32 protein-coding genes and 3 pseudogenes (1 of these 35 running past the window's edge) are annotated in these 41,008 nt (G+C 66.4%); 24 read left to right on the top strand and 11 right to left on the bottom strand.

What is annotated here, in order from left to right:
- The first annotated feature begins 358 nt into the window (after window positions 1-358).
- Window positions 359-1,300, top strand: a complete 942-nt coding sequence (locus AC07EQ_RS27695; protein WP_478390792.1) for a patatin-like phospholipase family protein — start codon at window positions 359-361, stop codon at window positions 1,298-1,300.
- Window positions 1,301-1,663: 363 nt separating this feature from the next.
- Here AC07EQ_RS27695 and AC07EQ_RS27690 read toward each other — a convergent pair whose 3' ends face one another.
- Window positions 1,664-3,043 (bottom strand): wax ester/triacylglycerol synthase family O-acyltransferase, encoded by a 1,380-nt coding sequence (locus tag AC07EQ_RS27690; protein ID WP_478390791.1) that lies wholly within the window; start codon window positions 3,041-3,043, stop codon window positions 1,664-1,666.
- A gap of 979 nt (window positions 3,044-4,022) precedes the next feature.
- Window positions 4,023-5,276, bottom strand: a complete 1,254-nt coding sequence (locus AC07EQ_RS27685) for a patatin-like phospholipase family protein (RefSeq protein WP_478390790.1) — start codon at window positions 5,274-5,276, stop codon at window positions 4,023-4,025.
- Window positions 5,277-5,650: 374 nt separating this feature from the next.
- On the opposite strand from AC07EQ_RS27685, the gene AC07EQ_RS27680 reads away from it, so the two are divergent.
- Window positions 5,651-6,313, top strand: coding sequence for a hypothetical protein (locus tag AC07EQ_RS27680; protein WP_478390789.1), 663 nt, complete (start codon window positions 5,651-5,653; stop codon window positions 6,311-6,313).
- Between the two features lie 72 nt (window positions 6,314-6,385).
- On the opposite strand, the gene AC07EQ_RS27675 is transcribed toward AC07EQ_RS27680, so the two are convergent.
- Together AC07EQ_RS27675 and AC07EQ_RS27670 are read right to left on the bottom strand one after the other, a co-directional pair.
- Window positions 6,386-6,595, bottom strand: a complete 210-nt coding sequence (locus AC07EQ_RS27675; RefSeq protein WP_478390788.1) for a hypothetical protein — start codon at window positions 6,593-6,595, stop codon at window positions 6,386-6,388.
- Between the two features lie 753 nt (window positions 6,596-7,348).
- Complete coding sequence (locus AC07EQ_RS27670; RefSeq protein ID WP_478390787.1) at window positions 7,349-8,650, bottom strand: RsbRD N-terminal domain-containing protein; 1,302 nt, start codon at window positions 8,648-8,650, stop codon at window positions 7,349-7,351.
- Window positions 8,651-8,754: 104 nt separating this feature from the next.
- Between AC07EQ_RS27670 and AC07EQ_RS27665 the strand changes: the two genes are divergently transcribed.
- From AC07EQ_RS27665 to AC07EQ_RS27650, 4 genes and pseudogenes are all read left to right on the top strand, one after another.
- Window positions 8,755-9,603: an SDR family NAD(P)-dependent oxidoreductase gene (locus AC07EQ_RS27665; protein ID WP_478390786.1), complete on the top strand. Its 849-nt coding sequence runs from the start codon at window positions 8,755-8,757 to the stop codon at window positions 9,601-9,603.
- Between the two features lie 247 nt (window positions 9,604-9,850).
- Window positions 9,851-10,465, top strand: coding sequence for a hypothetical protein (locus AC07EQ_RS27660; protein ID WP_478390785.1), 615 nt, complete (start codon window positions 9,851-9,853; stop codon window positions 10,463-10,465).
- A 68-nt stretch (window positions 10,466-10,533) separates the two neighbouring features.
- A pseudogene (locus AC07EQ_RS27655) lies at window positions 10,534-10,662 on the top strand (hypothetical protein); the annotation flags it as partial.
- 118 nt (window positions 10,663-10,780) lie between these two features.
- Window positions 10,781-12,310 (top strand): DUF1254 domain-containing protein, encoded by a 1,530-nt coding sequence (locus AC07EQ_RS27650; RefSeq protein WP_478390784.1) that lies wholly within the window; start codon window positions 10,781-10,783, stop codon window positions 12,308-12,310.
- A 796-nt stretch (window positions 12,311-13,106) separates the two neighbouring features.
- Here the strand turns inward: AC07EQ_RS27650 and AC07EQ_RS27645 are convergent.
- Window positions 13,107-13,541, bottom strand: a complete 435-nt coding sequence (locus AC07EQ_RS27645; RefSeq protein WP_478390783.1) for a hypothetical protein — start codon at window positions 13,539-13,541, stop codon at window positions 13,107-13,109.
- 247 nt (window positions 13,542-13,788) lie between these two features.
- Window positions 13,789-14,933, bottom strand: a pseudogene (locus AC07EQ_RS27640) (IS3 family transposase).
- A 125-nt stretch (window positions 14,934-15,058) separates the two neighbouring features.
- On the opposite strand from AC07EQ_RS27640, the gene AC07EQ_RS27635 reads away from it, so the two are divergent.
- From AC07EQ_RS27635 to AC07EQ_RS27610, 6 genes are all read left to right on the top strand, one after another.
- A complete protein-coding gene (locus tag AC07EQ_RS27635) occupies window positions 15,059-15,316 on the top strand; it encodes a 2Fe-2S iron-sulfur cluster-binding protein (RefSeq protein ID WP_478390797.1) in 258 nt (85 codons plus the stop codon).
- 341 nt (window positions 15,317-15,657) lie between these two features.
- Complete coding sequence (locus AC07EQ_RS27630; protein ID WP_478390782.1) at window positions 15,658-16,248, top strand: PadR family transcriptional regulator; 591 nt, start codon at window positions 15,658-15,660, stop codon at window positions 16,246-16,248.
- Window positions 16,249-16,364: 116 nt separating this feature from the next.
- On the top strand, window positions 16,365-17,720 hold the full coding sequence (locus tag AC07EQ_RS27625; RefSeq protein ID WP_478390781.1) for an MFS transporter: 1,356 nt from the start codon (window positions 16,365-16,367) through the stop codon (window positions 17,718-17,720).
- A 93-nt stretch (window positions 17,721-17,813) separates the two neighbouring features.
- Window positions 17,814-19,568: a sulfatase gene (locus tag AC07EQ_RS27620; RefSeq protein ID WP_478390780.1), complete on the top strand. Its 1,755-nt coding sequence runs from the start codon at window positions 17,814-17,816 to the stop codon at window positions 19,566-19,568.
- A complete protein-coding gene (locus AC07EQ_RS27615; RefSeq protein WP_478390779.1) occupies window positions 19,565-21,259 on the top strand; it encodes a sulfatase family protein in 1,695 nt (564 codons plus the stop codon). Before AC07EQ_RS27620 ends, AC07EQ_RS27615 begins: the two co-directional genes overlap by 4 nt.
- On the top strand, window positions 21,256-23,700 hold the full coding sequence (locus AC07EQ_RS27610; protein WP_478390778.1) for a glycoside hydrolase family 3 protein: 2,445 nt from the start codon (window positions 21,256-21,258) through the stop codon (window positions 23,698-23,700). Before AC07EQ_RS27615 ends, AC07EQ_RS27610 begins: the two co-directional genes overlap by 4 nt.
- 21 nt (window positions 23,701-23,721) lie before the next feature.
- On the opposite strand, the gene AC07EQ_RS27605 is transcribed toward AC07EQ_RS27610, so the two are convergent.
- Window positions 23,722-24,351 (bottom strand): sulfatase/phosphatase domain-containing protein, encoded by a 630-nt coding sequence (locus tag AC07EQ_RS27605; RefSeq protein WP_478390777.1) that lies wholly within the window; start codon window positions 24,349-24,351, stop codon window positions 23,722-23,724.
- Between the two features lie 12 nt (window positions 24,352-24,363).
- Between AC07EQ_RS27605 and AC07EQ_RS27600 the strand changes: the two genes are divergently transcribed.
- The 4 genes from AC07EQ_RS27600 to AC07EQ_RS27585 all read left to right on the top strand — a co-directional run bounded on the left by AC07EQ_RS27600 (window position 24,364) and on the right by AC07EQ_RS27585 (window position 27,277).
- Window positions 24,364-25,254, top strand: coding sequence for a formylglycine-generating enzyme family protein (locus AC07EQ_RS27600; protein WP_478390776.1), 891 nt, complete (start codon window positions 24,364-24,366; stop codon window positions 25,252-25,254).
- A 157-nt stretch (window positions 25,255-25,411) separates the two neighbouring features.
- Window positions 25,412-25,855, top strand: coding sequence for a LacI family DNA-binding transcriptional regulator (locus AC07EQ_RS27595; protein WP_478390775.1), 444 nt, complete (start codon window positions 25,412-25,414; stop codon window positions 25,853-25,855).
- 818 nt (window positions 25,856-26,673) lie between these two features.
- On the top strand, window positions 26,674-26,907 hold the full coding sequence (locus AC07EQ_RS27590) for a hypothetical protein (RefSeq protein WP_478390774.1): 234 nt from the start codon (window positions 26,674-26,676) through the stop codon (window positions 26,905-26,907).
- A 178-nt stretch (window positions 26,908-27,085) separates the two neighbouring features.
- Window positions 27,086-27,277: a hypothetical protein gene (locus tag AC07EQ_RS27585; protein ID WP_478390773.1), complete on the top strand. Its 192-nt coding sequence runs from the start codon at window positions 27,086-27,088 to the stop codon at window positions 27,275-27,277.
- A 102-nt stretch (window positions 27,278-27,379) separates the two neighbouring features.
- Here the strand turns inward: AC07EQ_RS27585 and AC07EQ_RS27580 are convergent, their stop codons facing one another.
- From AC07EQ_RS27580 to AC07EQ_RS27570, 3 genes are all read right to left on the bottom strand, one after another.
- The gene (locus AC07EQ_RS27580) at window positions 27,380-27,931 is read right to left on the bottom strand and encodes a GNAT family N-acetyltransferase (protein ID WP_478390772.1); all 552 of its coding nucleotides are present in this window, start codon (window positions 27,929-27,931) and stop codon (window positions 27,380-27,382) included.
- Entirely contained in the window at window positions 27,928-29,358 is a 1,431-nt protein-coding gene (locus AC07EQ_RS27575) for a helix-turn-helix domain-containing protein (RefSeq protein WP_478390771.1), read from the bottom strand. Before AC07EQ_RS27575 ends, AC07EQ_RS27580 begins: the two co-directional genes overlap by 4 nt.
- A gap of 851 nt (window positions 29,359-30,209) precedes the next feature.
- Window positions 30,210-30,434 carry a helix-turn-helix domain-containing protein gene (locus AC07EQ_RS27570; protein ID WP_478390770.1) on the bottom strand — a complete coding sequence of 75 codons (225 nt, stop codon included), beginning with the start codon at window positions 30,432-30,434 and terminating at the stop codon, window positions 30,210-30,212.
- Window positions 30,435-31,711: 1,277 nt separating this feature from the next.
- Here AC07EQ_RS27570 and AC07EQ_RS27565 point away from each other — a divergent pair.
- The 3 genes from AC07EQ_RS27565 (at window position 31,712) to AC07EQ_RS27555 (ending at window position 35,000) form a co-directional block, all read left to right on the top strand.
- Complete coding sequence (locus AC07EQ_RS27565) at window positions 31,712-32,074, top strand: hypothetical protein (RefSeq protein WP_478390769.1); 363 nt, start codon at window positions 31,712-31,714, stop codon at window positions 32,072-32,074.
- 103 nt (window positions 32,075-32,177) lie between these two features.
- A complete protein-coding gene (locus AC07EQ_RS27560) occupies window positions 32,178-34,319 on the top strand; it encodes an NACHT domain-containing protein (RefSeq protein ID WP_478390768.1) in 2,142 nt (713 codons plus the stop codon).
- 192 nt (window positions 34,320-34,511) lie between these two features.
- Window positions 34,512-35,000, top strand: coding sequence for a hypothetical protein (locus AC07EQ_RS27555; RefSeq protein ID WP_478390767.1), 489 nt, complete (start codon window positions 34,512-34,514; stop codon window positions 34,998-35,000).
- A gap of 203 nt (window positions 35,001-35,203) precedes the next feature.
- Here the strand turns inward: AC07EQ_RS27555 and AC07EQ_RS27550 are convergent, their stop codons facing one another.
- A complete protein-coding gene (locus AC07EQ_RS27550; RefSeq protein WP_478390766.1) occupies window positions 35,204-35,557 on the bottom strand; it encodes a VOC family protein in 354 nt (117 codons plus the stop codon).
- 408 nt (window positions 35,558-35,965) lie between these two features.
- Here AC07EQ_RS27550 and AC07EQ_RS27545 point away from each other — a divergent pair, with 408 nt between their 5' ends.
- From AC07EQ_RS27545 to AC07EQ_RS27525, 5 genes and pseudogenes are all read left to right on the top strand, one after another.
- Window positions 35,966-36,286 (top strand): hypothetical protein, encoded by a 321-nt coding sequence (locus AC07EQ_RS27545; RefSeq protein WP_478390765.1) that lies wholly within the window; start codon window positions 35,966-35,968, stop codon window positions 36,284-36,286.
- A 131-nt stretch (window positions 36,287-36,417) separates the two neighbouring features.
- The gene (locus AC07EQ_RS27540) at window positions 36,418-36,990 is read left to right on the top strand and encodes a helix-turn-helix domain-containing protein (protein WP_478390764.1); all 573 of its coding nucleotides are present in this window, start codon (window positions 36,418-36,420) and stop codon (window positions 36,988-36,990) included.
- A 45-nt stretch (window positions 36,991-37,035) separates the two neighbouring features.
- Window positions 37,036-38,463 carry an NAD(P)/FAD-dependent oxidoreductase gene (locus AC07EQ_RS27535; RefSeq protein WP_478390763.1) on the top strand — a complete coding sequence of 476 codons (1,428 nt, stop codon included), beginning with the start codon at window positions 37,036-37,038 and terminating at the stop codon, window positions 38,461-38,463.
- Window positions 38,460-39,959: a peptide MFS transporter gene (locus AC07EQ_RS27530; protein WP_478390762.1), complete on the top strand. Its 1,500-nt coding sequence runs from the start codon at window positions 38,460-38,462 to the stop codon at window positions 39,957-39,959. Before AC07EQ_RS27535 ends, AC07EQ_RS27530 begins: the two co-directional genes overlap by 4 nt.
- A 226-nt stretch (window positions 39,960-40,185) precedes the next feature.
- A pseudogene (locus AC07EQ_RS27525) lies at window positions 40,186-41,008 on the top strand (hypothetical protein) (its annotated part continues 2 nt past the right edge of the window); the annotation flags it as partial.

The following is a 41,008-nucleotide window of genomic DNA, read 5'->3' as shown; positions in this document are numbered from 1 at the left end:
CAACGCTTTCGACCTCGCCTTCGACGGACGCCTGTCCGCCGCACGCAACTAAGCCAGATCATCAAACCCAGTTACACCCAAAACTGGACAGCCCCAACGGCAAGCCCGGAGAAGCCGGCGAGGATAACGTGGATTCCTTCCGGTGCCGCCGGGAGTGTGGTCACATCCTGGTCAGCGCGGGTGGTCGCCAGGTCTGCTCGATGATGTCCTTGCTGGGCAGGTAGGTGCGCATCATCAGAGCCGTTCAGGTGGTTCGTGGGCGGCTGGTGGGCAGGAGTCGTTGTCCAGTCGCAACATCGTGGGGCGCCAGCTGCGCGAAGGTAGGCCAGAAAGGACTGTAATGGCGCGGGCGGATCTTGTGCTCGAGGGTGGTGGGGTCAAGGGAATCGGGACGGTCGGAGCTGTCCTGCGGCTGCTGGAGCGCGGCTTCGCGTTTCCTCGGGTTGCTGGGACTTCGGTCGGAGCTCTGGTCGGCGCGCTGGCGGCGGCGGGTGCCGACGCCAGGCAGATCCACGGCGCCATGGGGCGGCTGGAACTGCGCAGGGTGCCTGATCGGACGCTGCCACGCCTGCCGTTGATCAGCGAGGGGCTTGCACTGCTCACCCGCAATGGAGCGTACGAGGGCGACTACGTCCGGGATTGGCTGGACCGTGAGCTGCGTGCACTCGGGGTGACGACGTTCGGTGATCTCCGTCGTGACCCCGATGGCGACGACCCCCACCTTCGTGGCGATCAGCACTACAAGCTCGTTGTCCTGGCCACCGACGTCACTCACGGTCGGCTCCTGCGTCTGCCGTGGGACTACCACCTTTTCCACCGTGAGCCCGATGACCAGTCCGTCGCCGATGCCGTGCGGATGTCGATGTCCATTCCGCTGTACTTCGAGCCCCGACGACTCACCGACCCGGTCACCGGCGCGGCCTCAGTGATCGTGGACGGCGCGGTGCTGTCGAACTTCGCCGTCGAGATCTTCGACCGCGTCGACAGGCAGCAGCCGCGCTGGCCCACCATCGGGGTCCGCATCCTGCCCAATCTGCCCGCCGAGATCGGACAGGTCTTCCCGGCGCTCGGGCTACCGCTACCGCCGCCGTTCGAGCTGCTCAAGAAAGTGGTCGTCACCGCGTTCGCCGGAAACGACCAGACCCACCTCGACCGTCCCGAGGTCCGCAACCGCACTATCGCCATCGACACGGCAGAGGTGGGCATCACCGAATTCGACGCGGACCCCGACATGGTGCAGACCTTGGTCCGCCACGGGCGGGAAGCCGTCGACACTTTCCTGGCCAACCGGCACGAATAAGCCGGGTCCCGCACCGGTTCTCAGGTGGCGACCCACCACGTCGCTCGCCGGGTATCGGTCACTCGGCACAGGCGGATCTGCAGGCCGAGTGTGCGAGCGGCCCACGGCACGACCCCGTCGAGGTCGACGCGGTCCGCTGGTTCATCGTCACTCGGCGTCGCCGGCATACACGCGTACTCGCGCCACTTGCCATCCCGGGTCACATATCCCATCACCCAGCGAGGCGGACTCGACTCAAGCTGCACCACGATGTTGCTGTGCGGTGGCCTTCGCATCGTTGAACCTTCACTCCACAGCGCCGCAAGGGGTGCCACCCCAAAGTGGTTCTGAAATGTTTCACGGAGGTACTTTGCGGCGCGGCCTTCAGCTGTCGGTGTCGTCGAGTTCTGCGACTGCGTGCGGCAGGGCGTAGCTGAGCTTCTCCAGATCCCCGACAGCGCGCCGGTTGGCCTGCACGCCGACGTGGACGACGTCCTGGTACGAAGTCACAGCGATGGACAGTGCGTGGCCGGCGGCGAGGGGCGAGAGGGGATAGAGCTCGCGCAGCGAAGCGCCGCACAGCGACACAGGGATGTCGGGCAGTGGCACGTTGCTGATCATGGTGTCGAACAACAGACCTGCGGCGTGACTGGCAAGCGGGGTCGCTATCCGGTGTGCGAGGGGCGGCACCCGGCCGGCGAGCACGGGGAGGGCACCGGGCCCCCGCAGTGGCCCAACCCGCTTGTTGTGGTCCATCGCGGCCCGGATCTTTCTCAACCGTGCCACCGGGTTCGGCTCACCCACCGGCAGTTCGCACAAACAGCCCGACAGCTGGTTGTTCTCGCCGCCCGACTTCCCGCGCGGCCGACGGTCGACTGGAATCAGCGCCCGCACGGTGTACCCGTCGAGGGGATGCCCGCGGGCGGCCAGCCACTGACGCAAAGCTCCCGTCACGATCGTGATGGCGACATCATTGGTCGTGCCACCGTGGCGGTTGCGGATCCTGCGCACCTCCCGCAGGTCGAGAGGGATCAACGCGACGCGACGCGCGGCGGATGCAGGGACGTGGAACGGCGATCCGGGTGTTGCCAGCCGCACGTTGAGCAGCACGGAGGAAGCGATCCCTAAGGCGTCGACGGTCTTCCGCACAGCTCCGGGAACCTCAACGGCGGTGGAGAGCGCGCTGGCGAGCAGCTCGTGCGGTCGTGAGAGCACTCCCGCCGCTCGCCAGACGGCGTCAAGCATAGATCCGGTATCTGCTGGCTCGGCTGACCGGGGTGCATGGTTAGGGGTGTAGCCGTCCAGCAGTCCGAGCCCGGTTTCGACCGCTGCACAGCCGTCGGCCAGGGCGTGGTGCAGTTTCGCCAGAACCGCGAATCGACCACCGTCCAGACCACTGATCAGATTCAGCTCCCACAGCGGCCGGTTCAGATCCAGCGGTACGGCGTTGAGCTCGGCGACGAGCATGGCGAGCTCTTCACGGCCGCCAGGTGAGGGCAGCTGGTTGACATGGACATGGTCCTGGACGCGGAATCCGGGCGTCTCTTCCCACTGCGCGTGCCCAAGAGGAAACCAGTTGCGGTGGACCCGCAGGCGCAACTGCCGAATCTTCTGTGCACGCTCTGCGAGTACTTCAGCCACTCGTTCCGGCTGTACGGGGCGCCGCGGCGCGAACACTGCGACCGCGCCGAGATGCATCGGAGCAATGTCCTGCTCCAAACTCAAAAACGCCTGGTCGACCGCACTGACCTTACCCGTTGTCATCGTCGGTCCTCACTACCGGTGTCCGGTTCTGTATCCGCACATCGTTGGTCCGCTGAGCGGAACCTGGTTCGTAGCAGCACAAAGCATTCCGTGTAGTGAACAGTTCTCGCGAAATCAAATGCCCAGGACTCGGCACACGTGCGCAGCGATCTGATCCGCCAGCGTGCCCGGTGGTGGTTCCCATCCCGAATCCGCTCTCCTGGCGCAGCAAGACGCCACCCACCGCAACTCTCCCCCGGATCCTTGTGCCGATTCGGACGCACGGTCACGGCCGAGATCGACCACATCAGCGTTCATGGACACGGCGCTCCTCTCCAAGGGCACCACTCCGGCGACGCCGCCGCATCCTTCGCGAACCACCACGCTTCGTCTCCTGTCACACCGTGTGCTGACGCCGGCCGCTAGGGCTGCAACCCGTGGTCGTTCTCCCACGGATCAACGACAGCAGGAACACCGCCGGAATAGGCAGGGGAGACTCGCTCACGACGACACCACCTTCCGGATCCGGAATCTCCTGATTCTCCTGGCCAAAGCAGGATGGTGCTGAGCAGACTCGAGGGTGCCACCTGATCCGGGACGACGATCGCGTCTGCGAGAACCATCCAGGTAGGCGGGGATATGCTCCCAGCGGAGCAGCGCGATCACGACGCCCAACGCGACCGCCACGCGGTGCACTTCCGATGCATGTCCACAGTTGACTGTTCGTCACCTAATGCGCCCGGTAAAGTTCGTTTCGGCTCGGTGCAATGGCTCACATGCCCCGAAAGTGGAGCGTGTCGCACTGCGGCGCACCACAACGGTTGCTTGATGTGACCTGCTATGCAGGTTCGGTCTTTCGCACCGGGACGGGTGTTCCGAGTTCCCGGGGCGGGAGCATGTTCACACCGCCGTTGGCGGCAGGCCACGCGTTGGTCGTCGCCGTGACCGAATACGGCTTGATTCCCGAGCGGTTGCCGAGTGCGATCTGACCGTGCGTCGGTTACCGGCTCCGGTCGGCTGAGGACTTCGCAGTGAGGGCGGGAAGTGGTCCAATCTGCCATGGCTGGTCTGCGTCGGTCGTGGTGTCGAGCCAGCGATGTGCGTCGCGCTGACCCATGGCGATCAGCTCCTCGAGGAACTCGGGGTCAAACAGCAGATAGCTGAGGAACTCGCCATGGCTGGGGCTGTCACCACCGAGCAGTTGCTGAAGCAACCGTCGGCCGAGCGCGTGCAGGCTCAGACCGCGTACTCGCTTGTGAAAGATCTTCAGCGCGAGTTCGCCCATCGCACCGCGGTGGTCTGGTGCGACGAAGACGTAGGGAACCTGGCGGTACGGGGGTTTGCCCCGTGCCTGGCGATAACGCGCGGCGGCCATCGCGAAGGCCGGATCGGAGTAGAAGAGGTTGACGTTGCCGAGCAGAACGATGTCCTCGGCCAACGGGTCAACGAGTGCGCCCTCAAGCAAGTGCAGGGCGCCGTCGACGAGATCCGGCGGTTTTCCTTCGTATCGGCCCGGCTCGTGCGAGGTGGTGGCTACCGCCTCGGTACCGATGACCACGACCCGGTCGGCGCCGAGGTCCAACGCCGGCTTGATCGGGGTGTTCAGCCGCGTCCCGCCATCGACGTACCAACCGCGAGCCTCCTCCGGCGTGTCGAGTCTGACCGGCGGGAACAGCACCGGCAGCGCCGCGGACGCCCGCAGGTGCGCGTGGTCGATCTGCGCAGGGAGGTAGTCGATGATGTGCGAGCGGTGCAGCGAGCGCCCCGGCACACCCTCGACGAATCCGACCGTACGACCGCCACGAACGGCCGTGGCAACCACGGCCACCGCGGTCACACCTCCGTCCGTCACGTTGCGGTGCATGTCCGCCAGGTTGATCCACTTGTTCATGTTGCGCTCGAACGGTTCCGGGTCCAGCAGGCTGGAGAAGCGGACCCCGGGCGCGGACAGCACCTCGCCGAGATACCGCACAGCCACCAGCGGCACCTGGCGGTACAGCGGGCGCATGACCCCCGTCCGGCCGACCGTCCGCCAACTTTCCAGCAAGCCGGCGGCGACCTCCTCGCCGCTGCGATCGTGGACGGAGGCGAGATAAGCCGCATTCAGCGCGCCCACACTCGTACCGACGAACATTCGCGGGCGCTGGCCCAGCCGCTCCAGCGCAGGCACGAGCACCGACAGCGCACCCGCCTCATAGGCACCACGCGCCCCGCCCCCAGCCAGAACAAACGCGATCCGTTCGACCTCCACCACGGAGATTCTCCATCCGGTCCCACCACCCAGCAGCACCAGCGACGACTGGTCGACAGCCGTGGTTGATGGTGTGACCGCTGCAGGTGCCGTCATTGCACTTTGTTCAACACGCCGAAAGTGAGGACGGAGCTTGTGCAGGTTACTTACAGCCTCGGACCCGCTGCTCGCGTTCGTTCACGGACGAGAATCAGCGAAGGCCGGCGGCGGCTGCGGGACGGCGTCAGCCGCAAATTCGGGCTCTGGCGCCGTCTTCGCGATTCGAGTATTGCCGCGCAGGGCGCGCTCGCGGACGTTCGTGATGAACAGCCATCCCACTCCCGGAGTGATCTCAACTGTGGCGAGCGGATGAGCGGAGATGGGAAGGACAATGAGGTGTGCGCTTCGAGGAACTGGACTGGCGGGAGACGCCGATGGGCGTGATCAGCTTGCGCCGCCGGCCGGACCCGTTGCTCGAAGTGGACGTTTACGAGGTCAAGCTCGGCGACGAGTTCCTGATGTCGAGCCTGTTCACGATCGGTGAGGCCGAACTCGCTCGGCGGTCTCTGGCCGAGCTGCCGGGTACCGGTCTCGATGCGGTGGTTGGCGGGCTCGGGCTCGGCTACACCGCCCGAGCCGTGTTGGACGATCCGCGCGTACGCTCTCTGGGCATCGTCGAGGCTTTGCCCGAGGTGATCGAATGGCATCAGCGCGGGCTGCTGCCACTGTCGCACTTGCTGGTCGGCGATTCGCGAAACCGGTTCGTGCACGGCGATTTCTTCGTCGATCTCGGCGGACTGCAAGATCTCCCAGACGGTCGAGGCGGCTCGATGCCCTTGTCCCGATCACGCATCGGCAGCAGGCGCAGCACGGCGAACGCGTTCATCACACCCGGATACCGGCTGCGCCTCGAAGGCAAGGAACTCGTCTTCTCCGGGCTCCACACTGAGGTTGAGCTCATCCGTGGCGTTCCTTTCGCATGGATAATTCGCCCGCGTCATAGACGGCTTCTCAACTCCGCTCGGTCTCGAGATGGCCAACACCAACTAGCGTGCGGCTAGCCACGGTCCGCCAAGTCCCGGACGATCTTCTGCAGGTGCTCGCGGGCGCTTTCCGTGGTGGAGTTCGAACTGTCAGAGGGTGTACCGGTAGTACGTGTCGGCTTGTCGTTCGCTGGTCAGACCGGTGGCGAGGATCCGCATCGAGCCCTCGCTGTGGTAGTCCCAGTCACCCACACCTTGCTTCTTCGCCGGGATGACGAACTCCGCGGTGAAGGTTCCCTTGTCGTCGGCCTCGACGTCCTTGAGGACCTTCCCCGTCGACGAGTACTTGCCCCAGGTCACGCGGACGCGCTCGCCGGGGTGGAAGCCCTTCCCCGGTCACGGTCGCCGTGCTTCCCCCGGGGCCCGGTGTCGGGCGTCACCGTGAGGATGAGAGCGCTCGGCGCATCCGAGAGATCACCGACCCCCTGCGGCGTGGCAGGTGGGGCCGGGGTGGTGGTTCCGGGCGGGTTCGGGTCCGCGGTTGCTGGTGGGGCCGATGGCTGTGAACTCCACGTGCCAGAGTCGCTGGTCACCACGGAGACCACAATGCCGAGAGTGGCGAGCACCGCGCTTACCACGGCGATCCTGTTGCCTTGGCCGAGGTCGCGCCACCATGCACCGAGCCGCTGCAGCCAGTCCAACGGTTCTCCTCCTGTCTCGCAGGCACTGACGCCAGTGTCGCGCCTGTGCGAGTGATCAAGAGTGGCGGGGCGGGGCGTGCCACAGGTCGGGTCTTCGTCGATGCAGTGGACTGGCGGGCCCGCGTTCGAAAACACCCCGCTAGAGGCCCGCGTGGCGCTGCAGATGGTCTGTGTGGTGCCCTGCTGGTGACCGCGGTCTGCGATGGCACCGCCGGAGAGCGCGAAGGACAGGAACGGAGTCGCCACGCCAGGCATGGCAACCTGGCGTGGCAGCCTGGCGTGGCGAGCCCAGGAAGTCACCGATGAGTCGGCGGGCGGCGCCGCGTATGCCGATGACTCGCAACGGCAGGAGTCCCAGATCACATTCTCTCGGCGCTCCGCAGCAGTATTCGCAGCGTGAATTGTGTTCGCGTCACAGATCGGGCGGCCGGGGTCGGGCCAGGCCGGGCAGTGTGGGCAGTATGGCCAGGGCCACCCGGAGATCGAGGGTGTCGATGTCGACGCTGCGACCGAGGAGCGCCTCAGCCTGGTGGACCCGATAGCTGACCGTGTTCGGATGGACCGAGAGGCGATCGGCGGTACGGCTGCGGCTGCGGTTCTCTTCCAGATAGGCCGACAGCGTCGTCTGGATTCGGCGGGTGGTCTTGTCGTTGTCGGCCAACGCCCCCAGCACAGTAGTGATGAATGACAGCGCGAGTTCGGGATCAGCGGTACCGAGCGCGGCGACGGCCACGTTGCGATAGTGCGTGAGCGTGTCTGCGTGTGGCCCGGTCAATGACGCAACCCGCCGCGCGTGGTTGGCCTCGATGTGGGTGCGGCGGAAGCCGTCGAGTCCCTGGCCCGGCTCGCCGACCGACACTCGGACGCCGGGCGGAAGATCCAGCGGCCGGTCGGCACGTTGTGCGGCCTTGATGTCGTCCGCGGTGAAGTCGCGGCCCCAACTGAGCCATCCCGCGACTGCGAGCGAGCCCAATGGGTGGATCAGGGTGGTTTCGGCTGTGATCGTTTGGGCGAGCGCCGTCAGGGCTGCGCTCAGCGGTGGCTGCGCGTCACCGTCTTCGGGCGCCGATTCGGCCCAGGCGATGACTCCGAGATGGTGGCGGTTCACGTTGTAGCGCAACCGTGTCGACGCGCGTTGGTGGTCTCGCTCGCGTCCGGCGAGAATCGCCTCGATCGCCGCCGCCCGGGCGGCGGCGGCGCCACGTAACCACGCCTCACGTTCAGTCTCGTACGCCTGCTCGGCCCGCTGCATCGCCCCATCGGTGTAGGCGAACAGCCAGCCTGTGGCAAGCTCGATCGCCGTCGCTTGCTCAGCCGTGCTGTGAGAGCACGCGGTGATGCGAGCGAACATCCACTTCCACACGTGCTCGTGCCCCAGCCGATAGAACCGGATCAGCTTCGCGGGCGGAATCTGCCGCTGCACCCCTGACCGGGCTATGGCCAGGGTCGACGGCGGAAGCTCCACCCGCCGCGGGTCCTTAGCGAGTTCGATGATCTGAGCCAGCTGCCGAAGACTCGCCTCGGTGCTGACCAGATTCTCCTCGACCGTCTGCGCGTCCGGGAACAGCTCCGGGCACTCGGCCTGCATCCGTGCGACAGCCTGCTGTGCAAGATCATCGGCGGAGGCAGTCATCTCGACCGCAACCGGTCGTAGCACTTCCCGCCAGACCCGCTGCCCGGCTGGTTCGCGGGCCGGTGGCCATTCGACCTCCATGACGGCAGAATCTACGCCCGGTTGTCTCCCCTAGACAACGAGCAGCGAACATCTTAGTGCTCGCGCACGAGCACACCGCTCCAGCGCCGCCCTAGTGTCCGGACATGCTCCCATCCCCATCTCGAATCAATACCTCAGATCTCACGGGCCGCGTCGTAGCCATCACCGGCGCCGGCAGCGGTATTGGCCGCGAGCTCGCTCTCTTGTGTGCCCGCCGGGGCGCGAACCTCGCACTATGTGACATCAACGAGGCGGGCCTGGCCGACACCGCCGACGCCATTCGGCGCGCCGGGCGTGACATCGTCACCACGCGGGTGGACGTGTCGGATTCGGACCACATGAACGAGTTCGCCGGAGCCGCCCGCACTCGATTCGGCGGTGTGGATCTCCTGGTCAACAACGCTGGAGTCGGACTCGTCGGAGGCTTCCTCGACACCAGCCTCACCGACTGGCACTGGCTGGTCTCGATCAACCTGATGGGCGTTGTCCACGGCTGCAACGCATTCCTCCCCGCCATGGTCGAGCGCGGCCGTGGCGGCCACGTCGTCAACCTCTCCTCCGCCGCAGGTCTACTTGCCAACCCCGAACTCTCGGCCTACAGCGCCACCAAGTTCGCTGTTCTCGGCCTTTCCGAAGCGCTACGCACAGAGCTGCGGCCCCACGGCATCGGCGTCACCGCGGTCTGCCCGGGCATCATCAACACCGCCATCGCCAAGACCAGCCCCATCCGAGGAAAGGGCGACGCTGACGAGCGACGTCAGAACCTCGCCGCGACGTACAAGAAGCGCGGCTACACCCCCGAGCGCGTCGCCCGCAACATCCTCCGTGCGATCGACCACAACCGCGCCGTAGCACCCATCGCGACCGAGGCACACCTCATGTACGCGGTCTCGCGTGCCGTCCCTCCTCTGGCTCGTTGGCTCGCCGGAAAACTGGCTGAAGCAGCCAAATAGATCCCCAACTCCGGCGGTGATGACCGGAGAACTGTGTTGGCGACACAAAGGGTGCCCGCAACGTTGTCGCGGGAGGCCGAGAGAACGTGAGCCCCGTCTCCTACCTTCGAAATCAGCGATCGACCGGCACGGCGGCACCCGCCAGACCGTCACCGACAGTGCGGCAACACATCCGTCAGCCCTCGGGCTCACCGGCATCGCTTCACGACCAGCCTCAGCAACGGAAGGGATCACATCAATGCTCAATATGGACATCACCAAGACGAACATCGCTGTCGATCGCGCTCTCGCGGCGACCGAGAACCCCAGGCATCGTTACCTGCTGGAAGCCTACAACCGGCATCGCTACCTCGAGATGGCCGGACGCTTCGAGGAGATCTTCGAGCCGGATATGACCGTCGCCAGCCCCGTCTATCGATTCGACTTCTTGGGACAGAAGCTGCGGCTCGAAGGAGCCGATCAGGTGCAGGCCGTGTATCGGGCGTGGACCGAGACCGACCAATGCGTCTTCTACGCAGAAGACGAAGAGGTCGCCGTCAGTGACCACATGGTCGTCTCGCGGGCCACCATCTACCAGCAGACCGTCGGCGCCGAACTCGCTCAGGGATTTCCCGGCATCGACCCCGATGCAATGTACTTGGTACGCACCGCCAGCATGATGCTGTGGCCCTACGACGACCGCTGCAGACTGATCGGCGAGGACGTGTGGGAGTACGAAACATCCGCGCGAGAATTCATCAAACTTGCCCCTGAAGATGTACTCACCGCAGCGCGTGCCGGTGAACTACTCGCACCGCTGATCAAATCCCTTCAGCCATTTGACGATTCGATGCTTCCCGCGGCACTGCCACATCGTGCGTGAATTCAGGGGGACTCTGGCACTAGCGCAACTCGCGCCGCGACTGTTGCGGGGCACCGTGCGAGCGCCCGCTGGCCGTCGTCGCGCTGCGCGAGGGCGCGGGCGTCGGCCCGGACGACCTACGCGAGCATCTCGCCGGCACATTCGCACGGTGGCAAGTCCCCGAACGGTTCGAGTTCGTTGCGGCGGTCCCGCGCACCGCCACGGGCAAGTTCAGGAAGGCCGAGCTACGAGAACGCTTCTCGTTTCGGTGCCCCACCGAGTCCCCCCGTCCGGAGGGTGTTGACACAGTCCGAACTCACCACACAGAAGGACACGATGATGACCGATTCCTCATCGATCCACGCGATCGGGCACCGGGACGACCCGGCACCTCATCGGAAGCGGACGAGCTTCACCACTTCCATCGGAGGCAGGGGTTACCGGCGCAGCATCGCATCCGCGGTCTGCGCGATTGCCCTGGTGATCTGCGCGGCGGCGTGCGCACCCTCACCCGCGAATACGACGAACTCCGGTTCGCGCGGCGGTGCCGCGGCACCGCCGCCCATCTCCGCGGACAACGCCCGGGAAATAGCGGCCGACGCCTACACCTACGCCTATCCGCTTGTTCTCGCCGAGCTCACGCGGCGCGCGTCCATGGAGAAGGCGCCGATGAATCAGTTCGAGCATATGCGAGCTTTCCCCGACGCGAATTTCACCAGGGTGGTCCGGCCCAACGCCGACACGCTGTACTCGAGCCTCTGGTTCGACGTATCGAAAGAGCCGCTCGCCATTCGTGTTCCAGCCTCGGGCGAGCGCTATCACCTGTTGGCGATGCTGGACATGTGGACCGACGTCTTCGCTTCACCGGGCAGCCGCACCACCGGCAATCAGGAGCAAACGATCGTACTCGCGGCGAAGGGATGGAATGGTGAGCTCCCGGCAGGCGCCCTGCTGATCCACAGCCCGACCCCGACCGGCTGGATCATCGGCCGTACCCAGACCAACGGCACGCCCGACTACCCCGAGGTGTACAAGTTCCAGGACGAACTCACCGCGTTGCCGCTCAGCCAGTTCGGCACGCAGTACACCGCACCGAAGACCGCCGTCGATCCCGCGTGGGATGTGAAGACGGCCCCGGTGGAGCAGATCGCAAAGATGAGCCCGCAGGAGTTCTTCGGTCTGTTCGCCGAACTGATGAAGGTGAACCCACCACACGACAACGACTCCCCGATGGTGCAGCGCATGGCGCGCATCGGTATCGAGGCAGGCCAGTCATTCTCGCTCGCGTCGGCCTCACCCGAGGCGCGACAGGCGCTCGAGGCAGCTCCCGCGGCAACGCTCGGGGCGATCAAGTCGAGCGTGTCCAAGAGCGGTGCTCTGCAGAACGGGTGGCGCACCTGGATGACCGGCATCGGCACCTACGGAACAGACTATCGGGCACGGGCACGCATCGCGTTCACGGGCTTGGGCGCCAACACGATCGAGGACGCGATCTATCCGACCGCGTTCACCGACGGGAACGGGAAACCGTTCACCAGCGACGGCCACTACCTGATGCACTTCGCCAAGGACCAAATCCCCCCGGTCCGCGGGTTCTGGTCGCTGACCATGTACAACGACGGCCAGTTCTTCGCCGCCAACCCGATCAACCGGTACGCCATCGGCGACCGCGACAAGCTCCGCTTCAACGCTGACGGCTCGCTCGACCTGTACATCCAGCGCGACTCGCCGGGCGCGGACAAGGAATCGAACTGGCTGCCGGCACCGGCGACCGGTTCCTTCTCGATGAACCTGCGCATGTACTGGCCCAAGCCCCAAGTATTGTCGGGTGACTGGGCTCCGCCGCCGGTCACGAAGCTCGAATGAGCGCTCGCGATCTTCACTTTCGGCGCGGAGCTCCGGATCCGCCGAGACGGAGCGTCCGGATCGCGTTGGCCAGCGCGACCCGGATTCTCCACCGTTGCCGGTTCAGCCACGCAGCGCCGAACCCTTCAGTCAAGTCACCTACTCGCGCAACCGAGTACATCTCCGCCGGGGCCATGCCGTCTCTCGACAGTGCATGTGGTCGGCCTGCGTGCCGCACGGCTCGCCGGCAATGTTAACGACCACTCGCCGGCGGGCCCTCGCACCACCATCCCACCGGTCAACCCGGCCGCGCCGCCCTCGATCACCACAACGCCGTAGTCCACCGCTGCATCGAACTCACCGCAACCGCGCCCGCACCGTCGACCGGGCAGGCCGGCAGCTCGATCTCGTCTCTCCGGAACAACCGTCTCGTGGCAGGCAGGACGCTTCGCACGACTCCATGGCGGTGATTTCGCTGCTCAGTTCCGCCGCGGCGCACGAAACACCGTGCCACTCCTCATGATGGTGTGGAAGCGAATGGGTCTTACAGCTCCATGCCGCCGACATTAGGTAGCGGATGGCGGCAAAGTGTCCGAGTGCGCTCGAATGCAATCCCAGCCGAGTAAGTTGCACCCTCCACGACATCGTAGGAGGTGAAGTGACCTTCGACTCGGACGACTACGAACGTGTCCATGCCACGGACGAGCAGGGGCGGTCAGGTCGTACCTCAGGCAATCCCAGAGACGTGTGCGAAGACGCTCGCCCTGAGCAGGCGCCTCGCGCTGATGGACGGCATTATGAGCGCAGCTGGCTGTGGCTACGCCTCGTTGTCGATGGTGGCGCGAACGTTGGTGCACAATGCCGCGAGCTCGTCCGACGTCGTGGCGAGTGGCTCAGCGGCGGTGGCGATGATCTGCAACCGGGCACGCGTATGCCGCGACGACAGCTCACTGACTCCCGCCAGCGCGTCGTAGCCGACTCTGATGCCCGCGTTGATCTCGCCAACGCGCAAGTAGTTCGCCGCCAGGTCGGGCAGGTGGAACGCTCGTGTGCGTCGGTAGGTCAGGTCGTCGCTGTTTACGACCTTGTTCAGCTCCTCGATCGCAGTCGGAGCGAAGGACGGCTGCGACCGGGCGAGCAGCGCGAGGGCATGTGCACGGTGCGAGTCGATCTCGGCCTGGGACACGTGACGAGCCCAGGGCGGCACGGCGTCCGGGTCGATTCGCGCGAATGCGTCGGCTCCCTGGTTCAAGGAGTCCTGGCATTTCCGTGCGTCGCCGAGGATGCCGTGGCACCATGCCCTGCTGGCATGGAGGTCCGCTTGCGCGCTTGCGCTTACGTCGTGGTGGCGCAACAAACCGTTACGCGGAAAGGCTCATTCGCTTACGTTCGCCTTCCTGGTCCCCACCTGACTCCCCCCGGGCGCCTTTTCCACATCGCTCACCACGACGGCATTTGGGGCTGCCCAGACTTTTGTTGACACTCGGGGTCGAGTGGTTTCAGGCCGCGTGTGCGGCGGTGTAGATGGCCTCAAACTCGACCGGGGTGAGTTTGCCGAGGCGGCGTTGACGCCGTCGGCGGTGGTATTTCGTCTCGATCCAGGACACGATCGTCAGCCGTAGCTCCTCTCTGGTTTTCCAGCGTCTCGTGTCGAGAATGTTCTTCTACAGCAAGGAAAAGAACGATTCCATGGCTGCGTTGTCGCCACAGGCGCCGACCCGGCCCATCGACCCGGACAACTCGTGCTGCCGTAGCAGGCGCCGGAAATTCTTCGATCGAAATTGACTGCCCCTGTCGGAGTGGGCCACCGCCCCGGAGGGGTTGCGCAGCTGGATGGCGTTGCGTAGCGCCGTCACGGCCAGCGAGGACTTCATGCGTGGGCCGATCGAGTAACCGACGATCCGGTTGGAGAACACGTCCTTGATCGCGCAGAGATGCAGCTTGCCCTCGCCGGTGGGGTGCTCGGTGATGTCGGTGAGCCAGGTGACGTTTGGCGCTGGAGCGGTGAACGCGCGTGCCACGCGGTCGTCGTGCACCGGCGGACCGGACTTGTGGTGTCGTCCTTTCTTCTTGGCGCGTAAGGAAAAGATCTTTTGCATCGAACAGATCCGCCACACCTGGTTCTCCGAGGCGGCCAAGCCACGCTGGGCGAGTTCGTCGGCGACGAACCGATACCCCTCGGTGGGGTCATCAGCATGGATCTCCAACGCGATGTTGATCAGATGCGCGTCATCCCAGTCCCGCTGCGAGACCGGGCCACGCAGCCACTGGTAGTAGGCCTGCCGGGAGATTCCCAGCACCCTGCACGTCACCGCCACCGGCACCCTGATCGGGGCGTCGGTGGCGGCCAGGTCACGGACGAGCGGGAAGACTATTTTCCCCGCAGAGCACCTTGCGAGAGATACGCGGCGGTCTTGCGCAGGACCTCGTTCTCCTGCTCCAGCAATCGGTTGCGTTTACGTAGTTCCCGCAGCTCAGCGGAGTCCTCGCGGGTCACGCCGGCGCGGGTGCCGTCCTCGACCTCGGCGGCACGCATCCAGTTGGCCAAGCAGCCCACCGAGATACCGAAGTCGGCGGCTACCTCCCGCCTGTGCGGCCCAGGTAGTGGCCTTGGAATTTCCCGGGCACTCGCGTCACGGGGCACAGGCGAGGATGACCTATCAGTTCGCTTGATCACTGGCCGCGGGGTGACTCGACCTGCCGAAGTGGCTGCCGACCGCGGGCTCCGCAACGAAGATCTGCTGCTGACCCGAAGGGCTCCTCACTGCGATAGAACGCCAGTACTCGGACACCCTCCCGGGCAGTTGGCACCGAGCGGTTCCTACCCGAGGAGAATCACAAGCCCACCGCACACAGCCGTTCCAGCTCAAGCTCAGGCGCTCGGGCCAGATGGTGGAAGTCGCGCCGGATGAGTCCATGTTGGACGCGATCACCCACGCCGGGGTGAACGTGCTGTCCTCGTGCCGGAAGGGCGTCTGCGGGACCTGCGAGACCACGATCCTCGCGGGCCGAGCCGGATCACCGTGACTCGCTGCTCGATGACGACGAGCGCGCTGCAGCGGACCACATGTTCGTCTGCGCGCCGAGTTCGCTGTCCGACCGACTCGTCCTGGACCTGTGACCAGTCCCTTTGCCGAAAGGCCCGCCATGACCACTGCCACGCTGCCCTCCAACCGAATGGTGCGGCTGGATGGCGGGGAGTTCCTGATGGGAACCGAGCCGATCGGACTCGGCCTGGTCGCAGCCGGGGCCGTCCCGCGGGAAGGGGCACAGCGTCCGTGCTCGGTAGGAGTTGACAGCTCCATGCCACAGGCATATAACACTCTTCATCTATACGACGACTCACATACCGAGTCCGCGAGGGTGGCATGAAGTTCGAGCACGTGATCCTGGGCCTGCTGTCCTGGCGGCCGTTCAGCGGCTATGAGCTGGGCAAGTACCTGGAGCGAGAGGGACGTTTCATCCGCTCCAAGGTGCACTTGAGCCAGATCTACCGGCTGCTGTCCCGCATGGTCGATTCGGGGTGGGTCTGTTACGAGGTCCAGGCGAACGACGGGCGTCCCGACTCGAAGATCTACCGGCTAACCGAGGTCGGGGAGCAGGTACTGCGGGAGTGGGTAGCGAGTCCCTACGAGCCGCCCAGCAAGTTCACCGATTCCGAATTCCTCGTGCGGTTCCACTACGGGGGCCCGCTCGACCGCGCGGCCCTGCTCCGCCTGGTGCGCACCGAGCTCGAGACCCGCAAGGCGGAAGTCTCGCTGTACCGCGACCGGGACCGATCCGTCGGTCCGATGCAGCCGATCGACGGCGTGGACGAGGCGCTCGCCCAGCGGTTGGGCGATCTCATCCACGACCAGGGCGTCGTGGGCATGGACCTGTGGATCGACTGGCTGGAACGCGTGCTCGCCGAGCTCGAGTCCGAGGCGACCGCCACGCAGCCCGATAGCGGCCACCGGTGAACGCGATCGTCCGCGCGCTCAGACCCAACGACCGGCCTCCTGCCATCGTCCACATTCGACTATCAGCGAGCTGAATTCCAGGAAGATTCTCCTGCAGCGTGGCCGAGGAGGCAACGATGCCCCAGCCCGGTACCCCCACCGACGACACCCGCCCATCCAGAAGACCCAACGTCGACTCCACCACACCGGTCCGCCACCGCTGGCGCGGCCTCGCGCTGCTGACCGGCACGTTGGTGGTGGACAATGATGAGAACAAGCTCGTCACCACACTCTTCCCCGTTCTGCGCAGCGCGCTGGCCATCCCGACGTCCGCACTCGGTGTACTCGTCGCGGCCGGGCAGCTGATCGGCATGGCCACCAGTCCGATGTGGATGTGGCTTGCACGTCGGTACAACCGCAAGCTTGTCCTGGTGATCTGCAGCGGCCTCTGGGGAACCTGGGGAATCGCGGCGGGTTTCTCGCAGAACTTCACCCAGCTGCTCGTCCTCTACGCCATCACGGCGGCCGGGTTCCAAGGCGCCCAACCGATCGTCAACGACCTGCTCGGAGATCTCTTCGACGACAAGACGCGCGGCCGTGCCACCGGCTATCTCTACGGCTCCCTGCAACTGTCCAATGTGGTCATGGGTCCGCTGATCGGAATGCTGTCGCTGATCGAGGACGGTTGGCGCTACGGTTTCTTCGTTTCCGGCGCACTCAACATCGTGATGGGCGCGCTGACGCTGGCCTTCTTGAAGGACCCGGGAATCGGCGCCTCCGAACCGCAGCTGGCCAGCCTGGACCAGGCACAGCGGGACGCCCGTTTGAAACTCACCTGGGCACGGGTCAAGGACCTGATGCGGATCCGCACCTTTCAGCTGATGGTCGTCCAGCGCCTGCTGTCCTCACACCTGCTGATCCTCACCTTCGGCGTCGTCTTCCTCGTCGACGTCTACCACTACAGCAATGCGGTGGCCGCTCTCGTGCTCATGCCCATGGGCATCGGGTACTTCCTCGGCACGTGGATCGGCGGCGAAGTCACCGACCGGGTCTCCCGCCGCAACCCCCGGTCCGGGCGCGTTCTGCTGCTGCAACTCGCACAGCTCGCCTTCGCAGTGGTTGCCTTGACCTTGCAGATCAACTGGGGAAACATCGTCGTCTTCGCGGTGATCTACGCTGCTCTGGGCTTCCTGCAAGGAGTGAACCCCGGGATCAACCGGCCGATCGTCATGTCGACGACCCCTCCCGAACTGCGCGGTGCCGCATTCGTCGTGCTGCTCTCGATCGCCCAGGCGATCGCATGGGCGATCTACTCGGCGGGCGCCGGATACCTGGCCGAAGCGATCGGCATGAAGGCGACGTTCTTCTGGTTGCTCGGCATCGTGATGATCGTCAACGCCGCCTTCATCACGCTCCTCTACCGCCCCTACGCCTGCGACCACCAGTCGGTTCAGACCGAACTCGCCCACCGCGCGAGCACGCAAACCAGTTAGGAGCACTTCGATGCAACACCGCGGGCCCGGGCACCTCCGGGCGACCACACCAGCCGGCGTCCCGGGCGTCAGCGCCGCCGAGGGGGCGTCGCGGTGAAGGCGATCATCCTCATGTTCGACAGCCTCAACCGGCACATGCTCGAGCAGTACGCCGACACCTTCGTCGACGCCCCGAACTTCGCCCGGCTCGCCGCGCGCAGCACGAGGTTCGACAACTTCTACGCCGGTTCGATGCCGTGCATGCCGGCTCGGCGCGAGTTGCACACCGGCAGGTACAACTTCCTGCACCGCAGCTGGGGGCCGCTGGAGCCCTTCGACGACTCGATGCCCCAGATGCTGCGCGACGCCGGTGTGCACACCCATCTGGCCTCGGACCACCCGCATTACTGGGAAGACGGCGGGGCGACATACCACACCCGCTACACCACCTGGGAGTTCTTCCGCGGACAGGAAGGCGACCCGTGGAAGGGCCACGTCGCTGATCCCTCCGAAACCGACGGGCAGATCGCGCGGATGCAACGGCAGGACCGGATCAACCGGACGCACATGCCCACCGAAGCCGAACACTCCCAAACCTGCACCGTGGACGCCGGTGTCGAGTTCATCGACACCAACGCCGCCGCCGACAACTGGTTGCTGCAGCTCGAGCTGTTCGACCCGCACGAACCCTTCTTCACCCACCAGCACTACAAGGACCGATATCCGCACGACTACGACGGACCGGAGTTCGACTGGCCCGCCTACCGCAAGGTCACGGAAGCCCCGCAGCAGGTCGACCACGCCCGTCGCGAGTACGCGGCCCTGGTGTCGATGTGCGATCGCTCCCTGGGCCGGGTGCTCGACGCGATGGACGAGCACGACCTGTGGGACGACACACTGCTGATCGTCAACACCGACCACGGTTTCCTGCTCGGTGAGCACGGGTGGTGGGCGAAATCGGTGCAGCCCTGGTTCAACGAGCTGGTCCACCTGCCGATGTTCATGTGGGACCCGCGCACCGGAGACCGCGGCGGCAGCCGTGCGGATCTCGCCCAGACCATCGACATCGCCCCGACCGTGCTCCGGTGGTTCGGGCTCGAACCCACCGAAGACATGCAGGGTCACGACCTCGCGACCCAGAACGGCCACGACAGCGCGCTTTTCGGAATCCACGGCGGGCACGTCAACGTCACCGACGGACGTTACGTGTACATGCGTGCTGCAGCGGACCGGTCCAACAGCCCGCTCGATGAGTACACCCTCATGCCCACGCACATGCGGGCCCGGTTCTCGGTGGCGGAGCTGGCCGACTGGCAACCGTGCGACCCGTTGCCCTTCACCAAGGGCATCCGGACCGTGCGGATACCGGCCGCGCCGACGTGGATGAACCCGTGGCAGCACGGCACCCTGCTGTTCGATCTGCGGGACGATCCCGTCCAGGAGCACCCGTTGCGGGACGACGCACTGGAGTTGCGCATGATGCGGCTCCTCGCGCGGCGGATGCACGACTCGCACGCTCCCCGCAGCCAGTTCGAACGTCTCGGGCTCCCCTTCGACAGCGAGCCGAGTGAGCAGCACCTGCTCGTCGCAGCACAGGCCGAACAGGCCGCCGCCGTCGCTGAACCGCTCGCGGGCCTGGACGTCCTGAAGACCTCCGACCTGCTGCGGATGCCGGTGGTCGAGCTGCTCGCGATCGACGGAGCGCGGCGCGTTTTCGAGGAGCTGGCTCCGGGGCTGACCGGGACGGAGCTCGTCGCCGTCCCGCCGGGAGCCACGCTGCTCGATCTGGCGGCCTCGGCGGTTGTCACGGCCGCCGATCTGAAGGAGCTCTCACAGCGCCTCGAAGAGCTGATCGGGGTGCGCGAATGACCACGAAGCGCCCGAACATCCTCTGGATCACCACGCACGACATCAACCCGCACATCGGCGCCTACTCCGGGGTCTACCCAGGTGCGGAATACGCAGTGACACCCCATCTCGACCGCCTCGCTTCCGAAGGGGTCCGGTTCGACAACGCCTTCGCCGCCGCACCGATCTGCGCACCCTCCCGATCAGCGATCATGACCGGCTGCCATCCCACCGCGATCGGCACCATGCACATGCGGACCAAGGCGGTGCCCCCGCCCGGCGTGCGGCTGTTCAGCGAGTACTTCCGGGAAGCCGGCTACTTCGTCACCAACAACTCGTTCACCGACTTCCAGGTACCGGTGCCGGTGAGCGCGTTCGACGACTGCAGCGACACCGCGCACTGGCGTAACCGCCCGAGCGCGGACACGCCGTTCTTCGCGGCCTTCCACGGCCTGATCACCCACGAATCCCAGATCTACCTCGACGACGACGCGTTCGCCGAACGGACCCGGCACGTCCGGGACGAGGACCGGCATGATCCGGCGAAGGCCCCGCTGCCGCCGTACTACCCGGACACCGAGGTGTTCCGGAAGGCATGGGCGCGCTACAACGACCTGATCACCGAGATGGATCACTGGGTGGGCACCCTCCTCGCTCAGCTCGAGGAAGACGGACTCGCGGAGAACACGATCGTCGTGTTCTGGAGCGACCACGGTCTCGGCATGCCGCGCGGCAAGCGATGGGCCAACGACTCGGGCCTGCACGAACCGTTGATCATCCGCTGGCCCGGGCACCTGGAACCGGGAACCAGCACGGACACGCTCGTTCACCTGATGGACCTCGCGCCGAGCATGCTCGCGGCGTGCGGTATCGACGTGCCGGACCACATGCACGCGGTCCCGTTCCTCGACGCTCGCGGCGAGCTGAGGGAGAACACCAACGACTACGTCTTCGCCGGACGCGACCGGATGGGCGAGCTCGAAGACATGACGCGCTCGGTCCGCGACCGCCGCTACCGCTACATCCGCCACTACCACCCCGATCGCTCGCCCATGCAGCACTGCGACTACCCGGACCAGCTGTGGACCTGGCGGGAGATGCGGCGCATGGGCTCGGTCGAGGCGGGGCAACGCGCCTGGGGGCTGCCGCGTTCGGCGCTCACGCCGTTGCAGCGCCGCCTCATCGCCCCGACCAAGCCCGTCGAAGAGCTCTACGACCTGATCGCGGACCCGTACGAGGAGCACAACCTCGCCGACGACCCGCAAGCCGCGGGCACCCTGCATCGCTTTCGGGAAGCGCTGCAGGACTGGCAGTCCCGCTACGGCGACCTCGGTTTCCTCGCGGAGGACGAACTGCTCGAGAGGTGGCGCCCGGGCGGTGTCTGGCAGAAAACACCACCGCCGCTCGTCGAACGGGACCCCACCGGCGGGATCGCGGTGAGCTCTGCCGAGGACGCCGTCGTGGTCTGGACCGACGACCCGCCCTCGAACCAGCCGGAGAGTGACGGAGCCGGCGTGCCCGCGATGGGATCCCCGGGCGATGCGATCGGTGCACCGCCCGCGGACGGCCGCTACTGGCGTCTGCTCACCCCGGTACAACCACCGCCGCAGAACCGCCGCACCTGGGTGCGCGCGGTCCGGCTCGGCCACCTGGCCAGCGACGACGTCGAAGTTCCAGCACATCTCGCGAGCCCAACCGAGGATCAGGAATGACTTCATCGACCACAGAGGCCGAACGCATCGGCGCGCTCGTTGACCAGCTCACCCTCGAGGAGAAGGTGCGGCTGCTCACCGGCCGGGACTTCTGGACGACCTGGCCCATCGAACGGATCGGGCTTCGCCGCGTCCTGATGTCCGATGGGCCCTCCGGCGTCCGCGGCGAGGTCTGGGACGAACGCGACCCGTCGCTCAACCTGCCTTCCGCGACTGCGCTGGCGGCTTCGTGGGACCGCGCCGTCGCCTACCGCTACGGTGCGGCAGCCGCGGTCGAAGCGCGACGCAAGGGTGTCGACGTGGTGCTCGGGCCGACCATCAACCTGCACCGCTCCCCCTTGGGAGGTCGGCACTTCGAAGCGTTCAGCGAGGATCCGGTGCTCACCGCCGACCTCGCGGCCTCCTACGTCACGGGCGTGCAGGACAAGGGCGTGGCCGCGACGCCGAAGCACTACATCGCCAACGACTACGAGACCGACCGTTTCACCGCGTCGACCGAGGTCTCCGACCGGGCTCTGCGCGAGGTCTACCTGCTGGCGTTCGAGAAGGCCGTCACCGAGTCGCGTGCCTGGGCCGTCATGTCCTCCTACAACGCGATCAACGGCACCACCGCCTCGGAAAATGAGCTGCTCGAGACACCGCTCAACTCGGAATGGGGGTTCGACGGCGTCGTGGTCTCCGACTGGACCGGCGTGCGCTCGGTCGCCGCTGCGAGGGCATCCCAGGACCTCGCCATGCCGGGGCCGGACGGCGCGTGGGGCCCGGCTCTGCTCACCGCCGTCGAGGCCGGAGACGTGCCGGTATCGGCGATCGACCGCAAGGTGCACCGCATCCTGACGCTGGCGGCGCGCGTCGGTGCGCTCGAGGACTTCGAGCCCGCCCAAGCAGATCACGGCCACGGCGAAGACGGAGTCGCCTTCGCCCGGGAGGCTGCAGCGGAGGGAATGGTGCTGGTCCGCAACGACAACGTGCTTCCGGCCGAGTCGGCGACGGTTTCGCGGATCGCCGTGCTGGGGCACAATGCCGCCCAGGCCAGGAGTCAAGGCGGCGGCAGTGCCACCGTCGTGCCCGAACACGTGGTTTCGCCGCTCGACGGCATCCGGGCGGCGTTCCCCGAAGCGCAGGTCGACTACGCGATCGGTGCCGTCGTGCAGCAAGGCATCACCGAGTTCCCGCCGGCCACGATCACCAATCCCGCCACCGGCGAGCCGGGCGCGCGTGTCGCGTTCCTGCGCGACGGGCGGGAGCTGTTCGTCGAGGACCGGCGGGCGACCGCGCTGTTCTGGTTCGGCGGGGATGCCCCGACTCGCGAAGCCGACAACCTCGAGATCACCACGATCTACACCCCTGAAGACACCGGGACCGTCCGGATCGGCATCGGCGCCGCGGGACGTTCGCGGATGTGGATCGACGGAGAACTCGTCCTCGACGAGACCGCCGCGGTCTCCGGCGATCAGCTCGGTGCTGCGTTCCTCGGCCCTCCCACGCTGTCCGCGCCCGTCACGGCGACCGCCGGGCGACCGATGGACATCCGGATCTCCTACGACATCGCCCAGGACTCGGGCCTCGACGGGGTGCTCACCTACCAGTTCGGCACCGAACCCACCGAGTCCGATCCGCAGGAGCTCATCGACGAGGCCGTCGCCACCGCGACCGGCGCGGACCTGGCCGTCGTCGTGGTGGGAACGAACGCCAAGGTCGAGTCGGAGGGATACGACCGCACCTCGCTCGCGCTTCCCGGCCACCAGGACGAACTCGTGCGCGCGGTGGCCGCTGCGAACCCGAACACGGTGGTGGTCGTCAACGCCGGAGCACCGGTCGAACTCCCGTGGCGGGATGACGTGGCCGCGGTGCTGCTGACCTGGTTCGGCGGCCAGGAATTCGGCAGCGCGCTCGGCGACGTCCTCACCGGCGCGCGCGAGCCCGGAGGCCGCCTGCCCACCACCTGGCCGGCCGCCCAGCGCGACGTGCCCGTGCTGGACGTGACACCCGTCAACGGCAAGGTTCACTATGCCGAGGGCGTCCACATCGGGTACCGCGCCTGGTTGCGGGAGGGGACTTCAGCGGCCTACCCGTTCGGATTCGGCCTGGGCTACACGACGTGGGAGATCCGCGACGTGATGGCTGAACCGGACGGTGACGGTGGCGGTGCCGTCACCGCCACCGTCACCAACACCGGTTCCCGCCCGGGCAAGCACGTGGTGCAGGTCTACGCCTCCCGCACCGACACGACGATCGACCGGCCCGTGCGCTGGCTCGTCGGATTCCAAGTGGTTCACCTCGACGCGAGCGAGACCACCGAGGTCACCATCGCCGTCCCAGCACGCGCTTTCGCGCACTGGGACGGCGGGTGGGCCTACGAACCAGGCACATTCACGTTGCACGTCGGCGCGTCCGTCCTCGACATCGCCGGCTCGGCCGAGCTGACGACAGGGCCCTGAGGACCTGGACCCCCAGGGGTCTCAGCGCGTTCCGCGTTGGAGGTTCAGGCCGCGGTCGAGAACCGGGCGCAGTGGCGGTTCAGGTTCGCCGACGAGCTCACCCTCGGAGATCCAGGCGAGGTCGCTGCCGTAGAGCTGGTCGCGCAGCGCCTCGACGAGACGATCACGCGTTGCCGCGTGCGACGGGTCGGCCGACAGGTCGTGCAGTTCCTGCGGGTCGGCCTCGGTGTCGAACAGCTGCACCCGATTGCCGGCCGGGTAGTAGATGAGCTTGGATCTCCCGTCGGTGACCATGCGAGAGGCTTCCGCACCTTCGCCGAACTCGCAGTAGAGCGGTTCCGCGCGTCGCGGGCCGAGCATCGAGCGGCCCTCCACGGATTCCGGAATGGCGACGCCGGCGAGATCGAGCAGGGTCGGCATGATGTCCTGCTGCCCAACGACGCGGTCGTCGACCGCACCGGCCGCGATCCTGTCGTCGTGAGCCGGCCCGGTGACGATCATCGGAATGTTCGCGGATCGCTCGTAGAAGACCCGCTTGGCCCAGAGGTCGTGGTCTCCGAGCATGTCGCCGTGGTCCGAGGTGAACACGATGGCGGTGTTGTCCTGCAGGCCCTCCTCCCGGAGCGTGCCGATGACGAGCCGTTTTTCCAAAATTGGAGGTACATGGTGTCCGGTTGCTGCCCGCCCGCGCGAGCAGGCGCCGCCGGGTCTCGTCCGACGAGGCCCGGGCGCGGGCACGACCCAGCGCCCCTCGTCACGCTCCCCGGCGGCACCTTCCGCATGGGCACCGACGATCCGGACGGGTTCCCCCAAGACCGCGAGGGACCGGTGCGCCCGGTCACCGTCGCGCCGTTCGCAATCGACGCGCACGCCGTGTCCAACGCCCGCTTCGCAAGTTTCGTCGACGCCACCGGCTACCACACCGACGCCGAACGCTTCGGCTGGAGCTACGTGTTCGCGAAGTTCCTGCCGGGCCCGCTGCGGCGCGACTCGCCACGGCCGCAGGGCACACCGTGGTGGTGCGGTGTGCAGGGCGCGTACTGGCGCTGCCCGGAAGGGCCGGGGAGCGATATCGAGAGCCGCTGGGACCACCCCGTCGTGCACGTCTCGTGGCACGACGCCGCCGCCTACTGCACCTGGGCCGAGCGCCGTCTACCCACCGAGGCCGAATGGGAGTACGCGGCGCGCGGCGGGCTCGACCAGGCCCGCTACCCATGGGGTGACGAGCTGACCCCGGACGGCGAACACCGGTGCAACATCTGGCAGGGCCGCTTCCCCACGCACAACAGCGAGGACGACGGCTACGCCGGCACCGCGCCCGTCGACGCCTTCCCGCCCAACGAGTTCGGGCTGCACAACGTCTCCGGCAACGTGTGGGAGTGGTGCGCCGACTGGTTCGACCCAGGTGAGCACAATCGATCCATGCGCGGCGGCTCCTACCTCTGCCACGACTCCTACTGCGACCGCTATCGCGTCGCCGCCCGAACCGCCAACACCCCGGACAGCTCCAGCGGCAACACCGGATTCCGTACCGTCGTCAGCGTGGAACGGTGACAGCACAGCCCCGGGCAACCGCATACCAGGCTCCCCGCCGTCACGACATGCTTCCGCCATTCCCTCCGGGAACCACGTCCTGGCAAACGGTGGCCAGGAGCCACCCGGCACGGCAATCTGTTGCCACCGCGGGATTCCGCTGCTGAGGCTCCGGCCGGTGAGCGACAAGGCCCGGGCCCCCACCATCTACGACGTTGCCGCGGCCGCCGGAGTGGCCCCGTCAACCGTCTTGCGAACGTTCGCGCGGCCGGGACGAGTCAGCGCCGCCACCGCCGCGCACATCCAGAAGGTCGCGAGCGAACTGGGCTACCGCACGAACCCGCTTGCCCGTGCGTTGCAGACCGGCAGGACCGCCACGATCGCGCTGCTGGTGTCCGACGTGAGCAACCCCGTGTACTTCGGCGTGATCCGAGGCGTCGAAGCGGCCGTGGCCGCCGCCGGATACACGATGCTGCTGGCCGACACCCAGGAGTCCGAAGAGTTGGAGCGAACCAGCCTGGACCGGGTCCTTCCCACCGCCGAAGGCACCGTGCTGACCGGCTCGCGCATGGCGGACCGGGCTATCCGGAACGTGGCGAACCAAGGGCCTTGGTCGTGCTGAACCGGGTCGTCTCCGACGTGCGCTGTGTCGTCCCCGGCACCAAGCTGGGCGTCGGACGCGCGTTCGAACACCTGCGGGACCTCGGGCACGACGCGGTCACGTACGTCGCTGGGCCGGCCGCGTCCTGGGCGGACGGCATGCGGTGGCGCTCGATCCAGGACCTCGCGCCCGGGCGCGGGCCGTGGTGCGGCGGGCTCCGGCAGCGTGCTGGTGGCCACGCACGATGCTGGCATCCACCGACACCTCACGAACCAGCTCATCGATCGCCTCGGCGATCAACTGCACCCGGGCCGCCAGGTCGGTCAGCACGCCGGTACGCGACCACCGCCAGAACGCGGTGAGGTGTGCTCCTACAGTGGCTCCACTCCGCTGGGTTCTCGAGCAGCCGTTCGGAGTGCGCTGCTTACCGTTCCCCTGGCGGCTCGGGAGGTGGCGCGGAGCAACGCCCTCCGGGTTAGCGGAAAGGTAGGTAGCGAGCCGGTCTTGTTGTCAAGGCGAGACGGCGTGACAACAAGAAACGCGGCGCAAAGCTCGGATGCGGGGGACGGCAGTGTCAGGCCTGGATGCCGCGGCTGCGCGATCGGGTGCGCAACTGCGCTGCTTGTGTACGCGCTCACGGCCGTCCTCGCCGTGTATCTCTCCACGCGATGACCCGGCGCCGCGGGCGCGATGTCCGCGGCGCCTCTGACGGCCAGGAGAGGAACAGCTCGCGTTGCAGGAGGACGTGTCAGATCGACAGCGTTCGTGCCGGCTGGAAGTCGGCGTCAGCCCGCGTGGCGGGATCGGCCGGGGCCAGTGCCCTGGCCACGGGCGGGCTCGTGCTGTCGACGGTGGTGATCGACAGCAACCGGCGCTCCGGCTCTGGGAGTGTCGCCTTGCCGTTCGCTCTGCTGTGGACCGTTGCCGGGCTCGTGTTGTGCTGGGCGGCGGCCGCGGTGCTCTACTCGGCGTTCGGCGCGCGAAGCCGGATCTGGAGGACCGCCCTGGCGGCGTGCATCGTGATCACGATCGTGGGCCTTGTGGTCTGGGGCGTGGGCCTTCCAGTTCGCTGATCGGTCACGGTCGTGTGACTGGGCCGTGCTGTTTCACGAACCGATTCCGCCAGAGGCCGGCGTTGGAATCCTAGGTCGGGCTCATGCGCGGTCGGCTGGGCGATCGACCCCGTTGCACTCATCTGCGGCAAGTGCGGCCTCGATGTCGGGACGCAGTCCAAGGCATGCCTGTCTCGACGTGTCGTCGGATCCGGGCTGCACGGGCCGCGTCGCTGACAAAGCCAAGCCGCAGACGAAGGCCGCCGCATCTTGCGTCGGCGGCGCGCTGGCCGTCAGCGTCGTGTGGCTGATCTCCACCCACGGCATCGAAATGCCCGAGGCAGTTGCCACCGCCCTCGGCGCACTGATCACCTCAGAGTGGGCTATCTGACCCCGCAGAGCTGAAAACCACGAAGCGGAAGCGCCCCGCATCCTTACCGAATGAGGGGCGCTTTCTGCTGTTCGGACTACACGAAACCAGAAACTTAGTTGATCACTGCTGAAGATTCTTGATCAGCACGTCGAAGATCGGGGATCCAGGTAGCGGATTCCGCTTCTGTGCAACCTTCCGCCAGCCCCAACTGGCATATGCGTGCTGCGCAGGACCGGCTGCGGGCTGGACCGTAAGCGTCGCTCGCTCTTCGGGGCGATCTTCCAGGAGAAGATCATGGAGCCGGGCAGCTACCCCTGTACGCCTCCATGGGCGGCGGACGAGTAGCTCGATCAGCACGAATGTCCGCCCAGGCGGCTCGTCGGTCATGTCAGGCTCAACCTCGGTTGTGAGGTCCGCCCACCACGGGGCTTTCGGTGGCATGGTCAGGCCAAATGAGAAGCCAGCCATCTCTCCGGCCGAGTCACGGGCAACTACCAGCCCGGCACCCGGCCTCTGATGCTGGACCGCGAAGCGGTCCTTGAACAGGCGGACGTGCTCGTCCCCGTACTGGTAAGGGGGTTCTGAGAACACTTCCCGGTAGACGTCGCCCAACTCGTCGCCGAGCTGGCCTGCTTCCTCGGCGGGGATACGGTGAAACTCGACTTCACTCACTCCAGCTCGTTCTTTCTTTCTGGGGAGACTTTGTGCACGTGGTCCGCCAGGTTAGCTCGGAAGTCAACGACAGCCACAACGTCACGGTAGCGGGCAATGAGGCGCTCGGAGTGTTCAGCAAGGCGGCTGACTGCGTGGGAGGAGCTGATCTCCTCTGCTTGGCTCAAGGCACGTTGTGCAAGTACAGCCGCTTCCTCTGGCTCGCCCTGGGCTAGGCGGACCTTGCTGAGCCGTAGGTCGTCGAACAATCGGCTGCGTAGTCGATGATCCTGGCGGTTCTCTGCAGCATCGAGTGCATGAGCCTCGGCATACCGGGCATAGGTGGCCACGCGTTGGGAACTGGGGTCTTGGAGCGCGAGTTGTGTGTAAGCCGCGGAAGCGAGGCTCTCGACCTCGGCCCGGTCCATGTACCTGTTCCAGGCCTGTTGGCAATCTGGGGCAGCTTGATCGAATGCCTCCAGCGAAGCTTCTACAGCGCGGCGGGTGCTTGCAGCTTCGGGGTGACCGAACCGCGCGTAGGCGCAGGCTTCATGGCCATGCAACTCCGAACGCACCAACGGGCTTGCGCTCCTTGGGAGGGTGGATAAGGCGGTGCGAACCATTGCGAGGCTGTCTTCGTACTGGCCGAGCGCTTTGGACAGCTGTGCCATGTCGCCGACGATCTTCGCACCGAGATCAAGCGAGCCAGCGCGTTTACAAGCCTCCAAGCCGTATAGGAAGTACCGCTGTGCTGCGACCGGAAAGCCAGCATCCCAGGTCATGAAGCCTGCCAGCTGGGCGAGCTCGCTCGTTACCTGGTACAAACGGCGCTGTTCGGGGGCTGCGTGTCGGTGCTGAAGTGTCTCAACTACGGCGTTGAGCTGCCCTAACACAGCTTTGCGGTGAAGGCCGCCCTGCCCCGAAGCGTCCCATCTGCGAAACAGCTCCACTGCGTGTTCAAGGCCCTGGATCTCGTCCTGCCCGACTTGGCCGGGTTTGATCGGTACTACCGGGGCCTCCGCGGCCCATTGTCGCACGGGAACCACCAGTGCCGCCCCCGTCAGCAGTGACAGCTCCAGGAATTCTCGGCGCGTTGCCATGTCGCTCCCGATGAACTCAATGATGTTGCCGACCGCGTCCTGTTTCCGGTCCGCAGCGTCAACGGGGACAAGTTGCGCTTGCTCAACTAGCCCGCCTGCTGGTTCAGGAGAAGCGTGCTGTCTGAGCTGGTCGAACCGCTCGCGTGCGGCGCCGGGCGCCCGCTGAAGCGTGGTATCAAGAGCTGACTGCATCTCAGGAAGTGGCGTGATTTCAGCTAGCCGTGATTCCCACTTGTTGATCGTCCGGGGATGCACGCCGAGCAAGTCCGCGAAGGCGTTTACGGTAAGCCGCAGTGCGCTACGCAGCAGCTTGGCTTCGAACCCCGTCCAGCGAGAGAGTGGCGGCATTCGCCCATCGTTACGCGTACACCGCACGGCATCCAGTAGGCGACGCATGAGTACGTCCCGAGTGCGTGCCGAGTACGTGCGCAGGGCGTTCCGAGGCCCAGGACCTTCGCGGCCTCGCGGTCTTGTTGTCTCGCCTCGCCTTTGCCTCCAACGCCGCGTTCACCGTGTTCCCGGCGGGATACACCACGCCATCGGCCGGGTCGCACCAGGAAGCAGCATCCGAATTCTCCCGCCCATACCTCATGCCGACCGACCGCAGCCCGCACGGACCGGTAACCCCGTATGCCAATCCACCGGACCACCGACGTACTCCCCACGACGCCGGCACGCTTCAGCAGCGACTTCCCCAGGCTGCGCACGCCGCCGCCGCAGGTCGGCGAACGTGGGAACGGCAGCTTGCAACGTCCAGTCCTCGCGGGCGCTGATCGCATGAGACGACCGAACCATACGACTACGCCACTCCCATTCAAACCAGTCCCGGATCAGCTCACGCAGGTGTGGAGATTCGATCAACCGCGCCAACACCGGCAACTCGTCGTGCAAACCCTCCGCGAAATCCCTCCAGGCCGCAGCATCTGCGAGTAGGCGGTCATACACCCCTCCGGGAAGGACAATCCGATCACCGATCTCCGCCATCACGCGCTCCCGTGTTGCAACACCGCCAAGCCCGTCCAAGAACCGAACGAGACAAGATCCGCGGGCACACATCGCTCCCCAGACACGGACGGCATCTCCACGCAGCGCAGGAGAACGCCGTCGAGCACCGATGCATCGCCGGTCGCTACTGTTCGCAGGTTGCGGCGTTCGCCGACCGCATCGGAAACACGATCACTCAAGACAGTCCGAAGTGATCAAGTCGAGTCGGGATGCCGCAACGGCGTATCCGACCCATCCAAGAACTCGCTGATGGCGTGGACCGGAATAATGTAGGCCTTGCCGGTATTTCTCGCCCGCAGCTTCCCGCCAGCGATCAACTTCCTGACCTGCCACGGCGACAGCGACAACATAGTCGCAGCAACGACGACCGTCACCGCAACACGCTCCACCTCACCGGGGTCTCGAAGGACTTGCGTCATGCCTCATCACCAACATCAAATCACTACTTCTCACGACAAGTTCCGTTACACACCCATGCCTAACCAAGAAATCCACATAAGGGAACGGTTTTCATGTGTCCACACTGGCCAGGAACGTGTCTTTACCAACAACACAAACCAGACAGAGCACGGTTACGCTGCTCGCTCGCATATGAGCTGAGTGACTGCGAGACCTGGCCGACTCTTGTTAGGACCGCTTCGGCCGGAAGCCACAGGCGAAGGCCGATGCGATTGAGGTGGCGGGAGGAAGCACCAGAGCAAGCCAGTACGCCGACCATGCCCCACCGCTCCCGCGAGCACGCGGCAGCCATACGGATTTATGACCCCAACCTCCTGCACGTCCGCCATCGCATACTCGACGCTCACGCAGAGACCACCCCGGTCATGCACGACCCAGCAAGCCACCTCGCAGCACTGTTCAACCTCCGATCACCTCCACATGCGTGGAGAGCGCAGCAATTCGAGTGCCGCGGCGACCTTGTCCATCGGACCACCTCGCGGAGAGCGCCGAGTGGTTCGGACCGGCGAGCAGAAAACGACCGGACAACCTCCACGTGCGTGGAGAGCGCCAGCAATAACCCCCCTTCGTGTCCTTAAGAACCGGACCACCTCCACGTGCGTGGAGAGCGCGGCCCTGGTCCCGATGGCGGGGCCGGAACGGACGTGCTCTCCACGCACGTGGAGGTGATCCGGAAATCAAGGTCACCGCGACCTCGTCCTGGTAGGGCTCTCCACGCATGTGGAGGTGATCCGGTCGATGACCTGACCGCGGCCTACAAGCAGTGGTGCTCTCCACGCTTGTGGAGGTGATCCGGAGTCCTGCGCGTCGTGCATCTCGGTCGGCGCGTGCTCTCCACTCACGTGGAGGTGGTCCGATCGACCGCAGCGACCTAGTCATCGAGCCGCCGTGCTCTCCACGCACGTGGAGGACGTGGAGGTGGTCCGCACCGCATGCGTTCTGCTCGTTGGCATCATTGGCTAGGCGAGTCCGGGGATCCGGCTGACGTCGGCGCTTTGATGACCGGGCCGTGGAGCCGGGTCCAGACCGCCTGAACGCTGCTGATCCCCGACGACTTGGACCGGATGCCGTCGATGCTGTGGCGGTTCTGGCTACCGGAATCGGCGGTGCAGTTCCTCGACGGCCGGACCAACGGGCGGGCCTCGCCCGGGGCCGAACGAAAGCTGGATCACCGTCACCCCCTGGCGACGTCATCGACTACGACGTCATCTACGCCGACTGCCGCGACTTCAAGGTCATGGCCGCCGGATACGACGAATGGAGCGGCGAACCGGTCCGGCAGGAGATCCAGAAGACCCGGCTCGACCTCGCGCCAATCCCGCAGACCTACCGCGGCCTCACCTACGGCATGACCGAACTCATGGCGCTCACCAAGTCACGCGGCTGGCCCCACCACGCCAACCCCGTCGCCGAATGGTGCTTCGACGCCGTGGAAGTCCGCCACCCACCCGGCGACGCCGACCAGCTCCGCCCCGACAAACCCGACCGCGCTGCCGTCGGCAAGCGCATCGACGCCGTGCCGACTGCCGCGATGGCGGTCACGCGCTGGCGCGAGCTGGCGCAGAAGCACGCCCGTTCAGGACGCATGATCGTCAGGTAGCGAGGGTTCGAGCAGTGAACCGGGCCAGGTGGATGATCGTCCACGCGGTGGTTCTTGGCGGTTTTGGTCTTGGTTGCGGTCGGTGTGCGGCAGACTGCACGGCGTGTCGGGCGGGAAGATCCACAACGAGAATCACGGTGCGGCCAGGACCGTTTTCCAGGTCAGCGGCGATGTGAACGGCGATGTCGTGCTGCTTTCGAAGTCCGATGCTCACCTGGGCTTGGACGAGACGCGGACGAAGCTGGTTCGTAACCTTCTCGCAGAGGTGCGCAAGCTCAGCGCGGAGGAAGTGGAGCGCTGGGGAATCCGCGGTCCTGCTGACGGGCTGTCGGTGCGCTGGCACACCGCCGTCGACGACCTGCTCGACCACTGGGAGAACATCCACGGCACCCCAGGACGCGACGACCCGGTGCGGCTGGAGGACTCCACCGCCATCCGGGACACCTACCAGGCCATCAGCTCACAACGGCTGGTCATCCTGGGACGCGCGGGTGCGGGCAAGACCGTGCTCGCGCACCGCCTCATCCTCGACCTGACCGACAACACCAGTGCGACCGCTCCGGTGCCGGTGTTGTTCAGCCTCAGCGACTGGAACCCCACCTCGACCCGGCTGCGGGCCTGGCTGGTCCAGCAACTCCTCCGCGACTTCCCGTTCCTCGAAGACCGCAACCCCACCACCGGAAAGAACGGGGCCGAGGACCTGGTCGATGGCGAGCTGATTCTTCCGGTCCTGGACGGATTCGATGAGATCCCCGAGACGCACCACCGCGCCGCGATCCGCGAGATCAGCAACGTCGACTGGCCGCTGGTCCTCACCAGCCGACCCGAGCAATACGCCCAAGCCGCCCGCACGGTCAAGGCCGTCGGCCGCGCCGCGGCCATCGAACTCGACGACCTCACCCTCACACAAGCCCACCACTACCTGCGCAAAAGCGCCGGCAAAACCCGAGCCGGCGAATGGGACGAGGTCTTCAACCACCTCGAAACCGCACCCCAGGAGACCGCGAGCCAGAACCTCACCCCAGTGCTGCGCACGCCGCTGATGGTCACGCTCGCCCGCACCACCTACAACGACAACCCAGGCCCCGACCCCCACGAGCTTCTAGACACCCAGCGGTTTCCCACCAGCGAAGACCTCGAAGAACACCTCCTGGACACCTATCTCACCACCCTCTACGACCGCCGCGACCACAGAACACACCGCCCGAACCACGCACCCGAGAACGCCCGCCATTGGCTGGGCTACCTCGCTACACACCTCAAACGACACAACACCCACGACCTCACCTGGTGGCAACTCCCCACCACCCTCCACCGCCACACCCGCATCCTCCTCACTACGACGGCGGTCGGTCTCGCGGTCGGGATCGGGGTCGGGATCGGGGTCGGTCTCGCGGACAGGATCGAATTGGGTCTCGCGGACAGGCTCGCGTACGGGCTCGTGGTCGGTCTCGTAGTCGGGCTCGTGGTCGGGCTTATCAATGAAACGGGATTCTCTCGCGGGCGTGCTGGACGGGAACCGGAACGACTGCGTCTGCGTGTACGGCGGCGAGGCAGTGCAAAGCGCACCTCAGCGACATACCTCAAAAGATTCGCGATCGAGTTCACCGGCGGGCTCGCGTTCGGCCTCGCGTTCGGGTTCGCGTTCGGGTTCGCGTTCGTGCTCCCGTTCGGGCTCGGGCGCGAGCCCGGGCTCGCAGAATGGCTCGTGCTCGGGCTCGTGGTCGGGCTCGTGTGGGGGCTCACGGTCGGGCTCGCGCTCGGGCTCGTGTTCGGGCTTGTAAACGTCGTTGTGTCCGTTCTCGGAGATAGCCAAGACCCCCATGCCACCAGCCCGTGGACACTTCTGACCCGCGACCGAACGGTCACGCTTGTCCGAACGATCGCGGTCGGGCTCGTGCTCGGGCTCGCGTTCGGGCTCACGGGCGAACTCGCGGGCGGAATCACGGCCGGGCCCGGGGTCGGACTCGTCGCCATGCTCATGGGCGGGCTCGCGGTCGGACTCTCGGTCGGGCTCGTAGGTGCTATAGCCCGTCTTGCTCTCTCGGCGTGGGGAAACTGGCTGCTGTTCACGCGGCTGTGGCTCCCGCTGACCGGACGCTTGCCCTGGCGCCCGAAACGCTTCCTCGAAGACGCCTACCAGCGGGGCGTCCTACGCCGGGCAGGGGCCGTCTACCAATTCCGCCACGCCCGGCTCCGAGAACACCTCGCCACCCACCACCGAACCAAGCCCGACCGCCGATGAACGCCCTGCCGCGTAGCACCACTTCATCCAGGTCGCCCGACGGCGGGGGGAGGTGAGCTGATGGCGATCGGTGACGCCCCGACGCAGGTCGAGCAGCAGTGGCTGACCCGGCTGATCCTGCAGCACAACGCCGAACTGCCGGAGCTGCACGAGCTGTTGGCCTAATACGAGGGCCGCCAGCGCCTGTCCTACATGCACCCCGAGCTGATCGAAACGCCGGACCAGCGTGTCCGCCAGGTGGTGATCAACTGGCCGCGCCTGGTGGTCGACGCCCTGAAAGAGCGTATCGACCTGCAGGGGTTCCGGCTCGGTGGCAAACCCGAGCTGGACGCCGACCTGGACCACGTCGCGCAGTACAACGACCTCGACACCGGGTATCAGCAGGCGCACGTCACGGCGATGGTGATGAAGCGGGCCTACGCCATCGTTGGCACGAATCCGCGGGTGGGTGAGGCGCAGTATCCGCTGGTGACGGTCGAGTCGCCGCTGGAGGTCCACGTCGAGCTGGCCCCGGCGACGCGGCGGGTGGTCGCGGCGATCAAGCGGTGGCACGATCAGCTGCCCGCCGGCGAGGTCCGGAACTTCATCACCTTGTACCTGTCGGACTACACCGTGACGTTTGGCTTCGTTCACTTCAAGGGACGTCACTTCTCCACGAGTTCGGGAGCCGTTCGGCAATGATCGATTGCCAGATTGTTCACGGGAAATGACGTCACGGCGTGAGACGGCCCGCCGCCCGTGAGGGTGGCGGGCCGTCGAGTGAAACCGGCGCGTGTTGTCCTTTGACAGCGAAGATAGTCGGTCAGGGGTGACCTGACCTGGGCGGACTGACTTGCGTGTCAACGAGGCGGACGTCGGGCCCCGGACAGCTGCCCGGTCCCCGCTCAGCTCTTGCGGTCGCTCAGGACGCAGAACTCGTTGCCCTCCGGGTCGAGGAGAGTCACCCAGTGCTGCCCGTCCTGCACGGTGTCGACGCGCCGGGCACCGAGGGAGAGCAGCCGGGCGACCTCGGCCTCCTGGTCGTCGGGCCGGAAGTCGGGGTGGAGCCGGTTCTTCGAGGTCTTGCCCTCGGGGACAGGCACGAAGAGCAGACCCGGCATCCGGTTCGGCTCAGGCCGGATCTCGATGATCTCCTCGGATTCGTCGACCACAACCCAGCCGAGAGCCTCGGCCCACCAGCGCCCGAGAGCGACCGGGTCGGCGGAGTCGACGATGATTTGTTCCCATTCCAGTGCCATGGGCCTGAGCATAGGCAGACCGGCGGCCCCACTCCGTGGTGGCCGTGGGGGCGGACAACCGCATCACCGTAGTCATCGACAACCGGCTCACCTGGGAATCGATCCCGCCCGGCTACGTCGAGCGGACTCCGGACGGCGAACGGCAACGCTACTACCACGACTTCTTCAACTACGCGGGCCTGCACCGATCGGTGTCGCTGTACACGACGCCGGTGAGTTTCGTGAGCGATGTGACAGTGGCGACCGGTTTCGACGGCTCCACCGGCGTCGTCGACTACCGGATCACGGTTTCCGGGGACACCGGGCTTGAGGTACGGGCGGCCCTGCATGACGCGGAAGGTGTCGAGGTCGCGCGCGCGTCAGGGGCATCCGGCACACTGCTCGTCGAGGACCCACGACGATTTCAGCATGACTCTGCACCTGGTCGGCTCGTCGGGCGAGCTCGTGGTCGCCGACTACGTCCAGCCCCGCAAGGACGACCGCGTGCGCGTCTCCACCCCGGCTGGAACCAGAGTCGAGCACCTCGGCACCCGTTCGTCGTACTTCCAGCTGGAGGCCGTACGCCACTACCTCCGAAACGGGACCGCCGTCCTGATCGGGATCGACGATGTGGTCGAGACCGCCGAAATGATCGACGACATCTATCGCGCGGCCAGGGCGAGTACGACCCGGCATGTGTCCCCCTCCGAGGCCGGCAGCCCCGCCGTAGCTCGCCCACACGATGACTGAGGCCCTCGGCGCACCTGCCGATCGCGAGCTACGGTCTCCTGGCCCTAGCCGGTTTCGCCCTCATCAAAGAAAACTTTGATGAGGGAAAAATTTGTTGTTATCGGACCGAAGTCTTGTTAGGGTTCCGGTTCATGTCGAAGGCACACCCCAGTGTTCAGGCGGGGATCGGAGCTCGGCTGCGGCGCCGCAGGCGGGCTCTTCAGCTGACGTTGCGGGAGGTGGCCGGGCAGTCCGGGCTCACCGAGGGATACCTCTCGCAGGTCGAGCGGGACCAGGTCAACGCGAGCGTGCGGACTCTTCAGCGGCTGTGCGAGGTCCTCAAGCTCGCGGTGGGCGACCTCTTCGAGCAGGGCGGGGTCGCGGCCAGCCCGGTCCTGCGGTTTCGCGATGCGCACGGCATGTCCTTCGGCGACGGCGCCACGAAGATCAAGCTCACTCCCAGGTCGTTCGATCACCTGGAGGTGCTGCTCGGCCACTTCACCCCGGGCGGCTCCACCGGCGTTGAGCCCTACACGCACGGCAGTTCCGAAGAGCTCCTGCTAGTGCTGTCCGGCGAGGTGGAGGTGTGGGTGGGCGAACAGCACCACCGGCTCTCCGCGCTGGATTCGGTCCACTACTTCAGCAGCGATCCCCATCGGGTCGTGGAGGCCACCGGCTCGAATGAAGCCCGCGTCCTGTGGGCCTTGGCGCCTCCCACCTACTGACCTCTTCCCACTGAATCCCCTTGGCGCACCTGGTTGGAGTTACCGATGCCCTCGTATCGCAACGGCGATGTTTCGCACTGGATGGCGACCTCCCGCGCCGAGGACCGCGCCCGACATCGGGCCGATCTGCCCGACGGAGAGCAGGACTTCGTCATCGTCGGCGGCGGTTTGACCGGGCTCTGGGCCGCGTATCACGCGGTTGTGCAGGCGCCTGGAACGTCGGTCACCGTTCTGGAAGCTGAGGAAGTCGGCTACGGCGCGTCCGGCCGCAACGGTGGCTGGCTCTCACCGCTCATCCCGGGAAATCGAGCCGTGTACGCCAAGGCCGCGCGCAAGCGGGGGCGGGATGGTGCCGCAGCCGTCGCTTCCTTCCAGGAGGAGATGGACCGGGCCGTCGCCGACGTGCTCGAAATCCTTGAGCGGGAAGGCATCCGGGCTGATCAGCAGCAAGGCGGGCATCTGCGGGTGGCCACCACCCAGGCCGCGATGAAACGTCTCGAACTGACTCATGCCGCGGACCTCGCGAACGGCTACCGCGCTGAGGACCTCGAACTGCTCGACGCTGACGCAGTGCGGAAGCGAATCGCCATCAAGCCGGCGCTGGGCGGTCTGCTGACCCGCACCACGGCGCGCATCGATCCCGCCAAGCTCGTCCGCGGTCTTGCGGCAGTGGTCGAGGCCAAGGGAGTGCGCATCGTGGAAGGCGCGCGAGCCACGCACATCGCCCCCAGGGTCGTGACCACTTCACGCGGGACCGTGCGCGGCAAGACCGTTCTTTCCTGCTTGGAGGCCTATTCCGGTCAGGTCGAGAGCTCGGCCCGCGGTCTCGGCAAGCGCGAGGTCATCCCGGTCAACTCCTCCATGGTCGTCACCAACCAGCTCCCGGCGCGCGTGTGGGACCGGATCGGCTGGCGGGGAAACGAGTGCCTGGGCGACTCCGCGCACACCTTCGTCTACGCCCAGCGCACCGCCGACGACCGAATCGCCATCGGCGGCCGAGGTTCGCCGTACGCCTTCAACTCCGGCACTCCCGGTCTCGGCGAGGTGGACGCCCGAACGGTGCGTACCCTGCGCGAACGCCTCCAGCTCTTCTTCCCCGACGTGCAGTTCAGCATCGAGCACGCCTGGCGGGGTTCCATCGGAGTCACCCGCGACTGGTGCGCCGGGATCACCTTCGACCGGGCCAGCGGGATCGGCGTCGCGCGCGGTTTCGCCGGGCACGGCGTCACCGCCACCCACCTCGCGGCCAAGACCCTCCTGGACCGGGCAGCCGGACGCGACTCCGCGCTGGCCCGGCTTCCTTGGAACGACCACCATTCCGGACGTTGGGAGCCCGAACCGCTCCGCTGGATCGGGGTCCACGCCATGTACCGGCTCTTCGGAGTCGCCGACTGGTGGGAAGAGCGCAGGCACTCCCAGGACACCTCCCTCATCGCCCGTTTCGGCTCCAGACTGGCAGGACTCAGCGAATGAGCACCACACCGCACCAGAACGCAGCAAGCAGATCCGACGAGGAATCGCCCGAATCATCGGGGAATTCGCTCCGTCGCGGCCTGTGGAGCACGGCCTTCACCGAGCTGTGGGAGCGCTACTCCTTCTACGGACTTCAGGGAATCCTGTCGTTCTACCTGCTCTACTCGCTGGCGCAGGGCGGTCTCGCGCTGAACCCGGCCGTCGCGTCGGGCATCGTCGGCGCCTACGGCGGAGCCGTGTACCTGTCCCAGATCCTCGGGGCCTGGCTGGGCGATCGGCTCTGCAGCCCGCGGAACATGGTGCTGTACGGCGCCGTCGTCATTACCGCCGGGCACGTCGTGCTCGCCTTCGCGCCCGGTTTCGCCGGTCTGGCCGTCGGACTCGTGTGCATCGTGCTCGGCACCGGCGCTTTGAAGACGAACATCACCTCGATCGTCGGGTTCGTCCTGGACCAGAACCCCGACGAGCGCTACCGGGACGCCGGGTTCTCCTACTTCTACATGGCCATCAACATCGGTGCGGTGGTCGGTCCGCTCACCACCGGCCTCGCCCAGAACGAACTCGGCTTCCACTACGGGTTCGGCCTGGCGGCCATCGGCATGGCGGCGGCTTTGGTCCAGTACCTCGCTTCCATGAAGCATCTGCCCGAACGCGCCGAGATCATCAACAACCCGCTGCCCCGCAACCGCCGTCCGCTCATCGCCGTGGCGGGTCTCGTCTTCCTCGGTGTGATCGGCGCGGCGGTCGCCACCGGGCTGCTCCGGGCCCAGAACCTCTCCACCGCGGTAACCGTCGCAGCGCTGGTGACCGCAGCCGCCTACTTCCTCACCATGACCACTTCGTCAGCCGTCACCGGCGACGAGCGCCGGCGAATCCTCGGTTATCTCCCGCTGTTCCTGGCATCCGGGGTGTACTTCGGCTTCCTGTTCCAGAAGTTCACCGCGATCTCGATCCTCATCACCGAGCGCATCGACCTGCACATCGGCGGATGGACGTTCCCGGTCGCCTGGATCACGACCGTCAGCCCCCTGGCGGCCGTTCTCATCACGCCGCTCATCGCCCGGCTGTGGAACCGGCTCGGGACGCGGCAACCCGGGCCGGTGGCCAAGGTCGCCATCGGACTGGTCCAGATCGGCGCCGCCTACCTTTTCCTGCTCATCATCTCCGAGGCCACCGGGGACGCCGTGATCCCGCTGGCCCTCATCTTCCTGTTCATGGTGGCGGCCGGATCCTCCGAGGTCTTCGTCGGCCCGATCGGTCTTTCGCTGGCCACGCGGATTGGACCTGCGAAGTTCCGGTCTCAGATGGTGGGGCTGAACTTCCTCACCCTCGCCCTGGGATCGTCGCTGGCAGGCCTGCTCGGCCAGCTGTTCACCACGATCGACAACGCCTCGTACTTCACCGTCACCGCGGTGTGCGGCATCGGCATCGGCCTGGTGCTCTTCGCCGCGCGCGGACCGCTGGGACGCCTCCTGGGTGCCGGGCTGGAGCGCTGACCCGTAGGAGCAACAGCAGGCCCCCACCTGGTGCTGACTGGGCGGGGGCCTGCGCTCGACATCAACGAAACGACGTTCGGGAGCCCTGCCCTGCACCCCCGCCTGTACCCGCATCGCGCCAACACCCGGTGTCGTGCCAGCAGCACCGACCGGATTGGCAGAGTAATCAAGAGTATCCGTCCTGAACCTGATTCGGTTTCCCTTGAGCTCGATCCGCTCATGACGGGACCGCGTCGTCTCGATCGTGCCCGCGGACACGACGCTGCTCGCCGGCTGGAGCGCACGAGGTACCTACCACCCGCAGTTCTTCGCCGAACTGTGGAAGCCGGGAGAACCTTCCCTGGCACTCCCGATCGCCTGCAAGGGCAACCACAGCAACGCCAAGTACTCCCATCGCCAACTCGCCTCCGCATCGGCTCACGTGGAAGCGGTGCACATCGGGCCCTGGAACGAGACCCCTGCCCTGATCTTCAGCACCGAACTGCCCCCGGACGGCCATGTCACCGTCCACGCACTCCGCGCCGAGGGACGCGGCGGCCGGCTGAGCAAGCCCCACGCCGGGAGTGGTGGTCTGGACGTCAAGCTCAGCGATGCGCATCACGTCCCCGACATCCAACTGCCCGCCAACGGTGACGAGCCTCCTTCCTCGGTCACCGGCTTCCACGTCACACCGGAGCGGTACGAATGGTTCGGGCGGGTGCTCGCGCGCACGGCCGCCGCTGGACTGACGGCCTTCGCCGGCGACGGTGGAGCGACCGCCCAGTACTTGACCAACCGCCAAGGGAAGAAGCACTTCACCGGCTTCGCGCACGCGGCCGCCGGTAGCGTGCAGGATGCGGCCCACACGCTCCTCGGCATTCCTTTCATCGGCACCGACCACGTCTTCCGGCTCAACAGGACCCGTGTTGAGGCCTTCTCTGGCGTAGAGACCACCCTGTTAGACCTCCTGGCGCGCGGCCAAGTGGAGCAGTACCGCCGCAATATTTACGAGCGCCGCTCCTCCTGGCCCAGCAATTCCTGGGACCACTCGTGGAACGGCCCGGTGTCGG

It is taken from the genome of Saccharopolyspora sp. NPDC045839, assembly GCF_056431645.1.
The sequence above is the reverse complement of the archived record's forward strand: the minus strand, read 5'-3'. Positions and strand labels throughout refer to the sequence as shown.

Excerpts from the sequence above, each read along its gene's own strand:
- AC07EQ_RS27555 (WP_478390767.1), top strand. The coding sequence starts at position 34,512 with ATGCACCCCGAGCTGATCGAAACGCCGGACCAGCGTGTCCGCCAGGTG.
- AC07EQ_RS27550 (WP_478390766.1), bottom strand. The coding sequence starts at position 35,557 with ATGGCACTGGAATGGGAACAAATCATCGTCGACTCCGCCGACCCGGTC.
- AC07EQ_RS27660 (WP_478390785.1), top strand. The coding sequence starts at position 9,851 with ATGGACATCACCAAGACGAACATCGCTGTCGATCGCGCTCTCGCGGCG.
- AC07EQ_RS27665 (WP_478390786.1), top strand. The coding sequence starts at position 8,755 with ATGCTCCCATCCCCATCTCGAATCAATACCTCAGATCTCACGGGCCGC.
- AC07EQ_RS27670 (WP_478390787.1), bottom strand. The coding sequence starts at position 8,650 with ATGGAGGTCGAATGGCCACCGGCCCGCGAACCAGCCGGGCAGCGGGTC.
- AC07EQ_RS27540 (WP_478390764.1), top strand. The coding sequence starts at position 36,418 with ATGTCGAAGGCACACCCCAGTGTTCAGGCGGGGATCGGAGCTCGGCTG.
- AC07EQ_RS27565 (WP_478390769.1), top strand. The coding sequence starts at position 31,712 with ATGGCCGCCGGATACGACGAATGGAGCGGCGAACCGGTCCGGCAGGAG.
- AC07EQ_RS27690 (WP_478390791.1), bottom strand. The coding sequence starts at position 3,043 with ATGACAACGGGTAAGGTCAGTGCGGTCGACCAGGCGTTTTTGAGTTTG.
- AC07EQ_RS27545 (WP_478390765.1), top strand. The coding sequence starts at position 35,966 with ATGACTCTGCACCTGGTCGGCTCGTCGGGCGAGCTCGTGGTCGCCGAC.
- AC07EQ_RS27575 (WP_478390771.1), bottom strand. The coding sequence starts at position 29,358 with ATGCCGCCACTCTCTCGCTGGACGGGGTTCGAAGCCAAGCTGCTGCGT.
- AC07EQ_RS27600 (WP_478390776.1), top strand. The coding sequence starts at position 24,364 with ATGGTGTCCGGTTGCTGCCCGCCCGCGCGAGCAGGCGCCGCCGGGTCT.
- AC07EQ_RS27625 (WP_478390781.1), top strand. The coding sequence starts at position 16,365 with ATGCCCCAGCCCGGTACCCCCACCGACGACACCCGCCCATCCAGAAGA.
- AC07EQ_RS27650 (WP_478390784.1), top strand. The coding sequence starts at position 10,781 with ATGATGACCGATTCCTCATCGATCCACGCGATCGGGCACCGGGACGAC.
- AC07EQ_RS27615 (WP_478390779.1), top strand. The coding sequence starts at position 19,565 with ATGACCACGAAGCGCCCGAACATCCTCTGGATCACCACGCACGACATC.
- AC07EQ_RS27535 (WP_478390763.1), top strand. The coding sequence starts at position 37,036 with ATGCCCTCGTATCGCAACGGCGATGTTTCGCACTGGATGGCGACCTCC.
- AC07EQ_RS27630 (WP_478390782.1), top strand. The coding sequence starts at position 15,658 with ATGAAGTTCGAGCACGTGATCCTGGGCCTGCTGTCCTGGCGGCCGTTC.
- AC07EQ_RS27530 (WP_478390762.1), top strand. The coding sequence starts at position 38,460 with ATGAGCACCACACCGCACCAGAACGCAGCAAGCAGATCCGACGAGGAA.
- AC07EQ_RS27570 (WP_478390770.1), bottom strand. The coding sequence starts at position 30,434 with ATGACGCAAGTCCTTCGAGACCCCGGTGAGGTGGAGCGTGTTGCGGTG.
- AC07EQ_RS27610 (WP_478390778.1), top strand. The coding sequence starts at position 21,256 with ATGACTTCATCGACCACAGAGGCCGAACGCATCGGCGCGCTCGTTGAC.